The 56,238-nt window shown below is 45.7% G+C and carries 59 protein-coding genes and 2 riboswitches (1 of these 61 cut by a window edge); of the genes, 35 read left to right on the forward strand and 24 right to left on the reverse strand.

Going from position 1 to position 56,238, the window contains the following annotated elements; genetic code table 11:
- Positions 1–21 precede the first annotated feature (21 nt).
- Positions 22–210 carry a hypothetical protein gene (locus IRE19_RS00605; RefSeq protein WP_203338943.1) on the forward strand — a complete coding sequence of 63 codons (189 nt, stop codon included), beginning with the start codon at positions 22–24 and terminating at the stop codon, positions 208–210.
- 195 nt (positions 211–405) lie between these two features.
- Positions 406–2,052 carry an SLC13 family permease gene (locus IRE19_RS00610; protein ID WP_203338944.1) on the forward strand — a complete coding sequence of 549 codons (1,647 nt, stop codon included), beginning with the start codon at positions 406–408 and terminating at the stop codon, positions 2,050–2,052.
- A gap of 33 nt (positions 2,053–2,085) precedes the next feature.
- On the opposite strand, the gene IRE19_RS00615 is transcribed toward IRE19_RS00610, so the two are convergent.
- Positions 2,086–3,285, reverse strand: coding sequence for an MFS transporter (locus IRE19_RS00615; protein WP_203338945.1), 1,200 nt, complete (start codon positions 3,283–3,285; stop codon positions 2,086–2,088).
- 223 nt (positions 3,286–3,508) lie between these two features.
- Positions 3,509–3,940, reverse strand: a complete 432-nt coding sequence (locus IRE19_RS00620) for a hypothetical protein (RefSeq protein ID WP_191715016.1) — start codon at positions 3,938–3,940, stop codon at positions 3,509–3,511.
- Between the two features lie 318 nt (positions 3,941–4,258).
- On the opposite strand from IRE19_RS00620, the gene IRE19_RS00625 reads away from it, so the two are divergent.
- The 6 genes from IRE19_RS00625 to IRE19_RS00650 all read left to right on the forward strand — a co-directional run bounded on the left by IRE19_RS00625 (position 4,259) and on the right by IRE19_RS00650 (position 9,369).
- Positions 4,259–4,936 (forward strand): SOS response-associated peptidase family protein, encoded by a 678-nt coding sequence (locus IRE19_RS00625; protein WP_203339673.1) that lies wholly within the window; start codon positions 4,259–4,261, stop codon positions 4,934–4,936.
- 45 nt (positions 4,937–4,981) lie between these two features.
- Positions 4,982–5,830, forward strand: a complete 849-nt coding sequence (locus IRE19_RS00630) for a patatin-like phospholipase family protein (RefSeq protein ID WP_203338946.1) — start codon at positions 4,982–4,984, stop codon at positions 5,828–5,830.
- A gap of 54 nt (positions 5,831–5,884) precedes the next feature.
- Positions 5,885–6,331, forward strand: a complete 447-nt coding sequence (locus tag IRE19_RS00635) for a GNAT family N-acetyltransferase (RefSeq protein WP_203338947.1) — start codon at positions 5,885–5,887, stop codon at positions 6,329–6,331.
- 312 nt (positions 6,332–6,643) lie between these two features.
- A complete protein-coding gene (locus tag IRE19_RS00640) occupies positions 6,644–8,248 on the forward strand; it encodes a gamma-glutamyltransferase family protein (protein ID WP_203338948.1) in 1,605 nt (534 codons plus the stop codon).
- 24 nt (positions 8,249–8,272) lie between these two features.
- Positions 8,273–8,839 (forward strand): chromate transporter, encoded by a 567-nt coding sequence (locus tag IRE19_RS00645; protein WP_191715020.1) that lies wholly within the window; start codon positions 8,273–8,275, stop codon positions 8,837–8,839.
- On the forward strand, positions 8,836–9,369 hold the full coding sequence (locus IRE19_RS00650) for a chromate transporter (protein ID WP_191715021.1): 534 nt from the start codon (positions 8,836–8,838) through the stop codon (positions 9,367–9,369). The genes IRE19_RS00645 and IRE19_RS00650 overlap by 4 nt, the downstream gene beginning before the upstream one ends.
- A gap of 37 nt (positions 9,370–9,406) precedes the next feature.
- On the opposite strand, the gene IRE19_RS00655 is transcribed toward IRE19_RS00650, so the two are convergent.
- Positions 9,407–9,601, reverse strand: a complete 195-nt coding sequence (locus tag IRE19_RS00655; protein WP_191715022.1) for a hypothetical protein — start codon at positions 9,599–9,601, stop codon at positions 9,407–9,409.
- A gap of 214 nt (positions 9,602–9,815) precedes the next feature.
- Between IRE19_RS00655 and IRE19_RS00660 the strand changes: the two genes are divergently transcribed.
- The 12 genes from IRE19_RS00660 to IRE19_RS00715 all read left to right on the forward strand — a co-directional run bounded on the left by IRE19_RS00660 (position 9,816) and on the right by IRE19_RS00715 (position 22,251).
- The gene (locus IRE19_RS00660) at positions 9,816–10,298 is read left to right on the forward strand and encodes an RrF2 family transcriptional regulator (protein ID WP_191715023.1); all 483 of its coding nucleotides are present in this window, start codon (positions 9,816–9,818) and stop codon (positions 10,296–10,298) included.
- Between the two features lie 91 nt (positions 10,299–10,389).
- A complete protein-coding gene (locus tag IRE19_RS00665; protein ID WP_203338949.1) occupies positions 10,390–10,614 on the forward strand; it encodes a DUF896 domain-containing protein in 225 nt (74 codons plus the stop codon).
- Between the two features lie 28 nt (positions 10,615–10,642).
- Positions 10,643–11,521: an Hsp33 family molecular chaperone HslO gene (gene hslO, locus IRE19_RS00670; RefSeq protein ID WP_191715025.1), complete on the forward strand. Its 879-nt coding sequence runs from the start codon at positions 10,643–10,645 to the stop codon at positions 11,519–11,521.
- 228 nt (positions 11,522–11,749) lie between these two features.
- Positions 11,750–12,352 (forward strand): alpha/beta hydrolase, encoded by a 603-nt coding sequence (locus tag IRE19_RS00675; protein ID WP_203338950.1) that lies wholly within the window; start codon positions 11,750–11,752, stop codon positions 12,350–12,352.
- Positions 12,353–12,526: 174 nt separating this feature from the next.
- Positions 12,527–13,492 (forward strand): glutaminase, encoded by a 966-nt coding sequence (locus IRE19_RS00680; protein WP_203338951.1) that lies wholly within the window; start codon positions 12,527–12,529, stop codon positions 13,490–13,492.
- A 124-nt stretch (positions 13,493–13,616) separates the two neighbouring features.
- Positions 13,617–15,665: a catalase gene (locus IRE19_RS00685; RefSeq protein ID WP_203338952.1), complete on the forward strand. Its 2,049-nt coding sequence runs from the start codon at positions 13,617–13,619 to the stop codon at positions 15,663–15,665.
- A gap of 122 nt (positions 15,666–15,787) precedes the next feature.
- The gene (locus IRE19_RS00690) at positions 15,788–16,933 is read left to right on the forward strand and encodes a DUF2382 domain-containing protein (RefSeq protein WP_203338953.1); all 1,146 of its coding nucleotides are present in this window, start codon (positions 15,788–15,790) and stop codon (positions 16,931–16,933) included.
- Positions 16,934–17,119: 186 nt separating this feature from the next.
- Positions 17,120–17,320: a YwbE family protein gene (locus IRE19_RS00695; RefSeq protein ID WP_191715030.1), complete on the forward strand. Its 201-nt coding sequence runs from the start codon at positions 17,120–17,122 to the stop codon at positions 17,318–17,320.
- A gap of 62 nt (positions 17,321–17,382) precedes the next feature.
- Positions 17,383–17,910 carry a YflT domain-containing protein gene (locus IRE19_RS00700; RefSeq protein WP_203338954.1) on the forward strand — a complete coding sequence of 176 codons (528 nt, stop codon included), beginning with the start codon at positions 17,383–17,385 and terminating at the stop codon, positions 17,908–17,910.
- A 244-nt stretch (positions 17,911–18,154) separates the two neighbouring features.
- Positions 18,155–18,322 carry a hypothetical protein gene (locus tag IRE19_RS00705; protein ID WP_203338955.1) on the forward strand — a complete coding sequence of 56 codons (168 nt, stop codon included), beginning with the start codon at positions 18,155–18,157 and terminating at the stop codon, positions 18,320–18,322.
- Positions 18,323–18,805: 483 nt separating this feature from the next.
- The gene (locus IRE19_RS00710; RefSeq protein WP_203338956.1) at positions 18,806–20,929 is read left to right on the forward strand and encodes an ATP-dependent helicase; all 2,124 of its coding nucleotides are present in this window, start codon (positions 18,806–18,808) and stop codon (positions 20,927–20,929) included.
- Positions 20,930–20,982: 53 nt separating this feature from the next.
- Complete coding sequence (locus IRE19_RS00715; protein ID WP_203338957.1) at positions 20,983–22,251, forward strand: MDR family MFS transporter; 1,269 nt, start codon at positions 20,983–20,985, stop codon at positions 22,249–22,251.
- A gap of 18 nt (positions 22,252–22,269) precedes the next feature.
- Here the strand turns inward: IRE19_RS00715 and IRE19_RS00720 are convergent, their stop codons facing one another.
- The gene (locus tag IRE19_RS00720) at positions 22,270–22,581 is read right to left on the reverse strand and encodes a DUF3243 domain-containing protein (RefSeq protein ID WP_191715034.1); all 312 of its coding nucleotides are present in this window, start codon (positions 22,579–22,581) and stop codon (positions 22,270–22,272) included.
- 160 nt (positions 22,582–22,741) lie between these two features.
- Here IRE19_RS00720 and IRE19_RS00725 point away from each other — a divergent pair, with 160 nt between their 5' ends.
- Positions 22,742–23,605, forward strand: a complete 864-nt coding sequence (locus IRE19_RS00725) for a VLRF1 family aeRF1-type release factor (RefSeq protein ID WP_203338958.1) — start codon at positions 22,742–22,744, stop codon at positions 23,603–23,605.
- A gap of 31 nt (positions 23,606–23,636) precedes the next feature.
- Here the strand turns inward: IRE19_RS00725 and IRE19_RS00730 are convergent, their stop codons facing one another.
- Positions 23,637–24,317 (reverse strand): (2Fe-2S)-binding protein, encoded by a 681-nt coding sequence (locus IRE19_RS00730; protein WP_203338959.1) that lies wholly within the window; start codon positions 24,315–24,317, stop codon positions 23,637–23,639.
- A 142-nt stretch (positions 24,318–24,459) separates the two neighbouring features.
- Between IRE19_RS00730 and IRE19_RS00735 the strand changes: the two genes are divergently transcribed.
- A complete protein-coding gene (locus IRE19_RS00735; RefSeq protein ID WP_203338960.1) occupies positions 24,460–24,822 on the forward strand; it encodes a VOC family protein in 363 nt (120 codons plus the stop codon).
- 48 nt (positions 24,823–24,870) lie between these two features.
- Here IRE19_RS00735 and IRE19_RS00740 read toward each other — a convergent pair whose 3' ends face one another.
- Entirely contained in the window at positions 24,871–25,515 is a 645-nt protein-coding gene (locus tag IRE19_RS00740; protein ID WP_203338961.1) for a hypothetical protein, read from the reverse strand.
- Positions 25,515–26,345, reverse strand: coding sequence for an ABC transporter ATP-binding protein (locus IRE19_RS00745; RefSeq protein ID WP_191715039.1), 831 nt, complete (start codon positions 26,343–26,345; stop codon positions 25,515–25,517). Before IRE19_RS00745 ends, IRE19_RS00740 begins: the two co-directional genes overlap by 1 nt.
- 192 nt (positions 26,346–26,537) lie before the next feature.
- On the opposite strand from IRE19_RS00745, the gene IRE19_RS00750 reads away from it, so the two are divergent.
- Positions 26,538–27,515: an ABC transporter substrate-binding protein gene (locus tag IRE19_RS00750; protein ID WP_203338962.1), complete on the forward strand. Its 978-nt coding sequence runs from the start codon at positions 26,538–26,540 to the stop codon at positions 27,513–27,515.
- The gene (locus tag IRE19_RS00755; RefSeq protein ID WP_203338963.1) at positions 27,515–29,476 is read left to right on the forward strand and encodes an iron ABC transporter permease; all 1,962 of its coding nucleotides are present in this window, start codon (positions 27,515–27,517) and stop codon (positions 29,474–29,476) included. Before IRE19_RS00750 ends, IRE19_RS00755 begins: the two co-directional genes overlap by 1 nt.
- A 100-nt stretch (positions 29,477–29,576) precedes the next feature.
- Here the strand turns inward: IRE19_RS00755 and hmpA (IRE19_RS00760) are convergent, their stop codons facing one another.
- Positions 29,577–30,758 carry an NO-inducible flavohemoprotein gene (hmpA, locus tag IRE19_RS00760; RefSeq protein ID WP_203338964.1) on the reverse strand — a complete coding sequence of 394 codons (1,182 nt, stop codon included), beginning with the start codon at positions 30,756–30,758 and terminating at the stop codon, positions 29,577–29,579.
- A gap of 503 nt (positions 30,759–31,261) precedes the next feature.
- Positions 31,262–32,446 (reverse strand): NO-inducible flavohemoprotein, encoded by a 1,185-nt coding sequence (gene hmpA / locus IRE19_RS00765; protein ID WP_203338965.1) that lies wholly within the window; start codon positions 32,444–32,446, stop codon positions 31,262–31,264.
- A gap of 98 nt (positions 32,447–32,544) precedes the next feature.
- Between hmpA (IRE19_RS00765) and IRE19_RS00770 the strand changes: the two genes are divergently transcribed.
- On the forward strand, positions 32,545–32,979 hold the full coding sequence (locus IRE19_RS00770) for an RrF2 family transcriptional regulator (RefSeq protein WP_191715043.1): 435 nt from the start codon (positions 32,545–32,547) through the stop codon (positions 32,977–32,979).
- A 32-nt stretch (positions 32,980–33,011) separates the two neighbouring features.
- On the opposite strand, the gene IRE19_RS00775 is transcribed toward IRE19_RS00770, so the two are convergent.
- The 3 genes from IRE19_RS00775 to IRE19_RS00785 form a co-directional block, all read right to left on the reverse strand.
- Positions 33,012–33,434 (reverse strand): pyridoxamine 5'-phosphate oxidase family protein, encoded by a 423-nt coding sequence (locus IRE19_RS00775; protein ID WP_191715044.1) that lies wholly within the window; start codon positions 33,432–33,434, stop codon positions 33,012–33,014.
- Positions 33,435–33,553: 119 nt separating this feature from the next.
- On the reverse strand, positions 33,554–34,447 hold the full coding sequence (locus IRE19_RS00780; RefSeq protein ID WP_203338966.1) for an EamA family transporter: 894 nt from the start codon (positions 34,445–34,447) through the stop codon (positions 33,554–33,556).
- A 106-nt stretch (positions 34,448–34,553) separates the two neighbouring features.
- On the reverse strand, positions 34,554–34,784 hold the full coding sequence (locus IRE19_RS00785) for a hypothetical protein (protein ID WP_203338967.1): 231 nt from the start codon (positions 34,782–34,784) through the stop codon (positions 34,554–34,556).
- 233 nt (positions 34,785–35,017) lie between these two features.
- On the opposite strand from IRE19_RS00785, the gene IRE19_RS00790 reads away from it, so the two are divergent.
- Positions 35,018–36,037, forward strand: coding sequence for an STAS domain-containing protein (locus IRE19_RS00790; RefSeq protein ID WP_203338968.1), 1,020 nt, complete (start codon positions 35,018–35,020; stop codon positions 36,035–36,037).
- 269 nt (positions 36,038–36,306) lie between these two features.
- Here IRE19_RS00790 and pepT read toward each other — a convergent pair whose 3' ends face one another.
- The 6 genes from pepT to IRE19_RS00820 all read right to left on the reverse strand — a co-directional run bounded on the left by pepT (position 36,307) and on the right by IRE19_RS00820 (position 42,425).
- Positions 36,307–37,524, reverse strand: coding sequence for a peptidase T (pepT, locus tag IRE19_RS00795; RefSeq protein WP_203338969.1), 1,218 nt, complete (start codon positions 37,522–37,524; stop codon positions 36,307–36,309).
- 110 nt (positions 37,525–37,634) lie between these two features.
- Positions 37,635–38,840, reverse strand: a complete 1,206-nt coding sequence (locus IRE19_RS00800) for a M20 family metallopeptidase (protein ID WP_203338970.1) — start codon at positions 38,838–38,840, stop codon at positions 37,635–37,637.
- 23 nt (positions 38,841–38,863) lie between these two features.
- A complete protein-coding gene (locus IRE19_RS00805) occupies positions 38,864–39,697 on the reverse strand; it encodes a MetQ/NlpA family ABC transporter substrate-binding protein (RefSeq protein WP_203338971.1) in 834 nt (277 codons plus the stop codon).
- 40 nt (positions 39,698–39,737) lie between these two features.
- On the reverse strand, positions 39,738–40,388 hold the full coding sequence (locus tag IRE19_RS00810; RefSeq protein ID WP_203338972.1) for a methionine ABC transporter permease: 651 nt from the start codon (positions 40,386–40,388) through the stop codon (positions 39,738–39,740).
- On the reverse strand, positions 40,378–41,409 hold the full coding sequence (locus IRE19_RS00815) for a methionine ABC transporter ATP-binding protein (RefSeq protein WP_203338973.1): 1,032 nt from the start codon (positions 41,407–41,409) through the stop codon (positions 40,378–40,380). Before IRE19_RS00815 ends, IRE19_RS00810 begins: the two co-directional genes overlap by 11 nt.
- A gap of 135 nt (positions 41,410–41,544) precedes the next feature.
- Positions 41,545–41,659: riboswitch (SAM riboswitch) on the reverse strand.
- A 124-nt stretch (positions 41,660–41,783) separates the two neighbouring features.
- A complete protein-coding gene (locus IRE19_RS00820) occupies positions 41,784–42,425 on the reverse strand; it encodes a glycerol-3-phosphate acyltransferase (protein WP_203338974.1) in 642 nt (213 codons plus the stop codon).
- 134 nt (positions 42,426–42,559) lie between these two features.
- Positions 42,560–42,676: riboswitch (SAM riboswitch) on the forward strand.
- A 100-nt stretch (positions 42,677–42,776) separates the two neighbouring features.
- On the opposite strand from IRE19_RS00820, the gene IRE19_RS00825 reads away from it, so the two are divergent.
- Both IRE19_RS00825 and metX read left to right on the forward strand, forming a co-directional pair.
- Positions 42,777–44,069, forward strand: a complete 1,293-nt coding sequence (locus tag IRE19_RS00825; RefSeq protein ID WP_203338975.1) for an O-acetylhomoserine aminocarboxypropyltransferase/cysteine synthase family protein — start codon at positions 42,777–42,779, stop codon at positions 44,067–44,069.
- Positions 44,070–44,081: 12 nt separating this feature from the next.
- Complete coding sequence (gene metX, locus IRE19_RS00830; protein ID WP_203338976.1) at positions 44,082–45,095, forward strand: homoserine O-acetyltransferase MetX; 1,014 nt, start codon at positions 44,082–44,084, stop codon at positions 45,093–45,095.
- Positions 45,096–45,157: 62 nt separating this feature from the next.
- On the opposite strand, the gene IRE19_RS00835 is transcribed toward metX, so the two are convergent.
- Positions 45,158–45,388, reverse strand: a complete 231-nt coding sequence (locus tag IRE19_RS00835; RefSeq protein WP_191715056.1) for a helix-turn-helix domain-containing protein — start codon at positions 45,386–45,388, stop codon at positions 45,158–45,160.
- Between the two features lie 104 nt (positions 45,389–45,492).
- Here IRE19_RS00835 and IRE19_RS00840 point away from each other — a divergent pair, with 104 nt between their 5' ends.
- The 6 genes from IRE19_RS00840 to mbcS all read left to right on the forward strand — a co-directional run bounded on the left by IRE19_RS00840 (position 45,493) and on the right by mbcS (position 52,294).
- A complete protein-coding gene (locus IRE19_RS00840) occupies positions 45,493–46,368 on the forward strand; it encodes an EamA family transporter (RefSeq protein WP_203338977.1) in 876 nt (291 codons plus the stop codon).
- 142 nt (positions 46,369–46,510) lie between these two features.
- Positions 46,511–47,773 (forward strand): mechanosensitive ion channel, encoded by a 1,263-nt coding sequence (locus IRE19_RS00845; RefSeq protein WP_203338978.1) that lies wholly within the window; start codon positions 46,511–46,513, stop codon positions 47,771–47,773.
- A 425-nt stretch (positions 47,774–48,198) separates the two neighbouring features.
- A complete protein-coding gene (locus IRE19_RS00850; RefSeq protein WP_191715059.1) occupies positions 48,199–48,468 on the forward strand; it encodes a hypothetical protein in 270 nt (89 codons plus the stop codon).
- On the forward strand, positions 48,469–50,121 hold the full coding sequence (locus tag IRE19_RS00855) for a solute symporter family protein (protein ID WP_225218436.1): 1,653 nt from the start codon (positions 48,469–48,471) through the stop codon (positions 50,119–50,121).
- A gap of 3 nt (positions 50,122–50,124) precedes the next feature.
- Positions 50,125–50,691 (forward strand): YIP1 family protein, encoded by a 567-nt coding sequence (locus IRE19_RS00860; RefSeq protein WP_191715060.1) that lies wholly within the window; start codon positions 50,125–50,127, stop codon positions 50,689–50,691.
- 25 nt (positions 50,692–50,716) lie between these two features.
- Positions 50,717–52,294 (forward strand): acyl-CoA synthetase MbcS, encoded by a 1,578-nt coding sequence (gene mbcS / locus IRE19_RS00865; protein ID WP_203338979.1) that lies wholly within the window; start codon positions 50,717–50,719, stop codon positions 52,292–52,294.
- 264 nt (positions 52,295–52,558) lie between these two features.
- Here mbcS and IRE19_RS00870 read toward each other — a convergent pair whose 3' ends face one another.
- The 5 genes from IRE19_RS00870 to IRE19_RS00890 form a co-directional block, all read right to left on the reverse strand.
- A complete protein-coding gene (locus IRE19_RS00870; RefSeq protein ID WP_191713448.1) occupies positions 52,559–53,194 on the reverse strand; it encodes a response regulator transcription factor in 636 nt (211 codons plus the stop codon).
- Positions 53,169–54,215 carry a sensor histidine kinase gene (locus IRE19_RS00875; protein WP_203338980.1) on the reverse strand — a complete coding sequence of 349 codons (1,047 nt, stop codon included), beginning with the start codon at positions 54,213–54,215 and terminating at the stop codon, positions 53,169–53,171. Before IRE19_RS00875 ends, IRE19_RS00870 begins: the two co-directional genes overlap by 26 nt.
- Positions 54,212–54,910: a cell wall-active antibiotics response protein LiaF gene (gene liaF, locus IRE19_RS00880; protein ID WP_203338981.1), complete on the reverse strand. Its 699-nt coding sequence runs from the start codon at positions 54,908–54,910 to the stop codon at positions 54,212–54,214. Before liaF ends, IRE19_RS00875 begins: the two co-directional genes overlap by 4 nt.
- Positions 54,911–54,974: 64 nt before the next feature.
- Positions 54,975–55,613 (reverse strand): PspA/IM30 family protein, encoded by a 639-nt coding sequence (locus IRE19_RS00885; protein WP_191713451.1) that lies wholly within the window; start codon positions 55,611–55,613, stop codon positions 54,975–54,977.
- Between the two features lie 13 nt (positions 55,614–55,626).
- Positions 55,627–55,974, reverse strand: a complete 348-nt coding sequence (locus IRE19_RS00890; protein ID WP_203338982.1) for a lmo0954 family membrane protein — start codon at positions 55,972–55,974, stop codon at positions 55,627–55,629.
- 213 nt (positions 55,975–56,187) lie between these two features.
- Between IRE19_RS00890 and IRE19_RS00895 the strand changes: the two genes are divergently transcribed.
- Positions 56,188–56,238 carry the beginning of a metallophosphoesterase gene (locus IRE19_RS00895; protein WP_203338983.1) on the forward strand. The gene runs 1,038 nt beyond the window's last position, so 51 of the gene's 1,089 nt are visible here — the first part of the coding sequence; its start codon is at positions 56,188–56,190; the stop codon falls past the right edge of the window.

The raw sequence follows: 56,238 nt of genomic DNA on the forward strand, positions 1-56,238 counted from the left end.
ACTTATGGGAGGAATGATGGTATGGCTAAAAATGATTTCTCAAGAGACGCGAATCCGCAAACGAACCAAAACAGGAGGCAACGTGAAGAGTTTGAAAGCATTGATCAAGAATCACGGGAAGATGGAAAAAGTATGGAGAAAAGTGGGGCTCACAGCAATACTGGAGTTGGAGATGAACAAAATCCAATCGGCGAGACAGAAGATCAATAATACACCGCTAAAAAACGATTGAGAAATTCGAAAGATAAAGGGCAGGGATGCACAATTCCCAGCCCTTTTTTGTGTTCATTTTTCAAAATGGTTCGGTTTTATCATTTATCCGCTTGTTTGCGACCATGTAAACCTATACAATTATGACAGTAATTGTTGAATAATTCTTTTTTTTTAAGAAAATGGAGGGATAGTATGATTTCTGCTACATGGAACTGGATGTGGGAAAAACATGACCAGGCAAAAGACACGTTCCGTTTATTTACTAACCCAGGAGCGGGCATACCGGAAGGCCGTGATCGGGCTGAGGATGCCGGATCTTATGACGAACGCAAAAAAAAGCGTAGTTACAACACACCGCAGTTAATTGGCTTATTTTTGGGGCCGCTTCTTTTTGTCTTAACTTTAATCTTTGTTAGTCCCGAAGGCTTACCGCCTGAAGCAAAAGCCATTTTGGCAAGTACAATTTGGATTGCCACTTGGTGGATTACGGAAGCGATTCCGATTCCGGCCACTTCGCTTCTGCCGATTATTCTGTTTCCAATGACCGGTGGTCTGGATGTCAGCTCCACGACATCTGCCTATGGAAATGATACAATCTTCCTCTTTATGGGCGGCTTCATGATTGCCCTGACAATGGAAAAATGGAACTTGCATAAGCGCATTGCCCTTACCATCATTTCAATCATCGGAACCAATACCGAACGAATTGTACTGGGCTTCATGGTGGCTACCGGATTCCTATCCATGTGGATTTCCAATACGGCCACTGCCATGATGATGGTGCCGATTGGTTTGGCCATCATCTATCAAGTATCGGATGCCTTAAAAGACGACCCTTCCATCGATACTTCAAAAGAGAACTTTGGTTTTGGTAAAGCATTGATGCTCGGAATTGCCTACTCTGCCTCACTTGGCGGAATTGCGACATTGATCGGAACACCGCCGAACACGTTATTGGCAGGGGCGGTCAATGAAATTTATGGCATTGAAATTACATTTGCACAATGGATGCTATTTGGTGTTCCGTTAGCATGGATTTTTATTTTGGTTGCTTGGGTATATCTAGTGAAATTTGCATACCCGCAAAAATTAAAGCACCTGCCTGGTGGAAGCGAAGTGATACGCCAGCAGAAAACCGATTTGGGCGCTGCTTCATACGAAGAAAAAGCAGTATTTGCCGTCTTTATAGCGGTAGCACTTGCTTGGATCAGCCGTTCGTTCATCCTTGATGCTTTTGCGCCTGACTTGGAAGTGACGGACGCGATGGTCGGATTGATTGCGGCCATGATCTTGTTCATTGTTCCTTCCAAGAATAGAAAAGGGGATCATTTATTGGATTGGGCAACGGCTGTTAAACTGCCTTGGGGCATTTTGCTGCTGTTCGGTGGAGGGCTGGCCATCGCTGCTGGCTTTACGAACTCGGGTCTGTCTGAATGGATCGGAAGCCAATTGATCGGCTTGCAGGGCGTCAATGTCCTGATCATCGTTCTGGTAGTCGCTGCACTTGTCTTGTTCTTGACTGAAATTACGTCCAATACGGCAACGGCTTCTATGATGTTCCCGATTATGGCGTCACTGGCTGTAGCGCTCAGCATCCATCCTTATGCTTTGATGGTCACTGCAGCTGTTGCTGCGTCCTGTGCATTCATGTTGCCGGTTGCGACACCGCCAAATGCGGTCGTCTTCGGCTCTGGGTATTTGCGGATTGCCGATATGGCAAAAGCAGGATTGGCCTTAAATATATTCGGCATCTTTTTTGTTGGACTTGCGGTGTTCTACTTCCTGCCGCTCGTTTGGGGACTTGATCTGCTATCAATTCCAGCGGAATTCCTTGAGTAAAGAAACATTCCAAAAAGACAGCAAAAAGCAGGCTCACCTCGCGGTGGAGCCTGCTTTTTTTCTGAATAGGGTAATGAACGTTATGTATAGGAGCGGTAAAATTGCAGTGAAGAGAACCAATCCACTCCATCCGGCAGCTGTCCACAACGGGCTCAGCAAGGAGCTTCCGGCTGCCACCCCAATGTAATAAGAAACCAAATACAAACTGGAGGCACTTCCTTTATGGTGGGCAGCCTGCTGGCCGACAGAGGCGGCTGTCAGGGAATGGGAAGTGAAGAATCCCAAGCAGGTTACACAGAGGCCGACAACAATCATCCAGAGATAAGGGCTGAGTGTCATGAAAATGCCGGCGGATAGGATAAAGACCCCAGCCAGCCGGACATTGCGCAGGCCGAATTTCTCGGCAGCCCGGCCGGCTAGCGGAGAGCCAATGACACCAATTCCATAGGCAAAGAATAAATAAGAGATGGCCTGCAGCGACATCGAATAGGGAGGGGCTTCCAGATGGAAAGGAAGATATGTCCAAATGCCCGTAAAGGATACCTGCAATATGGCACCAAGCCCAAAAACGACGAGAAGTGCGGGATTCTTTAAATGGAATAGGAACCCTTCAATATCTTTTGCAAAACTTAAGTGACTGGACTTGAAATTCTGTGATGGCGGCAGCAAGTACACCACTGCTGCAAATAAAAGAAGACCTGTGACAGCAAAGGTGTAGAATGAGAGTTGCCAAGAAAAGTGGTCAGTCAGGTAGCCTGTCAGGACACGGCCGAGCATGCCACCCAGCGCATTGCTGGAAATATACAGAGCGGTTGCATACGCGATATTCTTGCGATCGATTTCCTCACTGATGTAGGCAAGAGCGGCGGCTGGTACACCGGCCAGCGCGAATCCTTGAATAAAGCGAAGAATCAACAGCACCGCAAAGGAATCTGTCAGCGGAATAATGAAAAAAGGGATAGCTGATCCCAATAGAGAATAGATGATGTAAGATTTCCGGCCATTGCGGTCAGAAAAAAATCCGAGAACAATCAATCCCAGGATCAATCCGATGATGGTCAATGATAAAGCTAAACTGGCTGTCGAAACAGACACTTGAAATTCGTCCACAAAAACAGGGAGCAAAGGCTGAACAGCATACATGTTCGCAAAAATAAACAAAGATGCAAACAAAAGGCTGATGATGATTTTCCAAAACTGGCGGTCTTTTACGGTATATCGTTGAGTAGCCATGGGTCACTTCCAATCGATAATCACTTTCCTTGTACAGCAACTGTATTTTAAAAGGTTGCCACCCTAAGAAATTCATAATATTCTTCATATTAACATGTTAAGCAGAAAATCCATACAAAGGATAGAAGAATAAAGAGAAACTTCAACTAGCGGGAGTTCTTTATCATTTACTGACTAAAAGTGGAATAAAAAAACCCGCATGCACTCCGGCAGCGGGAAAAGATTATATTTTCTTGAAGAAAGATGCAATCTGTTTTTTTGTAGGCTCCTGCAAACGGTAACGCAGTTCCTTATTCTGTGTATTGACGATATGGTAAGCTGGATTTTCAGCAACTGTGAACTTCCAATGAGGTTTCGTGTTTTTCTTTTTAATTTGGAGTTCAGGAAGCATCATTTTTTTCGTGAAGCTTTCAAGCTTCGCCATTAAAAAGGTGTCCATGTACCGTACGAGCAAAAAGCCTTGTTGGCGTTCAGGATCGAACTTTGCCAAATTGAATTCACTGACGTCAAAACCTTTTTCATATCGCTGAACAGATGGGGATAATACAAAACAATCTTCATTCATAAAGATAGTTGAGTTTCCTTGTTGTTTCAGCCCTAATTCTTCAACCAGAAAATCCTTGTTGACCAGACTCATTTCGCGTGCAGTAGCCATGTAATTCCTCCTAATATAACTCGTTGTTCTTCTATTATAACACTATTTAGCCATTTAAGGGGCTGTAACGTATTTTCCTTGGATTTTGAGTCTTAATGGATGCAAAGGCTTAGGGCTATCGATTTAAAGGAATAAAGATAACTGAAAAAATCTATCGAAACTGCAAGACCTATGGACAAGAAAATGGACAGTTTCAGGTCTTTTAAAAAGGTTTGATATTATCTGAATACTTCGGGTAAACAAGGCAATTGAAAAGAAGAGAACCACTATTTCTGGTATATTAAAAGTATAAAACATACAGAGAAAGGCGTGATGAATGTGTGTGGAAGGTATTCATTATTCACTGATTATGCGATTTTGATTGACCGTTTTAATGTTGAAAAAATGGCTGTAGATGAAGGTGAATACACGCCAAGCTATAATGTGGCACCTTCCCAGCAAATCATTGCGATTATCAACGATAGCCATAAAAACCGACTGGGTACACTCAGGTGGGGACTGATTCCGCCTTGGGCAAAGGACGAAAAAATCGGCTACAAAATGATCAATGCGCGATCAGAGACAGTGGCGGAAAAGCCAAGTTTCCGTAATGCCTTTAAAAAGAAGCGTTGTCTGGTAGTTGCAGACTCTTTCTACGAATGGCAACGTAAAGGCGGTGAAAAAATCCCGATGCGCATCAAATTGAAAAACGGAGAACCTTTTGCTTTTGCCGCTTTATGGGAATCGTGGAAAGCGCCCGATGGCAAGACGGTCAATACGTGTTCCATTTTGACAACAGAGGCCAATTCATTGATGAAATCGATTCATGACCGCATGCCGGTTATTTTAACGAAAGAAGAAGAGGAAATGTGGCTGGATCCCAATGTGGAGGACGTCGAAAGATTGAAAGGCCTATTGAAGCCCTATAAAGCTGAAGAAATGGAAGCATACCGTGTTTCGGAAGAAGTCAATTCTCCAAAAAACAATAAACCGGAATTGATTGAAAAAGTCGGTTGAGTTGACCGGAGCCTGTGGTTGATTCAACCAGCAGGGGGGAGTTAGATGAAAAGTGGATTGATCCTGGAAGGCGGTGGCATGCGTGGTGTTTATACAGGAGGAGTCCTCGAAAAGTTGTTGGAGGAAGAGATTTTTGTCGATTACGTCATTGGGGTGTCAGCGGGCGCTTGCCATGCTGCATCCTATATTTCCAGGCAAAACGGGCGGAACCGGGAAGTGACCATCGGCTATGTGAACCATCCGGAATATATATCGGTTAAAAATTTATTGGTGAAACGGGAATTGTTCGGGATGGATTTAATCTTTAATGAAATTCCGAACAGCCTCGTGCCTTTTGATTATGAACGCTTTAATAATGCGACAGAAGAATTTGTCGTAGGGGCAACGGATTGCCTGACAGGAGAAGCGGTTTATTTTGAAAAACAAAATCGGCCAGAAGATGTATTGGCGATTGTGAGAGCTTCCAGTTCTTTGCCTTTAATGTCAAAACCGGTGGAGTTCGCGGGGAAATTATTGATGGATGGCAGCATTGCAGATCCGCTTCCCATCCGAAAAGCTTTATCCGATGGTGTCACCAAACCAATCATTGTGTTGACGAGAGAAAAAGGCTACCGCAAAAAGAGGAGCCGATTTGCACGCATCTTGCCTGCTTTTGTCCGCCAATATCCGGCTATCGCAAAGAAAATGGAAAGCCGCCACCTTTATTACAACGAAACAATGGATTTTATTGATCAATTGGAGCAGGAAGGTTTGGCAATGGTGATTCGGCCAATGAATTTGTATAAGATCCGAGGGATTGAACGCGATCAGGAAAAGCTGGAAGTTTTATATCAGCAAGGCTATCGGGATGCTACAGCCCGATTTGATGAATTGATCGATTTTCTTCAAAAATAAAACACACGGGCATAGAAGTTCGCGGCTTGATTAAATCAGCTGGAGGAGAAATACATGATTGGAGAAATCAATCACCGCAATAAGCAGGTGGCCCAGGAGATATTGGAAATCCAACTTCCTGCCTACGGCATAGAAGCTGAGCTTATGGATTTTTACGAAATTCCTCAGCTTCATGAAACGGCTATCGATATTCAAAACAGCGGGGAATTATTTGTCGGTTTCCAGGAGGAAGAACTGATGGGAGTAGTATCGTATAAAATGGTGGACGGACTTGTGGATATTCACCGACTTATCGTAAATCCGGCATATTTCCGCAGAGGCATCGGCAAAAGGCTGTTGGAATATTTACTGAAGCGCTATAAAGGCTATGAGTTCATCGTCAGCACGGGAACTGCCAATAAACCGGCGATTGCCTTATATCAAGCATTCGGTTTTCAGGAACAGCGGAAAGTTGAAGTGGCTCCGGGAATCGAGTGTACAGTGTTCAGTTTAAGAAACTGACTGTTGATAAGATAGAGCCCTGCTGACCGCTAATGCGGTCAGCAGGGTTTTGTTTTGAAAGCAGGAAGTTACTGAGTTTTTTTATGGGAATATTCCGTATTTTTAGTTTATCGAGTGGAAATATACTACTGGATACTTTATACTTGGGGTTATTCTTGCTTTGTTATAGTGAAATAAAGCTTATTCACAGGCAGGCCAAAAAGTGGGCTGTCTGTGGATTTCGATCGAATAGATTTACAGCGAATAGTGGAATAAAAGCTCCGCTTGATGGGCGTTACACAAAAGGGGTATTGGGAGAAAGGGAGGATTAGAATGGACTATTTACATAATCCGTTTGCATCACAAAGACAAACCGTATTTTCAAAAAAAGGAATGGTGGCGACTTCTCAGCCGCTTGCAGCACAGGCCGGTATTGAAATTATGCAAAATGGTGGGAACGCCATTGATGCAGCGATAGCAACCGCTGCCGCTTTGACAGTTGTGGAACCGACTTCGAATGGCATTGGGGGAGATGCTTTCGCATTGGTCTGGGTAAAAGATAAATTACATGGCTTGAACAGCTCGGGGCCTGCACCGAAAAGCATTTCTCCAGAAGCAGTCAAAGCGCTCGGTTTCGAGAAAATGCCGACATTCGGTTTGGTGCCCATAACGGTACCCGGGGTGCCGGCTGCTTGGGCTGAATTATCACGGAAATTCGGTAAATTGTCGTTGGCGGATGCATTAAAGCCTGCAATCCGTTATGCGGAGGAAGGCTATCCATTGACGCCGATTCTCGGGAAGTACTGGAAAGCAGCTTATTCCAAATACAAAAATACATTTACGGACGAAGAATATAAAGGATGGTTCGATACCTTTGCACCGAAAGGCCGTGCACCTGAAATCGGTGAAATATGGTCGTCTCCTGGACATGCGCGTACATTGATTGAAATCGGGCAAACCGATGCACGTTCTTTCTATGAAGGCGCAATCGCTGACAAAATTGATGACTTCATGAAAAAGCATGAAGGATTTTTAGCAAAAGAAGATTTAAAAGCATTCAAGGCGGAGTGGGTGGAGCCGGTTTCAACAAATTATCGAGGCTATGATGTATGGGAGATTCCGCCCAACGGCCAAGGTATGGTCGCTTTGATGGCTTTGAATATCTTTAAAGAATTGGGAGAGCCGAAATGGCAATCTGCTGATACGTATCATGAACAGATTGAGGCCATGAAACTGGCATTTACAGATTTAAAAGCGTTTATAACTGAGCCGGAAAATATGCCGGTCAGTACGGAACACCTTTTGTCGAAAGAGTATGCAGCAGCACGGGCCAAGACGATCGGCGAAAATGCCTGTGATCCCGAACCTTATGAATTGCCGAAAGGCGGAACGGTTTATTTGTCGGCAGCAGACGAAGAAGGCAATATGATCTCCTATATCCAAAGCAATTACATGGGCTTTGGCTCAGGTATCGTCATTCCGGAAACCGGCATCAGCCTGCAGAACCGCGGGGCGGATTTTTCATTGGATCCTGAACACCCGAATGTAATAGCTGGAGGCAAGCGGACCTTCCATACCATCATTCCAGGGTTCCTGACAAAAGAAGGGAAAGCTGTCGGGCCATTTGGTGTAATGGGCGGCTATATGCAGCCACAAGGCCATTTCCAGGTAGTCACCAATACCATCGACTATTTGATGAATCCTCAAGCGGCTCTTGATGCCCCCAGGTGGCAATGGATGGAAGGGAAAATTGTTCTTGTGGAACCGACTTTCCCGAATTACCTGGCACAGGCTCTATCCCGCAAAGGCCATCAAATTCAAGTAGCGACCGATGGCGGCAGTTTCGGAAGAGGACAAATCATTTGGCGCAATCCTGAGACAGGTGTCTTGGCCGGCGGCACCGAATCACGTACGGATGGTGCAGTGGCCGCCTGGTAGGCTTTGAAAAGTGGAGGAAAAGAAATGGGACAATCCAAATTAAAAACAAACAAAGATCTTTTTGCCGCTTTTTTCCGTGTCGGCCTATTGGGTTTCGGCGGTGGACCTGCTGCAATTCCACTTTTTCACCGTGAAGCCGTGGTCAATTATAAATGGATGACAGAAGATGAATTCGGCGATACCTTAGCCTTGGGGAACACCATGCCAGGACCGATTGCCACAAAGATGGCGGGTTATATCGGCTACCGGGTCAACGGAGTGATTGGCTGCCTTATTGCCTTGGCCGCATCCGTTATTCCGACAGTGGTGTTGATGATTCTTCTGTTGGGCATCTTGCAGAAGTATAAAGAGCTGGATTGGGTCAACAGCATGTCCGCCGCTGTCGTACCGGTTGTCGGGGTCATGCTGGCAGTGATGACATGGGATTTCTTTCAGAAATCTGGCCAAGCTTTGGGGATTGGCCGAGCGATTCTGTTTACGGGAATCGCCATCGTTCTATTAGAAGTATTGAATATCCATCCGGCTATCGTGATAATGGGAATTTTGATTCTTTCCTTAACTTCCTTTAAGAAAGGGGAAAGGTCGAAATGATTTACTGGTACATTTTCTTGGCATTTTTTATTCCGGGCATTTTAGGATATGGCGGAGGCCCAGCTTCGATTCCACTGGTGGAAAAAGAAGTGGTGGACCGCTACGGGTGGATGACCACCCAGGAATTCGGTGAAGTCCTGGCTTTGGGCAATGCGTTGCCGGGTCCGATCGCTACGAAAATGGCAGGCTATATCGGCTATATGGAAGGCGGCGTTTTGGGGGCGATCGTTGCTTTATTCGCTTCAGTTGCGCCTTCTCTTATTCTGATGGTGCTGTTGATGGTGACCTTGTTGAAATACAAAGATTCGCCGAAAGTCAAAAATATTACGAGGTTGGTCCGACCGGTCATCGCCGTGCTGCTCGGTGCCATGACATTACAGTTTTTCATGACTTCTGTCGATACTTCAGGCACTGTCCAGACAGTTATCCTGATCATCATCAGCTACTGGCTGTTGGAAATCAGGAAGATCCATCCGGCAATGGTCATTCTACTGGCGCTTGTCTATGGTGCTATATCGGGCATTGTTTAGCTGGTTCTGCAGCTGGCTAATTTTTATCCATTCCATATCAAAGGGGGCTGTCCCAAAAGGTCATGAAAATGACTTTTGGTGGCAGCCCTTTTGTCGTTCCCGAAAGACCCGGCAGATGTCCATTGCGGCGGACGCGTTCCGCGGGCACGGCTTCTGCCGCTTCCCTCGCTGCGCTCAGTCCAGTGGCTCCAGCCCGCGCTGTTCCCGCTGGAGTCGCCGCCTCCATTCCCATCAGCCGGCTACTCCCAGAAAACGTATTCCCCATCCAAAAACAGCCGGAGAGAAAGGCTTTCTTTCTCTCCGGCTGTTTTATTTTAGAGACTTATAGGACAGCCCCTTTTTCTATGTCCGGAATAAGCAGGCATATTTATTTACTTTTAATTCGAGATAGTTTATTGTGGATAACGAGGATAAATTTTATCCTTAATTGAAAGAGGGTGATTTGGGTGCACATGAAACCAGGTGTAGAACAATCGGTATATGCGATTTTATTATTGAATATGCTTCCTGATAAAGCGGTGCTTCCGGGTGAAGCCATCAGCCAACAGCTCGGCACTTCTCCGACCTATTTTCAGAAGCTGTTGAGAAAACTGGTCAGTGCAGGCTTGATCACTTCTGTGCCAGGAGTTAAAGGCGGGTTTAAACTTAATAAAAAACCGGAAAACATCAGTGTTTTTGATATATATGAAGCGATTGAGGGACAGCAGGCACTGTATTCTCCAAGTGGCGTGCTCGGTGATTTGCTTGAACTGGAGGAACCGGAGCGTTGCTGTCTGTTGACGGATTTGATGCTTGACGCAGAAAATGCCTGGCGCCTCCGGATGGAACAGGAAACCATTGCTTTGCTTTCTGAGAAAATGAATGAACAGCGTTTTCAGGAAAAAACGAGAAAATTAAACGAATGGCTGGCACAAAAGCTGGTCGGATAGAGAAACTTCAGACAGGTTCTTTAACCCCTGCTGATTGTTGGTTGATCCATTGCCCGTTAAAGCGGAACAAAAAGGGAAAGAGGAGAAGAAAATGATTGCCATCTTGCCGCGCATTAATCAATTAGCGAAAAAAGCACGTGAAGAAGGATTGACCAATGCAGAAAAAGTCGAGCGCCAAGTATTGCGTGAAGACTATTTGCGGTCCATTCGCGGACAGATTGAATCCACCGTCACCAATATGACGGTCATTGACCCGTTAGGCGATGACATCACTCCGGACAAAGTCCGTGCAAAAAAACAAGCCATCCAAGAGTAGAAAGCTTGATAGAGAAAGGGAGAACAAAATGAACGATTACTTAGTGAAAGCCTTAGCCTTTGATGGGCAAGTGCGCGCCTATGCGGCACGCACAACTGAAACTGTTGGAGAAGCGCAGCGCCGCCATTATACATGGCCGACTGCCTCTGCTGCACTTGGCCGTTCCATGACAGCGAGTGTCATGCTGGGTGCCATGATGAAAGGCGAAGAAAAATTGACGATCCGAATAAATGGAGGAGGTCCAATCGGAACAATTCTGGTGGATGCAAACGCCAAAGGGGAAGTCCGTGGATACGTATCCAATCCTTTGACCCATTTTGATTTGAACGAGCAAGGCAAACTGGATGTCAGAAGAGCGGTCGGTACGGAAGGCACGTTGGCAGTTTCCAAAGATATTGGCTTGCTTCAGCCATTTGTAGGGCAAGTTCCTTTGGTGTCCGGTGAACTCGGCGAGGATTTTACCCATTATATCGTTACTTCTGAGCAGATACCTTCTTCTGTCGGTGTTGGCGTTATCGTCAATCCTGACAACACCATCCAAGCTTCTGGCGGATTCATCATCCAATTGCTTCCCGGGACAGAAGAAAAAGTCATCACGGATATCGAAGAGCGTCTGAAAACCATTCCGACCATTTCCAATATGGTGCGGCAGGGAATGACGCCGGAAGATATCTTAAATGAAGTATTGGGTGCAGGCAATGTTAAAGTGCTCGAAGAAATGCCTGTCCAATTTCAGTGCCAATGCTCAAGAGACCGGATTTCCAGAGCGATTCAAGGCTTGGGCGCTGCAGAAATCGAAGATATGATCGTGACTGACGGCCAAGCGGAAGCACAATGCCATTTCTGCAATGAAAACTATTTATTCTCTAAAGAAAATTTAGAGGACATGTTGCAGTCTGAAGCCTGATAACAGCAAGAGGCCCATGCACATTCGTGCTATGGGCCCTTTCTTTTGAAGGAAGAAAAGATCTATGGTATTATTATCTTGAATTCGAGATAAGTTTCCGGTTAAATTAATTGGGGAATAGAAAAGGTATAGAACTATTAAGTAAACTAAATGCTAATACGTTTCAAGCTACAGAAATCTGCTTCTTCATTTCAACTTATCGACATTATAATTGGAGGTTCTCAACTAATGAAACATATTTTTCAACAAGGCAGCAATCCTGCAAAACCGACTTTTCTTATGCTTCACGGAACAGGTGGAAACGAAAACGACTTATTGGCCATTGCCGCTCATATTGATCCGGAAGCGGCTGTATTGAGTGTTCGTGGAAATGTGTCGGAAAACGGCATGCCGCGCTTTTTCAAACGCTTGTCAGAGGGTGTCTTCGATATGGAGGATTTAAAAATCCGTACAGAAGAACTGCATGAATTTATCGGTCAAGCGTCTGAAGAACATGGTTTTGATCGCCGCAACGTTATTGCAATCGGCTATTCAAATGGTGCCAATATTGCAGCAAACTTGCTGTTTACGTATGCGGATTCGCTGAAAGGGGCTATTTTGCATCACCCGATGGTGCCGAATCGTGATGCCGAATTGCCGAATTTAACGGGTGTACCGGTGTTTATTGCAGCGGGCACCAACGACCCGATCTGTCCTGCAGAAGAGTCAACAGACTTGGAAAAATTATTGGCTGGTGCCGGGGCGGACGTCCAATTGCATTGGGAAGACTTTGGCCATCAACTGACGATGCCTGAAGTGGAGGCCGCTAAACATTGGTACGATAAGCGTTAATAAAATCTTTTATGACACACTGCACCTAGAGTGAACCATCACTTGAGGTGCAGTTTGTCTTTGGTAAAGAACACATCTATTGGTTGATGTGTTCTTTACGCAGGCCAGTGGCTTTTGACAAAGGCTGTTGCTTTCATTCATGATAGGAAGAAAGTAACTTAAGGAGGGATGGCAATGCAAACCAATCCGCATATTCAAGAACAATTAGAAGCTTGGGTCCAAGAAAACAAAGGCCATGCTGTATTGGGGACGACTGCCCAATACATACCGGCACTAGGGAAAGAAGATCCGAGCCAACTGGGGATCTGCATGGTTGATGATGAAGGAAACTATTATTGCGCGGGGGATACGGATAAAGAATTTACCCTCCAGAGCATTTCAAAAGCATTGACATTCATCGCATTGAGCTGCCATTACGGTTTGGAATTTGTACTGGAACGGGTGGATGTCGAACCGACCGGAGAAGCGTTCAACTCGATTATCCCTTTTGAAATCCATCGGCCGAACAAGCCCTTCAATCCGTTTATCAATGCAGGAGCAATCACGATTTCAGCATTGCTTCCCGGACAAACGAGCCAGAAAAAATACGAGTACCTCTTGCACTTCCTGGAAAAACTGGTCGGCCATCCGTTGGAACTGGATAAGGAAGTGTATGACTCGGAATGGCAATCATCCCACCGCAACCGGGCACTCGCTTATTATTTGAAGGAAGCTAAATTTCTGGAGCTTGAAGTGGAAGAAGCGCTGGATATTTATATTCGCCAATGCGCCATCAAAGTGAGCACAAAGGATTTGGCGCTGATCGGTTTGATCATCGCTTATGACGGTTACAACCCGATCACAAAAGTAAAACATTTCTCGGAAGAAATTGCACAAGTGGCGAAGGTGCTAATGGTGACATGCGGCATGTATAACTCTTCTGGGAATTTTGCAGCGCATGTCGGGATTCCGGCAAAAAGTGGGGTATCAGGAGGCATTATGGCTGCCGTTCCTCCAAAACTTCATTCACAGACTTATGAATTCCGTGCAGGAGCGGGAATTGGTGTCTATGGCCCCGCGATTGATGTGCAGGGAAACAGTGCAGCAGGAACGATGATGCTGCGGCAAATATCAAAAGAATGGGATTTAAGCATTTTTTAATAAGGAACTCCGCAGGCTCTCGAAGCTTGTGGAGTTTTTTATTGGAGAAAATCTAAATTGAGGTGTGCTGTGAAAGAAGACAGGGTAGTAAAAGAAAGAATATAAAAACAAAAGGAGTGGCAAAATGGCGAAAAGTCCTGAAGTAAATGAAAACAGCAAAGATGAACAATTGGAGCAATACCGGACAGATGATTCCGGGAAAAGCCTGACGACCAATCAGGGGTTGAAAATGGCCGAAGACGAATTTTCATTGAAGGCTGGAGAACGGGGCCCCACTTTGATGGAGGATTTCCATTTCCGGGAAAAAATGACGCATTTTGACCATGAACGCATACCTGAGCGCGTAGTTCATGCGAGAGGCTATGCAGCCCATGGTGTCTTTGAAGCATATGATTCCTTAGAGCATTTGACGAAAGCCAAGTTCCTTTCTGAAAAAGGCAAGAAAACACCTGTTTTTGTACGGTTTTCCACTGTTGCCGGGTCAAAGGGCTCTGCAGAAACCGTCAGGGACGTAAGAGGGTTTGCGACGAAGTTTTACACAGAAGAAGGAAATTATGATTTGGTCGGCAATAACATGCCGGTGTTTTTTATCCAGGATGCCATCAAGTTTCCAGACTTTGTCCACGCTGTGAAACCGGAGCCGCATAACGAAATGCCACAGGCAGCCAGTGCACATGATACCTTATGGGATTTTGTCATCAATAATCAGGAAACGGCTCATATGATGATGTGGCTGATGTCTGATCGCGCGATTCCGCGCAGTTTCCGTATGATGGACGGCTTTGGTGTACATGCTTTCCGTTTCGTCAATGCAGAAGGCAAGTCGCATTTTGTCAAATTCAATTGGAAATCAACACTGGGCACTCATTCGCTCGTATGGGACGAAGCACAGAAAATCGCCGGAAAAGATCCGGATTTCAATCGCCGGGACTTATACGATTCCATTGAGCAAGGGGATTTCCCTGAATGGGAGTTGGGCGTTCAGATTGTAGCTGAGGAAGATGAATACAAGTTTGATTTTGATTTGCTGGATGCTACGAAATTGTGGCCACAGGAAGAAATTCCAATCCAATTAATCGGTAAAATGACGCTGAACCGCAACGTGGATAATGTCTTTGCGGAAACTGAACAAGTGGCATTCCATCCTGGACATGTAGTGCCGGGAATTGATTTTTCAAACGATCCGTTGCTTCAAGGACGTCTGTTCTCCTATACGGACACCCAACTCCTTCGGTTGAACGGTCCGAATTTCCATGAACTTCCGATCAATCGGCCGGTTTGCCCTTTCCATAATAACCAACGGGATGGTGTCGGACGCCAAACGATCAATAAGGGGCGGGTTTCTTATCAGAAAAGTTCATTCACCAACAGTACACCTGCTCCAGTAAGCGAAGCGGAAGGCGGCTATTCTCATTATCAGGAGAAAGTGGATGGACGCAAAGTACGTGCGCGCAGTGAAAGTTTTAACGATCATTTTTCTCAAGCCACGATGTTCTGGAACAGCATGACTGCCCCAGAGAAAGAGCATATTATTGAGGCGTTCAGTTTTGAACTTGGCAAATGCCAGGAATCTTGGATTCGTGAAGGTGCTGTTGAGATGTTCACTAACGTCAACTTGGAAATGGCACAGGCCGTGGCTAAAAACATTGGAGTTGCACCTCCGGCAAGCGGTGGCTCGAATGTCACAAAGGCGTCGCCGGCACTTAGTCTGGAAAATACAGTGAAATCTCCAGCGACCCGTAAAGTGGGTGTGCTGATTGACAATGGCTTTAACGAAGAAGAAGTGTTGAATGTCCTTAAAGAGCTGCAGGCGAAAGGTGTGCAATACGAAGTGGTCAGTGAAATGCAAGGCGAACTGAAAGGTACAGGCGGCAAGGGAATCACCGCCGACCATACTTTCAATACCACAGATCCGGTGCTTTATGATGCCATTTATGCAGTGGGCGGTCCGGATGTCAGCAGAAAATTCGCCAAGGAAGCAGCACGCTATATCGGTGAAGCATTTGACCATTACAAACCGATTGGTGCTACACACGATGGCCAGCAATGGCTGGAAGCAGCACATATTGAAAACCAGCCGGGGGTAGTCGCAGCAACTGCTGGTTCCGAATTTGCTTCGTCTTTCCTTGAAGCGATTACCGCCCATCGCCACTGGGACAGACAAAACGACTAAGAGAAAAAGTTTACGGAAATTAAATTCTTAAATATCAACATGTTTAAGAAAAGTCCTGTCGGGTATTTTCTAAACTAAGCAAGCATTTTCAAAATACGCATAAAAAATTGGAGGAATAGAAAATGGCCAACAATAAATTTATGGGAACGTTCGACAGCGAAACGGAAGTATTAAGAAAAATCGAGGAACTGAAAGCACAAGGTTCCCGCGAAGAAGATATGTACGTAATGGCACGGGACAAAGATCAGATTTCAATGGTCCGGGGACGCACAGATGTAGATTATAAATCATCTGAAGGAAACTGGATGGATAAGTTCATGGGCTTCTTGTCAGGTGATGAACCTACACGCCAGGCATTCTCAGGAATGGGTGTAGATGAAGCAGAAGCTGACCGTTATTACAAAGAAGTACAGAACGGCAAAATCTTATTGTTTGTAGACCGTGAATACGGCGCGAACTATGAAGGCAAAGCACCATACGATAATACGTCTACAAGCGGTGCAGCTGGCACAATGGGTGCAGCTGGAGCTGCCGGAGCTTCTGGATTAGGATCAGCCAGAACTCATAAAGACGATGAGGCAGTGGGAAGAGACGGCTTAACAGTCGACACAAATGAAGAAAATGATGTTTACTACAATAAAAAAGACGATAAATTCAGCAGTGGCACATCAGAAACTGCAGGTGTCGGAAGAGATTCAGGCACAGGCTTCGGATTAGGATCAGATCGTACGGTGGACGACGTCAACCGCACAGACCGATTTGATGACACAAATCGTGATTTGAACCGTACAGATACAGACCTTAACCGCACAGGCACGGAAGAAGAAAAACTTCGCTTGCATGAAGAGCGTTTGAATGTTGACAAAGAACGTGTACAAACCGGTGAAGTAAATGTCGGCAAACACGTTGTTGAAGAAAACCAAACAATCGAAGTGCCTGTAGAACGCGAAGAAGTCTATGTAGAACGCCGGCCTGTAAATGAAGAAACCACAGGGAATTCGTTTGACAAAGATTCCGGTTTAACTGGAGATGCTTATCAAGAAGGCGAAAACATCCACATTCCAGTAACAGAAGAACGCGTCGAAGTAACGAAAAAAGACGTAGTTGCTGAAGAGATTGTGGTAGGCAAACGCAAAGTCCAGGACACGGAAACTGTCAATGAAACTGTACGCCGTGAAGAAGCGGATATCGATGAAGATACCAATTTGACGGATGATGAGTTAACGCGCAAAAACCGTACAGACCGTACAGACCGCGATCGTTTATAATCGCTGGAATGCTTGAAGGCGGGGGATATTCCCCGCCTTTTTATTATGGATTTTTGGAAGTTTGAGGGCCCAAAGAGCGGGTGACGGCAGAGCAAAAGATTGATGGCCATTATTGGTTTTGATTTGAAGAATTTTGTTCAGCTGTTAGGAATAGCGTATGATAGAAGAAAGCAAGGAGGGATAGATATGGACGGTAAAAAAAGAAGTGATGTAAAACCAGGGATTGAAGTGAATGTGATTTTAAAGCAGGATCAGCGTTCTGGTAAAAAAACACGTGGTGTGGTCAAAGATTTATTGACCAACTCGGCAACTCATCCGCATGGCATCAAAGTGCGTCTGGAAGACGGACAAGTCGGACGGGTTTGTGAGATTCTTTCCGGAAAGTAGGCATTGTTTCGCACTCCTTGAGTGAGGGTAAAATACAGTAACCCCTTAAAGGAGCGATGATGATGCCAAATCGAATTATCGAAACGTATGATACGGAAGAAAATGTTCTCCAGAAAATCGAGGAACTGAAAAAAGACGGTTATCTGGAAAAAGATATGTATATTATGGCTAAATCCGACAATCAATTGTCGCTGGTCAGAGGAAAGTCAGATGTAGAGGCCCACGCCTCTGAAGGTGGATGGGCAGACCGATTTGCGACATTCTTAACTGGTGATCAAAAAGTCCATCAAGCATTTTTAGATATGGGCATTGATGAAAATGAATCCGAACATTATTATCGCGACGTGCAGAATGGCAAATTACTGCTTTACGTCGATACAGATGCACAGGATGCATTTGAACTGCCCGAAAATGAGAAAACCGCAATTCAAAAAGACAAGCTCGAATCAGAAGGGCCCCGTATCATAGAAGAAGAGCGGGAAGAAAAGGCTGTTGAGCTGGATGACCGTCATTACGAAGACCCGGCATCCAGAAAAGACAAACGAAACGCAGATCCCATCAGCAAACCAGACGAAAAAAACTTTATTTAATAGAAAAGCGAAAGTGCCTGTCCAGCTCTGCCGGGCATAAGGCAGACCAGCGAAGTGGCGCTCTTTGCCACACAGCTGGGTTGACTTATGACCCAAAGAGCTAGGCACTGGAGTCTGGACAAAGAAGAAAAGCGAAAGTGCCTGTCAGCTCTGCCGGGCATAAGGCAGACCAGCGAAGTGGCGCTCTTTGCCACACAGCTGGGTTGACTTATGACCCAAAGAGCCAGGCACTGGAGTCTGGACAATGAAGAAAAACGCAGGCAGCCGTGTAGTCCCGACAAGCGCTGGAAGCCTTGCCGGTAATGGCGTTTCTGTGCCATTGCTGGAAAGGCTGAAGCGACTCGAGGGACTGGCTGCTGGAGTCTGGACAATAAGAAAAGCGAAAGTGCCTGTCCAGCTCTGCTGGGCATAAGGCAGACCAGCGAAGTGGCGCATTTTGCCACACAGCTGGGTTGACTTATGACCCAAAGAGCTAGGCACTGGAGTCTGGACAATGAAAGAAACGCGAAAGTGCCTGTCAGCTCTGCCGGGCATAAGGCAGACCAGCGAAGTGGCGCATTTTGCCACACAGCTGGGTTGACTTATGACCCAAAGAGCTAGGCACTGGAGTCTGGACAATGAAGAAAAGCGCAGGCAGCCGTGTAGATTCGACGGGCATAAGACGCGCTGGCGAAGCGGCATATTTTCAGCCGCACAGCCAGAGTGGCTTATGACCCTAGAATCTGGCTGCCGGAGTCTGGACAATGAAGAAAAGCGAAAGTGCCTGTCCAGCTCTGCTAGGCATTAAAACTAAAAAAACATTGTATTTCATCTGCTTGAAGAGAAACGGACCCGTTAATTGGGGTCCGTTTTTGTGTTAATATAAGGGTATTGAAAAATGAAGGAGTCTCTTACAATGAGCCAATTCTTTGAACGCAAAAAACAGGAACTTGGAGTCCAATTAAATAAGATACAACGAAAAGCGGTAGAGCGAACAGAAGGGCCGTTGCTATTGCTCGCTTGCCCGGGATCTGGCAAGACAACGACAATGATTATGCGTATCGGTTACCTCATCGAAGAAAAACGGGTATCGCCGCACCGGATCAAAGCCATTACTTTCAGTAAAGCCTCAGCAAATGACATGCTCGAGCGGTATAAACGGTTTTTCCCTACTTTGCAGCCGATTGATTTTTCGACGATCCATAGCTTAGCGTTTCAGATTACCCGTGATTATTTTTCAGGGTCACGGTACGTCATGATAGAAGGCAGTGAAACGAATGGCCTTCATAAGAAAAAGTTGCTTCGTGAAATGTACCAAACTGAAAATGACGAGCCGATCACTGATGATCAATTGGAGGAATTGATTTCCTTTATCAGTTTTGTCAAAAACAAAATGCTTCCCAGGAAACAGTGGGCCAAACTGAAGGAACCTTTTCCAGGAGCCATCGAAATTCTAAAAACATATGAAGCCTTTAAAGAAAACTATGACGTAAGGTTAGTTGATTTTGACGATATGTTATCGCTGGCTTTTGAGGGACTTGATAAGGATAAAACCTTACTTGCAAAATACCAGAATCGCTGGGATTACGTCATGACGGATGAAAGCCAAGATACTTCGTTAATCCAGCATGCCATCGTGGAAAAACTGGTGGCCCGCCATAAAAACCTTTGTGTCGTCGCCGATGATGACCAGTCCATTTATACATGGAGAGCTGCCGAACCGACATATCTGTTGAAGTTCCGAACAGTTTATCCCGATGCTTATATTATGAAAATGGAGCGCAATTACCGGTCTTCACAGAACATTGTCCACACCGCCAACCAATTTATCAAAACCAATAAAAAACGCCATGACAAAAATATGTTCACTAAGCAACCCGAAGGCGATCCCATTGTGTTAAAGCGGTTGAGTTCTGAAGAGGCCCAGTTCAAATACCTGATGAAAGAGCTCAAGGAATTAAGTGATTACGGAGATGTAGCCATTCTTTACCGCAACAACTCATCTTCTACGCTGCTGATGAGCGAGCTTGAACGCTTAGGTATCCCTTTTTACATGAAAGATGCCGATAACCGCTTTTTCTCTCATTGGATTGTGGAAGACATGCTGAATTTTATGCGCTTCAGCTTAAAGCCCGAACGCATTGACATCTATTCTAAAGTCGCTTCGAAAACCAATGCCTACTGGTCAGGCAGCCAGCTGAAGATGCTTAGCCGCATGAAACCGACAGGCAAGAATGCTTTTGATGAAATCAATTTGACCATTACTTTGAAAGATTACCAGTTACGCATTTTGGCTGAGCAGAAAAAATGGTTCGCTGCGCTGAATGGCATGAAGCCATTGAAAGTTATCCGAACGATTCGAAGCGAAATGGGCTATGACCAGATGCTGGCAAGCCGAGCCGAAAAATTCGGTATGAAAATGACATACTTGGCACAGATTTTAACGACATTGGAACAAATTGCAGAACCACTTGAATCCATGACAGCTTTTGCGAAACGTTTGAAACAATTGGAGCAGGTGACGCAGCAGGCTAAGGTTGAAAAAACCGACGATATGCTGACCTTGTCGACTTTCCATAGCTCTAAAGGTTTGGAGTTTGAACGGGTATACATGATTGATTTAGTGGAAGGCGTCATTCCGACAGAAGAAGATGCGGAAACACCTGATACGCTGGAAGAAGCGCGCCGTCTGTTTTACGTGGGAATGACGAGGGCCAAAAATCATTTGGAACTGATCAGCTACGACAGCGAATCTCGGTTTGTGGGGGAAGTGCGTGACTTGATCATCCCTGAAAAACGGCAAGTGAGCCCACAGCGCACAGCTGTAAAAACGCCGATTAAAGTAAAAGTACCGGATAATCCGAATGCCATCGATTCAGAAGATGACTTGCGTGAAGGAGTCCAAGTCCGGCATCGTGTTTTCGGTGCGGGAAAAATTATTGAGCGCGACAAAGAACGGATCTCCATTCAATTCGCCAAAGAGCGAAAAGACTTGATGATCGATATTTGCTTGAGCTACCGATTATTGGAGCTGATGTAACAGCACCTCTGTCAAAACAATGGTGACATAAAGACGAACGTGGGGAAACGGGAATGAGATTGAAGGATTGGGATCGAAGTTTAAAAGTTCGCCTTGTAGGCGAATTTTTCATGAATACAAGTTATTGGATGGTATTCCCGTTTTTAGCGATATATTTTGCGGAAGAGTTCGGCAAAGGGACAGCGGGTTTGCTGCTGGTGATTTCCCAAGTGTTTTCTGTGGCGGCAAACCTGGTGGGCGGCTATTGCGCGGATCGCTTCGGACGCCGGCGTATGCTGGTGGTGGCTTCCGTCGCTCAAGGATTGTCGTTTCTGATTTTCGCATTTGCCAATTCACCTTGGCTGCAATCTCCAGAACTCGGATTTGTGGCATTTACGCTTGCTGGAATGTGCGGATCTCTTTATTGGCCGGCTAGCCAAGCCATGATTGCGGATGTTGTACCGGAAAAATACCGCAGTGATGTTTTTGCCATTTTCTATACAACCTTGAATATTGCGGTTGTAGTAGGTCCGCTTTTCGGCGCCGTGCTGTTCTTTTCTTACCGTTTTGAATTGTTGTTGGCCGTTACAGCCATTTCGATGATGTTGGGCCTAGTGCTGAGGTTATTGACAAAAGAAACCTTGTCGCAGGCAATGGTGGACAAATGGCAATCCCAAACGGCAACAGGGTGGGTCGGAGCAATTTCGAAACAATTTAAAGAGTATGGACTGATCTTTAAAGACCGGCTGTTTTTATTGTTCATCATCGCAGGAGTTTTAGGAGCCCAGACCTTTATGCAATTGGACTTGCTGATTCCGGTCTACTTGAAAGAAACGATCGACAGCCAGACGGTTGCCTCACTTTTTGGGCGTGAGTGGTCCGTCACAGGAGAAACTTCCTTTGGTATTTTATTAGCTGAAAATGGATTGTTTGTGGCGTTGTTGACGGTGATTATCACCCGGTGGATGACCAAGTTCCCTGAGAAATGGGTGTTCTTCACTTCGGCTGCTTTCTACGGATTGGCAATGTGGCTGTTCCCGTTAACTTCTTGGTTCTGGATGTTCGTGGTTGCGATGGCTGTCTTTACTTTTGCGGAATTGATGGTGGTCGGGCTGCAACAGAACTTCATTTCCAAATTGGCGCCAGAGGACATGCGCGGCCAATATTTCGCAGCGGCGAGTCTGCGGTATACAATTGGCCGGATGATTGCACCTTTATCAATTCCGATGACGGCCTGGTTCGGTTTTGTATGGACGTTTGGTGTGCTGGGCTTGCTTGCGCTTGCCAGCGGTTTTGTTTACTTGTTGATGTTCAAACTCTATGAAAAAAGGCCTTCCCATTGAGGAAGGCCTTTTTATGATTTAGTTTTGCTCTTTCGCCAATTTCACAAGCATGTGTGCGAGCATATGCTGCTGTTCTTTATCGCCAACCTGCCATAAGCGCTGCAATAAATATTCTTCACTGTTTTTCGGATCTTCTTTTTTAGCTAAATATCCAGCTACTTTCTCGGCCAACTGGGCGATGCGTTCTTCACTCAAGCCCATCTTCTCACCGATTTCCACCTTATCGCCCAAGTAATTGATGAATACGGAGAAGTCAGCTAAGATCTGCTCTTTTTTCTTGTCATCTGTGTTCTTTAATTTGTCTTCAACTTGTTTGTTGATGTTTTCCATTCTATTACACACTCCCTTATAGTTTTTTGTCGTACTTTCTATTTACCACTGCTCGAAGATTTTAAACGTTGTTCTGATAATCATTCAGAAGATTCGTTTAAATAAAGTTCTTCAGGGTAATCAAGTAACAAGGATGGAATACAAGGAGGATGATGAATGAATGACTTTATACGACGAAATCCAGGAATTGAAAAGTTTTGAATGTCCAGACCGTTGCGTGTTAAGTGTTTATCTGAATACCAATCCAGCTGATTTGAATGCCCAAAACGGGGCTTGGAAAATCCATCTGAAAAATGGATTAAAACGATTAGACGAATATTTAAAAGCATCCAATGATGAAAAAGAAATGCAGACTTATAAAACCTTAAGAAAAAAAGTGGAGAAGGAAATTTTGGACAACCAAAACGACCTCCAAAAGGGTGTCGTTATTTTTGCATCACCGCATAACGATCTCTGGTCCGTGCACTATGTGCAGGTTCCAGTTAAAACAAGTTTTCATTGGGAAACTAAGCCAGTTTTAGAAGAGCTTCGATATATGTATAAAGCGTATCCTTACGCGGGCATCATTTTGCCCAGCTTTAAGGGAATCCGTGTAATTGATACTTCAATGGGGATCATCAACGAAGAATTCTTCTATGAGTTTGATGCTGGACTAGAAGTATGGACAGAACAGAAAGGGGTACGCAGTTCCGGCCGTATCCAGGGAAGATCAGGAGCTGGTTCGACTGGCGGCGGTGCAGCTGGAGGCAACAGTCCGGTTATTGGCGGCAGCGGCGGCGGAAGCCCAGTTGATGAGTTGGACCATCGCTTAAAAGAGAATCTCGAACGCTTTTACAAAGACATGGGCAGCAAAATCGAGAAATTGAAGAAAGAACGCAAATGGGAAGAAATTCATGTGGTTGGGGAAGCAGAACATGCCAAATCATTCTCAAAAGCGCTGCAAAAGAAACCGACCAGCTGCGTATATAAAAATTTGATCAACAACGACCCCGGTAAAATCCTTCATGAAGTATTTGAAGTCTAATTAAAACACCTCAGCATTTTGCTGAGGTGTTTTAATTAGGTTTTGGACAAAATGTACAGGTATCAAAAGACGGCAATTCTTTATACAAGCAGCACGTTTTGCGGAGGGGCTTGGAAACGGCTTGCTGCAACGATTTATCACCAAGGAGCTTGGCCATATAAGAAGTTTTGACGGGTTTCCAATTTGCGGAATCCAATAGCCAATCCATATCTTCGGCAGCTTTTCGTGGATCCCGGGACTCCATTCCGGCGTAAAACCATAGAACTGAGCCCAGCACATTCTCCCAGCAAGTGATGGGGGATATTTTTATGTATGTCTTGAATTCATTCAGCAACTCATCGACTTGCCGGTAGAGAATTTCGTGAAATACTTGATGTCTTTCATGTGGTGCAATCATTTGGAAATCTGATGATTGTACATGTGTCTGCAGAAGCGGCAAACCGTAGTTATGGACACGATCAAATTGCAGTTCGCGCCAAGGAACCGAAAAATAACCGCCATACTGATGAATCAGCCCGAATTGGGCAGTGACAAACAAGGAATACTGGCGAAAGAAAAAAGATACTGCTACTCCGGCATTATCGGTTCCGCACCAAGTTTTCAATTCTTCGATCATAGCCGGGATGTCTTGGCTGAGCGGTTGTTGCAGGGGGCGGTCCACTGCTACTGATTGGTTGCTCAATGCATAGCGGGCTTGTTGGGGAAGTGTCATCTGAATCACCTCTTTATTTTTCATGCTACGGCAAAATGAGATCGTTTGCAAAGTGATAGGATTATCTTATGGCAAATCTTAAAAACAATTGCATATTCTTTTTAAATTAAATTAGCTAAACTTGTGGAGAGGGAGTGATAAGATGGGATTTTCTATTTTACGAATCGATCACGTACAAGTCGCAGCGCCTGCAGGCGAAGAAGCGGCCGCCAGAGAATTCTACGCTGGCATTCTGGGCATGCTGGAAATTGAAAAACCGGAGCCTCTTAAAGGAAGAGGCGGAGTATGGTTCCAGTTCGGCGAGCAGCAATTGCATGTGGGGGTTGAAGAACCTTTTGCGCCAGCAAAAAAAGCACATCCTGCATTCCGTGTAAGGGGCTACGTTGAACTGAAAGATTATTTGACAGCCAACGATGTTGAAGTGAAGGAAGACGACAGCATTTCCGGAGTCGAACGTTTTTTTATTTTTGATCCATTCGGCAATCGGCTGGAGTTTCTGAAATAAGGACGTGAAAGATACAAAAGGAAAACGCCCTGCTCAACAGCGGGGCGTTTATTTTCGTAAAGGGCAATAAGGGCATTTGTCTGTTTCGGGCAACTCTTTGTAGAGGCAGCATGTGACGCGTTTGTACTCGGCTTGTGACTGTTCCAGACTGTGTCCGTCCAAAAACTGCTTGAAATGCGATTTGCGCATTTCGGGCTGCCAAAATGAATCCGTCAATAAATCCTGGAGATCCTGTTGTGCCTGTGCTGAATCTTCCATGCCATACATCCAGATAACATATCCCCAGATGTTCTCCCACAAAATCAGTTTAGAAACAGGTCCGATTTTTCGGAACTGCTCTACAACTGGCCATCCATATTCCTTTAACACCATTTCGAGGTCGCCTTCCTGGCGTGGCCTCATCCACTTCCCATCCAGTTCGAAAGCAATGCCATATTCGGCGTCAGTCAAATGGATTTCATCGAGCGGGCCTGCCCATACTTGCTGATGTGCCAATAAATAGAGCTGAGCGGACATGAAAAAACCGAAGCGCCGCATGAAGACAGACGTTGCTACGGCTTCAGTGGGTGCTCCGGATTCTTGGCGAACTTTTGCGATCAGTTCAAGAGAACGATTTTCCATACCTTCAGATAAATTCATAAATCCAGTAGCATTCGGTCGGAGATGAACTTGAAAAAGATCGAGTTTCTCCATTATTGGGCACTGCTCAATGCTTGCCGGATTTCAGGAACGATGCAGCGTCCTCTGCCGAACGGAACACAGTGGGGAGTGCCGAATAATGGATCTTTGGATACTTGGCATTCCATTCCGAAGACCGAACGCACCAAGTCACAATTGATGACGTTTTCTGGTGTGCCCTGCCCGAACACTTCACCGTCTTTAATGGCGATAATATTATGTGCATAACGGGAAGCCAGGTTCAAGTCATGAAGAACCATAATAATGGTGCGTCCCTGCGTTTCATTGAGCTCGAACAGCAAATCCAGAATTTCAATTTGATGTGTCATGTCCAGATAAGTAGTCGGCTCGTCCAATAGAATAATCTCTGTGTCCTGTGCAAGCGTCATCGCGATCCAAGCACGCTGGCGCTGGCCACCCGACAATTCATCAACTGGCTTGTCGCGGAATTCATCGACGCGAGTCGCTTTCATAGCGGCTTCAACTTTTTCCGTATCTTCTTCAGTCCAGCGTTTTAGCCACGACTGATGTGGATAACGGCCTTGTTTGACCAAATCATGTACTGTCAGACCTTCCGGTGAAACCGGTGATTGGGGAAGGATGCCCATCTTCTTCGCAACTTCTCGTGAAGACATGTTGTGCACTTCTTTGCCTTCCAATAATATAGAACCTTCTTGAGGTTTAAGTAAACGCGCAATCGAGCGAAGAAGCGTTGACTTGCCGCAGCCGTTGCTGCCGACAAATACCGAAATCTCGCCGCGCGGAATCGATAAATTCAAATTTTCAAAAAGCAGATTATCGGTATAGCCAATTGATAAATCGTTGGTTTTGACCGCTGTTGTCATTGCAGAATTCCTCCATATCTAGTGCTGTAATCTCATTGATAGGATTTTCGTTACCGTTACTATAGCATAAATTCTTATCAAATGAGAACAATTTTCACTACGTTTGCTAGAAAACACTTTACAAATGTGACAGATAGACCTAGAATAAAGACGTATTGAGAATCGTTATCAAAACGCTTGGGGGATTACAAAATGAAACAGCGATTATTACTGGTCATAGCAGCATTTCTTATACTTATATTAGCAGCTTGTTCATCAACTGAAGAAGAAACAGCAACGCCATCGAAAGAAGCGGAGCCAGTGACGATTCAAGGAACCAACGGTGAAGTGACGTTGGATGCGCCAGCTAAAAAAGTGGTTGTTCTTGAATGGACGTATGCGGAAGATTTATTGGCAGTCGGTGTCCAGCCGGCGGGAATGGCCGATATTGCGGAATACGGGGATTACGTAAACATCGAACCGCAATTGGATGAAACCGTTGTCGATGTCGGTGGGCGGCAGGAACCGAATCTGGAAGCCATCGCTGCATTGGAACCGGACTTGATAATTGGTGTAAGCTTCCGCCACGATGCAATGATCGAACAATTGGAGACGATTGCTCCAACTGTCATTTTCAATCCTTATCCTGAAGATGAAAGCATCGATCTGTATCAGGAAATGGAAACGACTTTCCTTGAAATCGCTAAAGCGGTAGGAAAGACAGCCGAGGGCGAACAGGTCTTGACTGACCTGGAAGCGCAATATGAAGAAAAGGCTGCTGAAATTGAAGCGGCGAACTTAAAAACAAAAGATGTTATTTTAACGCTTGCCTACAGCGGAGCACAGGCTCCTGAAATTCGTGTCTTTACGCCTAACTCAATGGCTTCCATCATTTTAGAGCGTATCGGTCTGAATAATGTCCATCAGCCGGATCAATTTGAAGTCTTTGGTTCCAGCACATTCAATGCAGAAGGATTGGTGAAATACGAAGATGCCAACTACCTCTATACAGTTCCTGACACAGACAATATTTATGAAAACCAGCTTAAAGGAAACCCGGTCTGGGAAAATCTTGCCTTTGTCAAAGAAGGCCGTACGTATGATTTAGGTGCGGATACGTGGCTTTATGGAGGACCGTTGTCTGCTGAAACATTGATGAACCAAATCACTGATGTATTGGTGACGGACTAATGCTCCGAAGATTACTGAACAAGTCCACTGTCTCTCTGACAGCGGGCTTTTTCCTGCTTATTGCGCTTTCTGTCATTCATCTGACGCAAGGCCAGGCGGATTATACGGTATCGGAACTGTTGACAGGCGTTTGGACAGAGGGAAGAATTCAGGACATTGTGGTCTCGTTCCGGCTTCCGCGCCTTGTCATCGGCTTGCTTGCTGGGGGAGCTTTAGCTGTGTCAGGAGCGGTTCTTCAAACCTTGACGAACAATCCATTGGCGTCTCCGGGGACCTTGGGCATAAATGCCGGAGCATTTTTCTTTGTTGTTATTTCCACCATTTTTTTTCCGGGTTTGGTCGGTGGATTTCCGTTCATCACGGCTCTATTAGGGGCGGTACTCTCTTCTTTAATGGTTGTCGGACTTGCCGGCAAACAAATGGAACCGGTGCGTGTGGCGTTGACCGGGATGATCATCTCGCTGCTTTTTGCTTCCATTACCGGAGCGCTCCAATTATTATTTGAAAATCAAACTAATGGCTTGTTCTTATGGGGTTCAGGAACCTTGGTCCAATTGAATTGGGAAGGCGTCAAATTTGCGGCACCGGTGATTCTGCTGATGTTTATTGGTGCGTTGTTGTTGGCTAAACCAATGGATATCTTATCGCTGGGAGAAGACATTGCGTCTTCCCTTGGGCAAAATATCCGGTTGGTGAAACTTGTCTCATGGGGCGTCGCCATCGTATTGGCGGCTGCGACAGTCAGTGTAGTGGGGCCGATTGGTTTTATCGGCCTGATGGCGCCTCACATTGTCCGGATGATGGGCATACGTGGGCATCTCCAGATCTTCATCCATTCCTTTATTTGGGGCAGTGTCTTTTTAATCGGTGCTGACGTGTTGGGAAGGTTGATCCAGCCTGGCCAAGAAGTGCCGGTAGGGGCGATGACTGCATTGGTCGGTGGCCCTTGGCTTTTGTATTTGGCATGGCGCACAGCCAAATCGATGAAGCGCGGAGAGCGGCAAATGGGCGGCACCACGAAGCCGATTGGCTTGAAGTTCATCGTGCCGATTTTACTGGTGATTATTTTAGGGATTACGGTGCTGGCATTAAGCTTTAACGGTTCTGCCTGGACATTCGCCTGGATGGAGCCGGTTGTCTGGAATTTCCGGGTGCCGCGTGTTTTGACTTCCTTTATTGTAGGGGTGATGCTGGCAATCACTGGCGTCATACTGCAAGGCGTGCTGCGAAATCCATTGGCTGATGCCAGTGTGCTCGGGGTTACGTCCATGGCAGGGGCCGGAGCGATGCTCCTGTTGGTCATTTTTCCAGCCATTCCGCCTGAATTCATGCCACTTGGTGCAACTGTCGGAGCGGCACTGGCGCTTGGCATCATTCTTGTAACAGCTTGGAAGAATAATTTCCAGCCAATGCTGGTTGCCTTGATGGGCATCGCCATTTCCGCTTTCGGCTCGGCAGCGACACAAGTCTTTATTGTCAAAGCGAAATTGGCAGTGGCCAGTGCATTGGTATGGCTGTCAGGAAGTACGTACGGCAAGGGGTGGGAAGATGTCCAATTCGCGTTGATTTTGTTGGCCATTTTCGTATGGCCGGCCATTTATCTGACGCGCAGTCTGGATACACTGACTTTTGGTGATGATGTTGCAGCTGGCCTGGGACTAAACATCCGGTCTACACGCGTGTGGGCACTGATTATCGGGGTCGCCATTTCAACGGTTGCTGTATCGATTGTCGGCACCATCGGCTTTGTAGGGCTGGTGGCTCCGCATATTGCCCGACGCCTGGTTGGTTTCAGGCATTTGCCGCTGATGCTTGCTTCGGGCTTGCTTGGTGGTCTGCTGCTGGTGACGGCTGACTTTGTCGGACGCATCCTGATTGCGCCGAAAGACATTCCGAGCGGCTTAGTCGTTGCATTGATTGGAACACCTTACCTGCTTTATCTGCTTCGCAAAATGAAATGAACACAAACAAATGATCATAAAAGGACCTGCCAATTTGGCAGGTCCTTTTGATTTGAATATACAAGCTGCCCGATGAATGAACGGACAGCTTGTTGTTGAATTATGCTGTTTGAAGAGCTACGGCTGGACCGAAGAATTCAAAGTGGATCTGTTCTTCTTTCATGCCAAGTGCCCGAAGCTCTTGAATCATAGCTTCCATGAAAGGTACCGGACCGCATACATAGACATCGCCTGAGATGTCGACATATTCTTCTAATACCGCTCGTGTAATATAGCCTTGAGGCTGATCGGAATAAAGTGTTTTATAGCTCGCATTGTCCATGGCCGCGACGTATTTCTGGATATCCTTATCGAAAGCATGCAATGATTCATTGCGTGCTGCATGAAGGAAAGCAGTTGGGCGCTCAGGAGTCAATGTAGCCACAGTTTCGAACATGCTCATCATCGGTGTGATACCGACTCCGCCGCTGACAAACGCTACCGGTGTATCTTTTTCAGCATCAAGGACGAATTCTCCAGCAGGCGCGCTGACTTCAAAGCGATCGCCGACGTTCAATTCATCGTGGAGGTAGACCGATACACGGCCATTCGGATCGTTGTCCGCATCGCGTTTCACGGAAATGCGGAACTCATCTTCCCGTACAGCTTGGGAAAGGCTGTACTGGCGGTTGAATAAGTACTTTTCACCCGGAATGGACATGCGTACCGAGATGTACTGGCCTGGCTGATAAGCCGGAACATTTTTACCGTCCACTGGCTTCAAATAGAAAGAAGTGATGTTTTCGCTTTCCTTCTCTTTGCGGACAATGGTGAAGTCTTTAAAGAAGCTCCAGCCGTTTTGCTGAGTTTCCATTTTTTCATACATGTCTTTTTCAACACCGATAAAGGCATCGGCGATGACGCCGTAAGCCTCTGCCCAGGCATTGATGATGTCATCAGTTGCGGCATCTCCCAATACTTCTTTGATCGCTTTCAACAAATATTCACCGACGATTGGATAATGTTCAGGTTTTATTCCCAAACTTACGTGTTTGTTGGCGATTTGCACAACTGCTGGAAGAATGGCTTCCAAATTGTCGATATGGACGGCTGCGGCATAAACCGTGTTTGCCAATGCAGCCTGTTGACGCCCTTTTTTCTGGTTAGCGTGATTAAAGATATTTAAAAGTTCGGGATGCGCTTCAAACATATTTTTGTAGAATACAGTCGTGATTGCTGTTCCGTGCTGTTCCAATACCGGTACTGTGGATTTAATGATTGTTCTTGTCTCTTGTGATAACATGCTCAATCTCTCCTTTTGTTTTCTATATCTTGACTATACGCCCATATTCGTTTTAAAGATATATTTAAAATACATCTTTAAAATTTAGACACATTTAACTTCACAGAAAAGTCACAACACGGAAAAGTGGAAGCAGCTGTCCAGCTCTGCCGGGCATAAGACAGACCAGCGAAGTGGCGTTCTTTGCCACACAGCTGGGTTGGCTGATGACCCAAAGAGCTAGCTGGTGAAGCTGGACAAAAAGAAAAGCAGAAGCGCATGTGTAACTCCGACGTCTGTAAGAGAGAAGAGGAATTTGTTCATATTTAATTACATAAAAGAATTGGTCGTTTCTATTTATTGGCTATACTTTCCGATTTACCAAAAATACTTTCTATTTGGGCAGAAATACTTTCTAATTGCACTAAAATACTTTCCATAACGGTTGAAATACTTTCTGAAATAACTTCAGCCTCTAGAAAACACAAAAAAAGCCCGGCATAAGCCAGGCCACTGAATCTTCATTAACTATTAGTATTCAAATCCATTGCAGGACCGAAGAACTCATAATGGATCTGTTCTTCCGGAATGCCCATGCCGTGCAGTTCCCGAATCATGATTTCCATGAAAGGCGCCGGTCCGCAGACGTAGACGTCACTTGCCGGATCAACATATTCCTCGAGCATTTCCCGGGTAATAAAACCATTAGGCTCATCAGAGTAGACGGTTTTGTAACGGGCATCGTCCATCATCATGGCATATGCTTGGATATCGTCATCAAATGCTTGCTGCAATGGATTCCGTGCGCCGTGAAGGAACGTGGTTGGACGTGCAGGCGTCGAATTCGCCACAGTTTCGAACATGCTCATCATTGGTGTAATCCCTACACCACCGCTGATAAATGCAACGGGTGATGTCTTCGTCGCATCGAGGACGAAGACGCCAGCAGGTGCACTCACTTCAATGCGATCGCCTTCGTTAATGCTGCTGTGCAAGTAGTTGGAGACCACTCCATTCGGATCGTTGTCGTTTTCGCGCTTAACGGAAATGCGGAATTCATCCGGCTTTGGTGCTTGTGAAAGGCTGTACTGTCGAATCACTAAATATTCCTCGCCAGGCATCGCCAGACGCACGGAAATGTATTGGCCAGCTGTATAAGGCGGCACATTGGATCCGTCTGCCGGTTTCAAATAAAAGGAAGTGATAACTTCGCTTTCCTTCACTTTTCGGGCGACGATGAAATCCTTAAAGAAGTTCCAACCGTTTTCCTGTTCCGCCGTTTGTTGATACATATCCTTTTCGACACCGATAAAAGCATCAGCAATGACTCCGTAAGCTTCTGCCCAAGCCTTAATAATTTCATCAGTTGCCGCATCACCCAGAACTTCTTTCATCGCTTTCAGCAAATACTCACCGACAATTGGATAATGTTCGGGCAAGACACCGAGAGAAACATGTTTATGGGCAATCTGGACAACTGCCGGAAGAATTTCTTCCAGGTTATCGATATGCACAGCAGCTGCATAAACAGCTTTGGCCAGTGCTGTCTGCTGACGGCCTTGTGCTTGATTGGCATGGTTAAAGATATTCAGCAATTCAGGATGGGCTTCAAAAAGGTTCTTGTAGAACCTTGTCGTAATTGCTACTCCATGTTCCTCCAGTACGGGGACAGTGGATTTAACAATTGTGCGGGTTTCTTCTGATAGCATAATGATCTACTCCTTTTCCAGATAGATTCTATTAGGTTCAATTACTTTGAGACTTCTTGAAAAGCCGTTATAATGAACATGCAGAAGAGGTGAAAAGAATGAGATTGACCATGTATACAGACTTCTCATTACGCGTTTTGATTTATTTAGGCACCAAGGAACCAGATAAACTGACGACGATACAGGAAATTTCTGAAGCATATAATATATCAAAAAACCATTTAACGAAAGTTACCTTTGAACTGGGCAAAGCCGGTTTTATTCAGACGGTCAGAGGAAGAGGGGGCGGCATCCGCCTTGCCGACCTTCCACAAAACATCAATGTTGGAACTGTAGTGAGGCGAATGGAAGACGATTTCAATTTGGTGGAATGTTTTGATTCAGCGACTAACCGCTGCCCGATTTCGCCGATTTGCGGTCTGCGCGGTGTTCTGGGCAAAGCTCTTCACGCTTATCTGAGTGTCCTAGATGAATATACACTCGAAGATCTGTTATTCAACAAAGAAGGGCTTCGAGAAATTCTTCAAACATAAAAAACGGCTCAAACAATTGAGCCGTTTTTTATTTACAATTCCAGCACTTGCGGCTCTTGTCCCTTTTTATTCATTAAACGGACACGGTCAGGTTTGATGGCTAAAATAATCAAGTTTGGATCGTCGGGCCCTTCAAACCAGCCTTCCAGATGCTCATTCCATACTTTGTCGATCATTTCGCGATCGTCGTTCAGGGACATGCTGCCTTCGATTTCCAGGAAGGTATCGCCGACCCCTTCGCCATCATAGCCTAAAAGAATATGGGCATGCGGATTCGCTTCCAGTTCATCTACTTTTTGTGTCTTTTTGCTTGTTGCCGTATAGAGCGTGAAATCATCATTAAAAAAGGTCATATAGCGAGAATGGGGTTTGTTGCCTTTAATTGTTGCTAAAGTACCGATATAGCTGTCCTCCAAAATCTTCAACGCTGCTTTTTTAACATCTTCCTGATTCATCCATACCACTCCTTTTGTCTTTGTACTTATCTATTCCTTTTTGAGTCCGAACTAAACATAAAGCGAATTACAGCAAACGGAATAAAAACACGTGAAAAAAAGCCTGCCGGGCAGCAGGCCTAAATCTGTTCGACTATTTTGGGGGTGCGATTAAATACACTTGGCAGCACCATGCCGATTAAAATAATGAAAATCCCAACAATTTGAAGAGGTGATAGCACTTCGTTAAGGATAAGAACCGATGCGATAACAGCGACCGGCAATTCCATGGCGCTCAATATGGACGCAATTCCTGAACCGACATGCGGCACCGCGACGGAAAAGAAATAGATGGGCATGATGATACCGAAAAATCCGAGCAACAATCCGTAAACCCATAGGCCTTCATTGAACAATTGCCCATTCCAAACGATTTCAGGGGTTTGGAACAAGCCGACAACGATTGCAGCAAAGAGCGATACATAAAACAGGCGGGCTGACGTATCCATGCCTTCAATCTTCTTGCCGTTGACAAACATGAACGCTGAAAAACAAAAAGCCGCAGCCATTCCCCAGACCCATCCTTGCCAAGGGATGCCGCTCAAGTCGGTTCCGATAATGCCGGCTGCCAATAAGGTACCGGCAAACAAAAAGATCAAGGAAATGACTTCTGTCCGTTTCAGCCATCTGCGGTGGACAATGCAATCAAGGAACATGCCGATCCAAGTAAATTGGAACAGCAGAACTACAGCAAGTGAAGCCGGCAGATAGTTAAGCGAATGCGCATAAACCATCCCGGTAGCAGCTGTAAAACTGCCTGACAGAACCAAAATCTTCCAACCTTTAATTCTAGGCATTTTGCGTTGTGTAACAAAAAATAAAAGAGCCGCTAATGCGAACCCGATAAAGTATTGAGCGGTCACTGCTTCTGCAGCAGTAAATCCATTTTTCATAGCCACTTTGATAATGGTCGAAAGCACACCGTAGCAGCTTGCTGCTATGACTACCATAAGTGGATAAATCCAGTTTTTCATCTTCATTCACTCCTGTTCAAATGAGAAGCATAGCATAAAAAGACCGCTGAGCATAGCCTCAGCGGTCTTTTTTGAAAGCATTCACTTTTACGAAAATTCATATTGATTACTCAGGAAACTTCTCTTCGCTGGAAGAATTATTCTTCGTGGCACGCGGATTTTTTTCTTCCTGCTGTTCCTGTTTTAAATCTTCAATCGGAATGGTATCGACATTCATTTCCTCTTCATGCATTTCGGAAAGGCTTTTTCTATCTGTTTTTGACTGTTCTGGATTATCCATAGAAGCACCGTCTCTTGTTTTGCGGTCTTCCTGATCGAATGGTTTTTTGTCTGACATGTAAAGCACCTCTTCCTTTTAGTGTTATTCTCTGTATTCCTTTAATGAAATTTTTTAAAACATGATGCTTATTGGCGTTTCCTGTATTATTGTACGAGCAAGTATGGATATCTAGTAGAATATTTATCTGGATTGGAAAGAAAATTTAAGGAAAGATTAAAAAATAGCATGATGGCCATAAGCTATATAACCAATGTGGTAAAATAGAACCAATGAACGAAAGGGGCTTCAAAATGGATATAAAACCAGCAATAACAGTAGGCGGCTTGAATTTTGAATGGGATTTGGCTGAAGGCCGCTTCTTATTTGAAGGACAGGAATCTGTTCTTTTTTGGACTGCATCAGCAATGAAAATGTTTTTTGATTCCATAGAAGAGATTTCAGGGAAAGACGCGGCAAACGTCGTACTGGAATCAACTGGATTTCGCCAAGGGCTTGTAGTGGGAGAATATTTCCAGGGCATGAAAGGCGTTTCTATAGAAGAGGCTGCAGGCCTGATCACCAATACATATGCATCTGCAGGATGGGGATTAGCGGAAATTAAAGAACTTAACGAAGAAACCCAGACACTTGAAGTGCATCTGAAAAACAGCTGGGAACACACCATTAACATGGCGCAAGGGAAAGAGCAAGGAGGCAGTTTTCTGCCTGCCCATTATGCAGGTATTTTCTCCTCATTGTTCAAACAGAATATTTGGTATAAAGTTGTCCATCATCAATTGGACGGTTTTGAAGAAAGTGTTATTCAGTATTTCCCTTCGGAAGAGACGATTGAAAAGAACATCCATCATCTGTCCCGTCTGAAAGAAGCGGAAAAAATCAATGAGCTGGAACGGTTGGTGGATGAAAAAACGCGGGAACTAAATGAAATGATCAAAGAGATTTCATCGCCGCTCATCCCGGTTCTTGAAGACATTGTGGTGGTTCCGTTATTGGGCAGTTATGATGAAGCACGGGCAGAAGAGCTATTGGTGAAAACCTTGCAGAACCTGCCGACGCATAAAGCCAAGTATTTGATTTTAGATCTGACAGGATTAAACAACAATTTTACGCAGCCTGCTGCGATGCTGATTGAAAAACTCGGATTGACAGCAGCCATGATCGGGACACAAACGGTATTGGTAGGGATTTCAGCGAAGATGAGCATGACCATTACAGAGTCGGCCATCGATCTGTCGAAATTCAACTGTTTCCAAACCTTGCAGCACGGCATTCATTACGCACTGGCGCAAAACGGAAGAAGCATTATCTAAGAAAAGCGGAAGTGCCTGTCAAGAACCGACAGGCTTAAGGCAGTTTGCCGAAGCGGCATGTTTTCAGCCGCACAGGCAAGCGGACTTAAGACCCCGAGGTTCTAGGCGCTGGAGCTGGACAAAGAAAAGCGGAAGTGCCTGTTTAACTCTGCGGAGCATGACCAGGTTGGCTTATGGTTCAAACACATGTGCGTTGGAGTTTAGAAAAATAAAACTAAATCAAAAAAGGCGTATGGGATCCAGTCCAATACGCCTTTTTGATGCTGTTTTTATTTAGCGGATTTCACGATTTCAATGATGACCTGCGTTGCTTTTTCCATGTTTTCAGCAGAAATGAATTCGTATTTCCCATGATAGTTCTCTCCACCTGTGAAAATGTTCGGAGTGGGAAGACCCATGTAGGACAATTGTGAGCCATCTGTACCGCCGCGTACAGGCACAATATCCGGTTTGATGCCCAATGCCGTCATTGCACGTTCTGCATTATCGACGATTTCCATGACCGGTTCGATTTTTTCACGCATGTTATAGTATTGATCTTCGATTTCCAAACGCACAGCCTCTTCCCCGTATTGCTGCTGGAGTTTTTCGGCAACTGCCTGCATATGCCGTTTTTTGTCTTCAAATTTTTCTTTGTCGAAATCACGGATGATGTAAGTCAATTCCGCTGTTTCCACATTGCCGATAAAGTTGTTCAAGTGAATGAATCCTTCATAGTTCTCGGTCAATTCAGGAACTTCGTTTTTCGGCATTTCCTGTTGGAATTGAATGGCGACTGTTTGGGCATTCACCATTTTGTTTTTTGCAGATCCCGGATGGACGCTTTTGCCTTGGACAATCAACTTGACGCTTGCGGCATTAAAGCTTTCGTACTGTAATTCGCCAAGAGGACCGCCGTCCATGGTGTAAGCGTACTTAGCATCAAAGCGTTTCACATCAAATTTATGGGGACCGCGTCCAATTTCCTCATCAGGTGTAAAAGCAACACGGATGGTTCCGTGTTCAATTTCAGGATGGGCATTCAAGTATTCCATAGCGGTCATGATTTCAGCAACCCCGGCTTTATTGTCAGCACCGAGAAGTGTTGTCCCGTCTGTGGTAATCAAAGTATGGCCGACGTAATTTTTAAGCGCCGGAAAATCCGATACTGTCATCGCAATGCTGTCGTTCAACGGGATATCCTGGCCGTCATAATTGTCGATGCGTTGAGGGGTGACGTTTTTTCCGGTAAAGTCTGTTGCGGTATCAACATGTGCCAGGAAACCGATGACCGGAATTTCCCGATCTGTATTGGCAGGCAGTGTACCGAACAGATACCCGGCTTCATCCATGCCGACGTCCGTAAGTCCGATTGTCTTCATTTCCTTTTCCAGTTCATGAAGCAGGTCCCATTGCCCTGCGGTAGAAGGGGTGGATTCGCTATTGAAATCAGATTGTGTATCAATTTTTGCATAACGGACGAGCCGTTCGATCAAGGTTTCCAACATGTAAAATTCCTCCTAAAATAAGTGCTACTCATATTTTAGCATGAAGCAGGAAAATGATGAAAACTCTGGACACAAATAAAAAAACGATGCCCCTTCAGGACATCGCTCCATTACATCTCTTGTTTTGCTTTCACGGCTTCGGCATGTGCAGCTTTCACCTGATCCAGAAGAACAGTTTCTGTCAGCAGGCGATAGCCGGTATGGGCCAATGCTTTAGCGCCTTTGATCAAAGCTCTGTCGCCATCCTCAGATTTAGCGGCTTCACGGAAATCTTCGGTGTGGGCAATCAAACTTTCAGGGCCAATTTTGATATAGCCATGGGCAGTGGGGACTTCATAGCTGATATTGCCGGCATCGGTGGAACCAAGGCCGGAAATGCGGGAATCTGCCACCGTCTCGCCTTGTGCTTCGAGTTCGCTGCGGACAACTGCATCCAAAGCAGGGGTGATGACCAAATCACGTACTTCATTCTGGAACCGTTCGATTTTCACGGTCGTACCGGTTGCCAGAGCAGCGCCTTCTGCAATCGCCCGGATCTTGCGGGCTGTATCCGATGTTTTCTTCCAGGAATCTCCGCGGATATAGAAACGGGCAGCCGCGTATTCCGGAATGATGTTCGGTGCATCGCCGCCATGGGTGATGATTCCGTGAACCCGAGCGTCAGAAGGCAATTGTTGACGCAATGCATTGATGCTGTTGAACAATTGCAGCACTGCATCCAACGCATTGATGCCTTCTTCAGGCGAGCCTGCTGCATGAGCTGGTTTGCCGTAAAAATGGAATTCCAAGGGATCGACTGCAAGAGAAGGGCCTGTGACAGCCGAATTTCCGGAAGGATGGAGCATCAAAGCAACATCAATGCCTTCGAGCAGGCCGTGTTTGACGAAACTGCCTTTGGCGCTGCCGTTTGGTCCGCCTTCCTCTGCAGGAGTTCCAAGAACAACTACACGGCCGCCGGTTGAATCTAAGGTTTCTGCGAGTGCGATGGCCGCAGCAACGCTGGTCGTTCCAATGATATTGTGGCCGCAGGCGTGGCCAATTCCAGGAAGTGCATCATATTCAGCAAGATAAGCAATTGTCGGACCGGGAAGTGCGCTTTCCTTGCTGGCAAAAAAAGCAGTGTAATGGCCGGCGACACTTTTATCGACGTTAAATCCAGCGTCTTCAAGCCGTTTAATCAATAACGAACTGGCGAAAATCTCTTGGTTGCCGATTTCCGGGTTTGCGTGGATCGCTTGGCTTGTTTCAATGTAAATCTCGCTCTTGGAATCGATGGACTGGGAAATGGATTGGGCTGCTTCCTTGATAAGTGTCATTGGAACTCCTCCTAAGTTAGGTTTTACTGGTAATCGACCAGTTCATCAACTGTCACGACAGTCGGAATCTGAGCGCCTTTTGTATGTTCGATGATGAAGTCAGCTGTGTCTTGTTCCTGATACAATTCAACGATTTTCAAATAAGCTTCATTATCGGCATCTTCCGCATTCGCGGCGATCAAGTTGATATAAGGGGTAGCTGTATCACTTTCACCGGCAATCGGATCTTCTGTCGGATTCAAGCCGGCATCAACTGCGACACCATTATTGATGACCGATCCTGCGACATCCGGCAAAGCACGAGGGGTATGGCCGGAAACCATCGGCATGATTTCAATGTTTTTCGGATTGTCGATGATATCTTCTGCTGTTCCGGTAAGGCCGGCATCTTCAGAAAGCGTGATCAACCCTGCTTCATCAAGCAGCAACAGGGCACGGCCCATGTTGGTGGCTTCGTTCGGCATTGCGATTTGGGAGCCTTCAGGAATTTCATCAATCGACTCATATTTATCGGAATACAGGCCCATCGGCGCAATTACCGTAGAACCGATCGGAACAATGTCGATATCGTGTTCTGTGACAAATTCATCAAAGTAAGAAATAGTCTGGAATGCATTCAAATCAAGTTCGCCTTCGGCAAGTGCCAGGTTCGGCGCGACATAATCAGAAAAGGTTTGAATCTCCAAATCGATTCCTTCTTTTTCTGCTTTGTCGGCAATGTAATCCCAGATAGTAGTATCGGAACCGCTGATGCCAAGTGTCACTTTCGTGTTTCCTTCCGAACTGCTTTCGTCTCCGCAAGCTGCCAAGACCAAAGCTGAAACTGCCAATAATGCGGATGCTGTAATTTTTTTCATGAGTAATTCCTCCAGTTTTTTTCTAGGTTGTTTTTATTTTTTAACTGCGTCTGACACTCCGTGATAATACATTCCCGAGCGATTGGACGCCTTGTACGAGTACGACCAAAATTGCGACGGTAATGAACATCACAAGCGTATCGAATCGTTGGTAACCGTAAGTGATCGCCAAGTCGCCAAGGCCTCCGCCTCCAATAGCGCCTGCCATTGCGGACGCTCCGATCAGGCCGACAATCGCAATGGTCAAAGCCAGAACCAGTGAACTCAAAGCTTCAGGAATGAGGAAGCGGAAAATGATCTGCATCGGCGTGGCGCCCATGGCCTGTGCTGCTTCAATTACTCCTTTATCGACTTCCAACAAGGAGTTTTCGATAAGCCGTGCAATATAAGGTCCTGCGTAAAAGACCAGTGGGACGATGGCGGCTGCAGTTCCGATGGACGTGCCGACGATCAGGCGTGTCAACGGAATGATGGCAACCATCAAAATGATGAATGGGACTGAGCGGAAAATATTGATGACGATATTCAATACTTTGGAAACCGGTTCATTTTCCAGCAGGTGTCCTTTGCGGGTGACCACCAGCAGGATGCCAAGCGGGAAGCCGATGAATAAGGAAAAACCGAATGCCGCGCCGGTCATGTAAATGGTTTCCCATAAAGCTTCTAAAATCTGATCGTAGTTAACGGACATAATCATTGACCTCCTCTATATCAATATTGCTTTTCCGGATAGAGGACAAAGCCAGTTGGATTTCGCTTGGTTCGCCGGCAAATTCGACAATCAAGTTGCCGTATGGAACGCCTTGCAACTCGGTGATGTTGCCGAACAGCACGTTCAAGTCAACTTTAAATTCACGCGAGACACGGGACATGAACGGTTGGCCGACGGAATTTCCAGTGAACTGCAGACGATAGATCGCGTTATCGCTTTGGGCATTGCGGATTTGCGCAAGCAGGGTTTCCGGAAGTTCGTCGTTCATGACGGAACGGACAAACCGTTGGGTGGTCGGCTGCTGCGGGTTTGAGAAAATGTCGAAGACGCTGCCTTGTTCGATCACTTTTCCTGCTTCAAGCACAGCCACTTTATCGCAAATTTCCCGGATAACTCCCATCTCATGAGTAATGAGCAGGATGGTGATGTTGTATTCTTTATTGATTTTGCGCAATAGGTCCAAAATCGACTTGGTCGTTTGGGGATCGAGCGCTGATGTTGCCTCATCGCATAACAGAACGGAAGGATTGGTCGCAAGTGCACGGGCAATGCCGATGCGTTGCTTTTGTCCACCTGACAGCTGGTCGGGGTATTTTTGTGCCTGATCGGCCAGTCCGACAAAGTCCAGCAGTTGCTTCACTTGTTCATCAATTTCATTTTTCGGTGTCTTAGCGAGCAGCAATGGCATCGCGACGTTATGGTAAACCGTTTTTGAACTCAACAGATTGAAATGCTGGAAAATCATGCCGATGTCCTTGCGGATGGTTCGGATTTCTTTGCTGGATAGAGTGGAAATATCTTTCCCTTGGATTAAGACGCGTCCTGCAGAAGGACGTTCAAGCAGGTTCACTGTGCGGATCAATGAACTCTTTCCGGCTCCGCTAAAGCCGATGACTCCGTAAATCTCGCCGGTTTCGACGGTCAAATCAATTCCGTTCAAGGCATGGATTTCTTGTTTCCCGGATTGGTAGGTCTTGGCGACGCCTTCGAATTGAATCATGGTGATTGAACCTCCTCATGCTGTAATGGATCTTATTAAATCGACGGTGTCTCACATTCTTCGGAGAAAATGGAAAAGGAGCCCTCTTTTTTCTCATCCATAAGAAAAAAGAGGGCTCCTGTTGAAACCATCTAATTCTCATCTTCCAAATGCTTTAGAGCATTTGCAGGAGTTGGCACAGTTTTTGCTTTTAAACAAATCTGCTGCCGAAACGTCTTAGGGCCTGTCCCTCGGTTTCTCTTGATAAGAAAGTGATGTATGCTATTCGATTCGTGGTTCTTACTTTATGGTGAAATAACAAAAAAGTCAAGGGAATTATTGATATTTATTTCACAATCTTTGAAATGAAGAAAATAATGAGTTTGGAACCGCTTTCAGACTGGATTTGTTGGTTTCTTTTTAAAAATGGAGGAAACTTTCTTCTCTTCTCCATTTTTTATTCGAATAATATTTTCGCTATGTTTCCATATGGCCATAGCAAATAAGGCACAAGCTGTCAGCAATGGCCATGGTCCGACGGCAGGACCAAAAGCGATAACAAAATAAACCGCGTAAAGGACCAGTACACCAATGACCAAATAATCCGTCGCAAGCGAAACACCGATGAGAAGTGCCAGGCCAACCAGCCCGAGCTTCCAGTCCAGTGCCAGCATGACACCGATCACCGAAGCCGTGCCTTTGCCGCCATTGAAGTTCATATAGAATGGGAAATTATGGCCGAATACGACACCGGCACCTATTATAAATAGAAAAGTCCAAATGATTTCGGGGGAAAAGGCACCCTTTTCCAGCAGAAAACGACAAGCTGCGACAGCGGCAAAGCCTTTAACAATGTCGATGAAAGCAACCAGCAAACCGTATTTCCAACCCAGCACGATGGCGGCATTGGAAGCACCGGAGTTTTTGACGCCTTCCTTTTTGACATTCACCCCAGATAAAAACTGTGCTGCTATGGAACCGTGCAAACAACCGATTCCATAGCCTGCGATAAACAACAGCAGAACCCATCCAAGCATATTCATTCCTCCTTCTATACTAGAAGATAACGTTTGGGAAGAAGCAAGGTTTCAAAATTTTTTGACTAATAGGGTTGACAAACCTTGTTAAAATTTTTATACTTCTCAACAAGACTAACAACCAAATCTAATAACTCTTATCAAGAGTGGCGGAGGGATAGGCCCTGTGATGCCCGGCAACCAACAGACGACCATGTCTGGAAAGGTGCTAATTCCTACAGAACCGAACGATAGGTTCTGACAGATGAGAGGAGGTAACTCCGTAATTTACGGCCCTCTTCTTAGCGAAGGGGGCTTTTTGCTGTTCTCTTCGGTGATCTTCATGAATAAAAAAATTAGGGGGAATAGAAAATGACAAACTTAAAACCAGAAACTTTATTGCTGCATGGCGGACAACAGGCGGATCCAACAACAGGATCGAGAGGGGTGCCGATCTACAAAACCACTTCTTATGTGTTTAAAGATACGCAGCATGCACAAGATCTTTTCGGTCTGAAAGACACCGGCAATATCTATTCACGCATCATGAATCCGACAGTTGATGTATTTGAACAGCGCGTGGCGTTATTGGAAGGCGGGACTGCTGCAGTCGCATTATCTTCAGGAATGGCGGCAATTGCGTTCTCCATTTTAAATATTGCTGAAGCAGGAGACGAAATCGTAGCGGACAGCAACCTGTATGGCGGCACTTATAATTTATTCGCCAATACGTTGCCGCGTTACGGCATTAAAACCATATTTGTTGATGCAACCAATCCTGAAAACTTTAGAGCGGCAATTACCGATAAGACAAAAGCGGTATTCGGAGAAATTATCGGCAACCCGAGCCTGAACGTTTTTGATGTAGAGAAAGTAGCGGCAATCGCCCATGAAAGCGGGCTTCCCTTATTGATTGACAATACATTTGCTTCACCATATGGCAGCAACCCGATCGAGTTCGGTGCTGATGTGGTCATTCATTCCGCTACAAAATGGATTGGAGGACACGGCACGACCATCGGCGGTGTTGCGGTGGATGCAGGAAAGTTCAATTGGGACAATCCACGTTTTCCAAATTACACACAACCGGATGAAAGTTATCACGGATTGCGTTTTGGCATCGATGTACCGGATGCTGCATTTGCGACAAAACTGCGTGTCCAGCTGCTTCGTGACTTCGGTCCTTCATTGAGCCCAGAAAGTGCACATGCCTTGCTCCAAGGACTGGAGACTTTGCACCTGCGTATTCCGAAACACAGCAGCAATGCTCAAATTGTTGCAGACTACTTGAAGCAGCACTCCCAAATCGAATGGGTCAACTTCCTTGGATTTGAAGATCATCCATCACATCAATTAGCTAAAAAATACTTAAAAAATGACGGTTTCGGATCGATTGTCAATTTCGGCATCAAAGGCGGACGGCAGGCGGGCCGCAAAGTAATCGACAGTGTGGCTCTCTGGTCCCATGTTGCGAACGTAGGAGATGCCAAGTCGTTGATCATCCATCCGGCTTCAACTACACATCAGCAGTTAAATGATGAAGAGCTGAAATCGTCGGGTGTAACGGAAGAATTGATCCGCTTATCGGTCGGTTTGGAAAATCCGGAAGATTTAATCGCCGATTTGGAGCAGGCCATTCAGGCCGCAGTTTTGGAAAACGTTTAAGGAGGGATTTGAATGGCGACAGTATCCATTGGCTCATTAACCCTGGATTCAACGAAGACGATAAATCATGTAGAGCTGGCATACGAACGTCATGGAGATGTAAATGCTCCAACTGTGCTGGTCTGCCATGCATTGACGGGCGATCAATATGCAATAGGATCCGAAGAAAACCCAGGATGGTGGGCAGGGTTAATCGGACCAGGCAAGCCGGTGGATACAGATGTTTTTCAAGTGATCACTTTTAACGTGTTGGGAGGCAGCCACGGATCGACAGGCCCACTGACCATTAATCCGGAAACGGGCCAACCATATCGTGCAGACTTTCCGACTCTGACGATACGTGATATGGTTCGCGCAGAATACTATGCATTGCAGAAATTGGGGATCAACCATCTTGCAGGAGTTTTGGGAGGTTCGCTTGGAGGCATGAAGGCCCTGGAATGGGGAAAACTGTACCCGGAATTTGTGGATGCAATTCTCCCCCTGGCCGTTACTCCCTACTACAGCGATTACGGTTTGGCTTTCAATCATATCGGCATTCAAGCCATAGAAAGCGACAGAGATTTTAATGGCGGAAATTATGAAAGCTCAGCTGACCTGAAAGGATTTCAAGTAGCCCGTATGGCTGGCATGGTCACATATCGCAGCGGGAATATGTTCAATCAGCGCTTTGGACGCAGCAAAGCCGGAGAAGAATTCAATGTGCAGTCTTATTTGAATTACCAAGGGAAGAAGTTGGCGGGGCGGTTTGATGCCAATAGCTACCTGTTGCTGCTGAAAGCAATGAACACACACGATATCGGAGAAACCATTCTTGATGTTCCGGTTTATGCTCTATCATTTACGCATGACTTGCTGTATCCGAGTGAATTGCTGGTTCCTTGGCTTGAAGAGCAAAAGGATGCGAGTTGGGAAATCATTGAAACCGAATTTGGCCACGATGGTTTTCTTGTGGAATTTGAAAAATGGGGCGGCTTTATCGAAGAAAAATTAAAAAGCTTATTAGTGCCAGAGCTTACACGCTAAGCGGGATTCGATGAAAAAGCACCTGAGGCGGGAATCCGATCCCACTTCAGGTGCTTTTTTAGTTAATCCTCGTCCTTGATATCCACATCGTCTGGTATCGGAGTGGCTCGCCATTCCTCCAGCGCTTGCTTGGCCTGTTCCAGCTGTTGAAAATGTGTTCCGAACTGAGAGGTGTTGATCATGTACTGCTCCCCATCATGGACTGCGCGAATACGGCCTTCCAATACGTAGCGATTGACTTGTTCTTCAGGCATGGATAAAAATGCGGCAGTTTCCTGGACTGTCATATACATGGGATCTCCTCCTCTTTTCTTTTATTATAATAGAAGAAGACAGCTATCTCAAACCATTGACGCCATGGTATGTTAGAAGAAGAAGTTCAAGAACAGGGGTGTTGATGTTGAATTATATGGCGTATTTATTGGTTTTGCTGGCTGCAATTTTATGGGGAACCACAGGTACAGCCCAGTCTTTTTTTCAAGGGGCAGTCCATCCGCTATCAATCGGCGCTTTTCGTTTAGCAATTGGCGGTTTTTCTTTACTGTTGTTCGTAATTGTAGCCAGGAAACTATCGGTCCGGACGATTCCATGGCCTGCCACTATTCTTGCAGCCGTCAGTATGGCGCTATTCCAACCTTTATTTTTTTCTTCAGTCCAGATGACTGGAATTGCTATCGGCACCGTTGTCACCATCGGAAGCGCACCTGTACTAACAGGATTGATCGAGTGGATAGCCTTAAAACGAAAACCTGACCGAATCTGGGGAAGTGCGACGCTTCTGGCATTAACCGGCTGCGTGCTGTTATTTGCCAATAAAGGCCAGCAACTGGTGGATCCGGTGGGCATCGCTATGGCTTTGGGCGCTGGATTTTCTTTTGCAGTTTATGCGCTGGTAAGTAAATCTGTTCTCAAGGCGATGGAGACTGTTTCTGCAGTCGCTGTGATTTTTTCATTGAGTGCTTGCTGTCTGCTGCCATTTTTATTGCTGTTTGATGTAAGCTACATAACCGTACCGCTCAATTTTTCTCTGATCATCTATTTAGGGATTGGAGCAACCAGTCTATCCTATCTGCTTTTTTCTTTTGGATTAAAGCAGATTCCCTCTTCTTCTGCAGTCACTTTGTCATTGGCTGAGCCACTGACAGCCGCTGTTTTAGGGGTAGTGGTTGTCGGAGAAGTGCTAAGTGGACTGTCGTGGCTCGGAGTCATGCTGCTTTTGGGCGGCATTTTGATATTGACGATCGGCAAGCGAAGAGAGGTTCCTGCTTCTTAAAAACCTTTCTTTGTGTTTTAAAAACCGTCCTTACGTGGACGGTTTTTCTTTTGGATGCCAAATAGCCTCATTGGAAGTTTAGGAGTGGAGCACTGAGGGGATAGTAACTAAAGATATAAAAAAATAAAAAGGAGTTGAGTATATGAACGATGTGGGCAATTCTTTCAGAGGAGTCGGCAACACGATCATCGATTATATTCCAAACGTTCTGGGAGCATTATTATTACTGCTCATCGCATGGATAGTAGCGACGATCGTTCGGGCCATTTTTACGAAAGGATTAAAAAAAGCAGGGGCAGACCGAGCTATGGTGAAAGGCCATATGGCTAAAACAAAAGAAGATGCGGACAGCAAACTGGATTCTATAGGGAAAATTCTTTATTACCTCATCTTTATCTTGTTTATTCCAAGCGTGCTGCAGGCACTGGACATGAACAATGTTGCACAGCCAATCTCGAATATGATGGACAAATTGTTGGCATTCTTGCCAAATCTGTTCATGGCTATCATTATTGTGGTCATCGGCTACTTTGTAGCCAAGTTTGTTAAAAATCTGGTATTCAGCCTTTTGACAGCGATCAATATCGATAAATGGTTCAACAAATTCACCAACAGAACTGGTGGTGCTTCGACAGGGACAGCGAGAATGGATGCTGGCGATAAATCGACATTGGCCAATGTTTTGGCAAATGTAGTTTTCGTTATCGTATTGATTCCTATCTTGACGATTGCATTGGAAACCTTGAATATTCGTTCAATATCTGAGCCGATCGTCAATATGCTTAACCAAGTATTGAACATGATCCCGAATATTTTTGTAGCGATCATCTTAATCTTGGTAGGTGTCCTGATCGCTAAATTTGTAGGCGATCTATTGATCAGCCTCTTGAATGGAACAGGCATCAACCGCTTTTCGACTTACTTGAATCCTGATAAAACCAAAACTCCAAGCTTTGATATTGCGAATATCATCGGCAAAGTGGTGCAGGCAATCATCATCATCTTCTTTACAGTAGAAGCGATGAATGTCCTGCAGTTGGATGTATTGAACGGCATCGGTGAAGCAATCATCGGTTACTTGCCATTGCTTATCAGTTCACTGATTATCCTGGGCCTTGGATTGATTGGGGGCAGCGTGCTTGGAAATTACATCAAGCAGGCTTCCGGCAACCGTTTCCTTGGAGCCATTGTCAAATACGCAATTATCATCATTGCTGTATTCATGACTCTTGATCAGTTGAATTTCGCAACCAATATTGTGAACTTGGCATTCTTGTTTATCATCGCCGGGCTTGCCGTAGCCTTCGCCATTTCCTTCGGTATTGGCGGCCGCGAATTTGCGAAGCGCCAGCTTGAGAAACTGGAAGCCAAAATGGATAAGGAAAATAACAAACCAAATCTATAAGTTGATTATCAAAACCCTGAAGGGCCATTGCTGCCCTTCGGGATTTTTTTATTCTCAAAAGCTTTTCCGCATAATTATTCGGTTTTATTATTTAATGGGAATTAATTCAACTATTTATAAGGCAATAAAAAGTATATTGAAATACAGAAAAAATCTACATTGTCTTAGAATATACATATTTAATGCTGTTTATACATATGTTATTAGTCTTTGAAAGAGAGTTGAAATAGCCTTTAGGAAAGTAATAATACTTCTGATATAGTTATTTAAATAATTTAAAAATTCTGTTGACTTGTTTTTATGCAAGCGGTTACAATCAAAGAAGTTATTATCTAAATAATATTTGAAGGGAGAGCAGCATTCTGCAGTTGAGCGAACGCTCAGTAGGGAGACTTAGAACAATCAAAACGAAATGGGGGGATACGATGAAAGCGTATAAAAAAGAAGTCCAATTCACCATTTGGATGACAGCTGCCTTTATTTTAGTAGGGAACGTAGGATTAGTCTTTTCCATTTTCCCGGTAGATGCTATGTTGCTTGGTTTTCCAGTTATGTACATCGTGCCGATCTTAATGGGATGGTTCGGCGTTTTCTTTTTGACGATTGTAGCTGGGAAAATCGGTAATCGCATCGATGATGAGATCGATAGTGAAAACGATGCGCTCGGAGTTTCCGACGAAGTAAAGGATGTGTAGATGATGGAAACAGAAAACTGGCAATTATCCAATCCGATTTTAGGGTTAGCAGTCGTGGGAGCAACATTTTTATTGTTCTATATCGTGGGATTTGTATCCAACCGAAAAAGTTCATCTGCTAAAGATCTTTACACAGGCGGCGGAAACGTCGGAGCTTTTACTAACGGATTGGCGATGGCTGCAACTTACATGAGTCTGGCGACTTTCCTTGGCATTACGGCCTTGATCCTCCAACTCCAGGTTCCATTCATCATGTTGTGGATTCAGCTGATTCTGGCAATACCGTTGATTACAATTATTTACGGGACAAGCCTTCGCCGGATGGGCGCTTTCTCGCCTACACATTTTATCCGTGACAGATACGGAGTGACAGCTTCCATCATTGCGGCTCTTTTCATGATTTTGGTTTCCATCATGTATGCACTCGGCCAGATGATCGGAATTGCCATTACGTTTGAAACGTTATTGGGTATTCCTTATTTAACTGGACTTTTTGTTTTTGGAATTATAATTGTCGGTTATATCACAATCGGCGGAATGGCCGGAGCAACAAACAACGCAGCGATTCAGATGGTTATCATTGCCTTGATGTTCATTTTGCCGCTTGGCGCCATCATGAAAGCGGTGGGAGCAACAGGCTGGTATTTCCCGCCGCTGTTCTATTCGGACATGGTTCCAGCGATGCTCGAATCTTTGCCGACGTTCTTTGATTACCAGTTCTCACCAAAATGGTATTTCTCCATTATTCCGGCACTGACAATCGGAGCTTTGGGCCTTCCTCACTTAGCGATGCGGGTTTACACAGCTTCTAATCTGAAAAGTGCGCGTTCGGCGATGGTCTGGTTCGCCTTTATTCTAGGTTTGGTTTTCTCGGCCACATACGCCATGGGCTTCGTTGGTGTTTATGCCACCGCCACTCAAGGTCTAGTCATTTCAGATGGAGATGCTGATAAATTGACGATTATCCTGAACTTGGTCTATAACCCGGAATGGGTGACAGCACTTGTTATTGCTGGGGCGATTTCTGCTGGACTTTCAACATTGAGCGGAAACTTGCTGGCCATTGGTGCCTTGATTTCACAGGACATTATCGCTACCTTAAAGCCGAATATTCCTCAGCGCTTAAGTCTGCGAATCGGTTTTATCGCGATTTTTGCCGGAGGATTGGTCAGTATCTTGCTGGCAATCCAACCGCCAGCTTTCCTGGTCGTCAGTATACTCTGGGCATTCGGTTTAGCAGGAGTTACGAATGCACCTTTGATTATCGTTGGAGTTTGGTGGAAAGAAGCCAATAAATTCGGAGCCATTGCAGCATCTGTTGTTGGTGGAGCCATCTACATCATCGTGTCTCCTTTCGTCTTTCCAAGCATCGTTTTGACGGGACACGGAGTGACGGACGGTATGGGCTTGTCCGGTGCCATGCTTGCTGTGCCGATCAGCTTTATCCTGCTGATTGTCGTTTCTTATATCACGAACCGTATGCCAGGTCTGCAAAGTAAATTGACTAAGCAATCGGATATTGAATTGATTGAACGCATCCACGGATGGAAGGATATCAAGTCGTATCGCTATAACAGTACGGTAGGCGCCGGAATCACGGTAGTCGTTTCTGCTGCTGTTGCGATTTGGGCATTGATGCCTTGGGGGATGTAGACAATGAAAGAAAGGGTGAGCAAAATGGTCGGGAAAATGGTTGCTTTGAATGATTCATCTTTTCGGTCATTTTTAGAATTGCCGAAAACCCAATGGGTGAGCAATCTGCTGCTGCTCATCGTTGGCATAGGCTATGGCGCGATTTCAATCGCGTCAAATGCCTCATACATAGCAAGTTTCGATTCTGCACTGCTGCAAAACTTCATTGTGCCGGCAATTTTCATTCTGTTTGGCCTGTTGATGGCTTTCATCACGAAAATCGGCTTGGCATTGCTGCTTTGGGCAGGATCCAAGGGACTTGGCGGAAAAGGGCTTTTGCGGGACATCAACAGAGCGGCTCCCGTCGCTTTATTGCCTGGCTTGCTCGGTGCTCCTTACTTGGCGGAAGCCGGGAATGGCCATCCATTGGTCTATGTGCTGTTGGCAATTGGTGTTGTCTGGATGTATCTGGTATGTGTGAAAATCATTAAAACCACGCAAAGTTTCACTGCTAAAAAGGCATATCTGGCAGCCTTGGCAGCCTTTGTTTTCTTAGCGAGTGTCTATTACCTGATCATTCCACCGGCATGAAGAAAAAGAGATAGGAGGCTGACATATGGATTTCAAAGATTTAATTGCTCCGGAGCAGTACAATATCACTTCGGAATTGGAGAAATATAAAGAAGAAAGCGACCGGTTGGCGATTCGCTGGCTGGACAGCGAAGGCAATCGTGAAGACCTGAGTTATAAAGAACTGGTCGGCAAGATGAATCAATACGCACAAGCTTTACTGAAGCTGGGCATTGAAAAAGGGGATCGGATGCTGATCATCCTTCCGCGGATTCCTGAAGCATATATCACGTATTTAGCTTGTCTGCGTGCTGGAATTGTCGCGATTCCATGTTCGGAGATGCTTCGAAAGAAGGATTTGATTTACCGGATGCATCATTCAGGAGCTAAAGGAATCGTGGCGCATTACAAAACCACTGCGGAAACCAATTCCATTGATGAAGAAGCGGCTGCACTGAGCAATAAATTGATTGTTGGGGGCATAGAAGAAGGATGGCAGTCTTTTGAGGAATTAGCAGAAAAGGAATCACCGGATTTCGACGCAGTCCCGACTCACCGGGAAGATATGGCCTTCCTGTCCTATACATCCGGAACCACCGGCAATCCGAAAGGCGTGGTCCACGTCCATGGATGGGGCTATGCGCATGTCCGGACAGCGGCAACAAAATGGCTGGGCGTCCAAAGTGGAGACGTGGTTTGGGCAACTGCCGCTCCAGGCTGGCAGAAGTGGATTTGGAGTCCATTTTTGTCGACGATTACATTGGGTGCAACAGCCTTTGTTTACAATGGGCCGTTTGATGCCTTAAAATATCTTGATTTATTGGAAAAGGAAAATATTAATGTCCTGTGCTGTACACCGACAGAATACCGGATCATAGCAAAAGTGGAGAATTTAGCATCATACAAGCTGCCGGCATTAAGGTCTGCAGTGTCTGCGGGGGAACCATTGAACCGTCAAGTCATCGAAGCTTTTCAGCAGGCATTCCATATTAACGTCCGTGACGGCTACGGCCAGACGGAAAACACCTTGCTGGTTGGAACGCTTCAAGATATGGAAGTAAAAGCTGGGTCGATGGGCAAACCGACGCCTGGCAATCCGGTTGACATCATCAATGATGAAGGACAGCCGACAGCTGTCGGAGAAGTGGGAGATATCGCGGTCCATCGCGATTGTCCGGCTTTGTTCCGGGAATATTACCGAGATCCCGAGCGGACGCAAGCGGCATTCCGCGGCGATTGGTATTTGACAGGCGATCAGGCGACGCGCGATGAAGATGGCTATTTCTGGTTTGAAGGAAGAAGTGATGACATCATCATCAGTTCAGGCTATACGATCGGGCCTTTCGAAGTCGAAGATGCATTGATGAAACATGAAGCCATTCAGGAATGCGCCGTCGTAGCAGCTCCGGATGAAATCCGTGGCAATATCGTCAAAGCCTACGTGGTACTCCGCAACCCGGACAATTTTAAAGACAAAGACGCTTTGACGAAGCAACTGCAGGATCATGTAAAAGAAATTACGGCGCCTTACAAGTATCCACGTGTCATTGAATTTCTGGATGAACTGCCGAAAACAGCTTCCGGAAAAATCCGCCGAGTGGAACTGCGCAAATTAAATGCATAATGAGAAAAGCGAAAGCGCCCATTTGAGGAACGTAAGCTAAAGGCGCGACTTCCTGCCGCAACGCTTACATGATCCGCATCCTGCGGACCTCTGCCGGGCATAAGACAGACCAGCAGTGTGGCGTTTTTTGCCACGCAGCTGGGTTGGCTTATGACCCAAAGAGCTGGGCGCTGGAGTCTGGACATTGAAAGAACAGCTGGAAAATTATATTTCTCTAAGTAAAGAAGCCGGACAGCGTAAAAGCTGTCCGGCTTTATTCATGGTTTATTTAGGTGGAGAAATCAGCTTATGCTGGAAGGCATAAATGACTGCTTGCGTCCGGTCATGGACTTCCAACTTGGCCAGGATGTTGCTGACATGGGTTTTGACGGTTTTGAGGGCGATGAATAATTGATCCGCGATTTCCTGATTGGTCAAGCCGCCTGCAAGCAGCAGAAGGATTTCCATTTCCCGTTCGGTCAAGTCATCGTGAAGGACGCGTTCATGGCGCATCTGTTTCATCATTTTGCTCATCACTTCCGGTTCGAGAACCGGTGTGCCGTTCATCGTTTCGCGAATGGAGTCGGCAATTCGTGAAGCTTTGGAAGTTTTTAATATGTAGCTGACGGCTCCCGCTTGAAGAGCCGGGTAAACTTTATCGTCGTCGAGAAAACTGGTGACGATCATGATCTTTGCTTCTGGCCATTGGTCGACAATGGCTTTTGTCGCTTCCGCACCATTCATGATGGGCATCACCATGTCCATCAAAATCAAGTCTGGGCGCAGCTCCAATGCCATTTCAACCGCTTCCTGGCCATTCGATGCTTCGCCGGCTACTTCCATATCCTTCTGGGATTGGAGATAAGCTGAGACTCCGATGCGGACCATTTCGTGGTCATCCACTAATAAGATGCGAATCATGGGCTTTCTTCCTTTCAATCGGAACTTTTACTTCCACAATCGTACCTTCGGAAGGGACGGAAACAATTTTGCTGGTCGCGCCGATTTCGATGGCGCGTTCTTCGATATGTTTCAACCCGTAAGAAGTTGATTTGGATTGTTCGCTTTCAAAACCGACGCCATTGTCCTGAATGCGCAAAATCGCAAAATTATCGCGCTCAATAAAAAGGATATGGACTTCGGTCGCTTTGGAATGGCGCAGTGTATTTGATAAAGTTTCCTGTGCAATGCGGAAAAGGTGGTCTTCTGCGCCTTTTTGTAGAGGTACTTCTTCCAGTTTGTGCTCGATTGTAAAATAGACTTTTTCCTTTAATTCACTGACCAGTTCAAACAGCCCCTGGCGCAGGCTCTTGTCATGCAGGGCGGCAGGACGCAAATGCAAAAGCAGTGCACGCATTTCAAGTTGTGCCTGCTGGACCATCTTCTCCGTCTGCAATAGGCCGGGCTGCACATCTTCGTTTTCAGTCATGGAAGACAGCAGCATGGAAGCGGCAAATAATTGCTGCGATACGGAATCGTGCAATTCCCTGGCGAGCCGCTGGCGTTCCATGATCAGGCGTTCCTGGATGATTTGATCCTGTGTTTCTGCCCGTTCATTGGCGAGGCGTGTCAGGCTTTTCCGTTGTGATTCCAACAGTTTCTGCAGCTTCAAGATGGAGCTGGATAAATTGCGCGGCAAGGTTTTCATTTGAGCTGCTTGGACGACTGTCTTGTCTTCATTGCGCAGAAGGGCTTGGAAAATTTCTTCAATCTCCTGAACTTTTGCCCGTGATAAGGACTCGGTCCACCACGAGATGCCGACAGACAACGCCAGCATCAAGACAAGCAGCCAAATGCCCAAAGGCAGGCCAGCGATAAAATCTTCCCACAAGACGGACCAGCTGTTGACCGTTGGCAGACCGAGCAATGCAAAAAGGATGCTGAAGACGATCAATGCGAATAACAATATGAAAAACAGGCTACGGGGCAGAATCTGTTTCATCTGCGGATCACCTCGACATCTCCCATCCATGTAGTGACGGAAATGATCAATTCGACTTTACTGCCCTCATCTGCGGGATAGCCGTCTTCCGCATGGATCGTGCCATTCACAATCCGTTGTTTGTTTCCAGTGAAAAACCGGGCTTCTCCCAGGAGTGTCGAATAGAAGATGCGTACAGGAACTTCATAAGGCACGACAACCTGGACTTTCCCGAATCCTTGACGAATGGAAACTAATGAGGTCTTTTTTGGTAATACGGTGTGGGTGGTATCGACCAGGATATCCCCGATAAAGCCTTGTACATGAATATCTTTCCATTCATAGGACTCGATCGGTGTGCTTTGGGCGGACATGACTTTGTTTTGGATTAACCCTTTATCAGTAGAACCGTAAAGAGGCGCGGTCTGCAGCCACTCTTCGCCTTTCCATAAACGAAGCAGGAGGTAGATGGCCAGTCCGAAAACCATCAGCCGCAAACTCCACATCGACAGGATGGAAACCCCGATGAGAAAAGCACCTGTCCAAAAATAAGAACGCCGGTATTTCACATTATTTCGCAACGCATAATAGATGGTTCCGATACCAAGAAGAATCAAAAACACACTGCCGTTTCCAAAGAAGGCAGCTTCTACGAATATCAATAATAAAGCGCTCAACAGAAAAAACGCTTGCCTGTTGGTTGAAAAATGCTGCATAGCTTTTGCCTCCTTCTTTGTATCAGAAAAAATGAGAAGAAGAAAAGCTTCTTCTCATTTCAGTTTAAACAATTTCTTTGTGGTTTGCGCTATTTTTTTCTAAAGATTCAAGGCGGCGTTCCATTGCCGAACGTTCGTGGCGTTCTTCAACTTTAGCGCCCAGTGTTGTGATATAGGAAGCCATGTCATCGAATGAGCCGATGCGTTCGGCGACGAGCTCAGGGCTCAGTACTTTATCCATCTGATGATGAGCACGTGTTGCATTTTCCTTGCCCATCAATTGCAGCTGTTTCACTTTCATGTCTTTCACTTTATGCTTCATTTCCTCGTAACGGTGTTCAAGGCCAGTGAGTTCAGCGATGTTTTCATCCAGGTTTTGCTGCAAAGTCTTGACGCGGTCGCTGTAAGCCTGCACTTCCATTGCGGCAAAATCAGCAAGGTCGGATTCGCCGGAAGCTTGCGCCAATTCCAATTGGTTTTGGCGTTTGTCGAGCATAGCAGATGCTTCAGCCAGTTCTTTCTCCAGTTTACCATTGAGTTGGGACTGGCGCTCTACCCATTTTCCTGTAGCCGTTGTCTGATTTTCGGCTTCTGTGATGTAGCGGTTTAATAATGCGAGCGGATTTTTTTCCTCTTTCTTTGCAACGACCGCATCCAGGTCAGTTGCGACGGCAAATTTGAAACGTTCCCATAAAGTTGTCATATTCGTTTCCTCCTTATTTGTTTAATTTATTCCATTGCTGTTCAAAGTTCGTAAATGGATCGCTTTCTTTCACGGCTTCAAGCGAAACGCTTTGGCCATTCCATTGGCGGTAGATCATCCACAAGCCAGCCAGTGCAGCGACGCCGATCAATGCGGGCACATTCGAGATGGCTGCAAGTCCGCCGATGACGCCAACAAACGCCCACCAGAATTTCGCCAATGCCGTGGTGCTTCTTAAGTAATAATGCACCCCCGCATAGACAATCACTAACGATACTGCCAGTCCGATCATGGGGCCCAAGTTGGAAAGTGCGACGATTCCGGCAATGATGCCGAGAGTAGTTAACCAAAATTTGTTCATCTTTTTTCCTCCTCTCAATTTCTAACCTAATCATACTAAGCGAGCGTGTTTTCCAATACGGTCTCTGACTGCATCTTTTACTAGGACCTGAGGCGTAGAAGCGTCTAAGTACCGCAAATTGGAAGGTGAAGTGCTATACTATTTTCTACTCCAATAAATCATTAACCATTTCAAATGGGGTCTATTTTATAAGAAGAAAGAGGGGGGTCCTCTATGAAAATACTGGCTGGCATCGGTGGTGCCTTATTGGTATATACATCACTC

Origin of the sequence: Planococcus beijingensis (genome assembly GCF_016820615.1) — a bacterium.
GTDB lineage: Bacteria > Bacillota > Bacilli > Bacillales_A > Planococcaceae > Planococcus > Planococcus notacanthi.

What these genes read in the sequence shown, in the direction of transcription:
- IRE19_RS00735 (WP_203338960.1), top strand. Translation starts at nt 24,460, where the DNA reads ATGGGATTTTCTATTTTACGAATCGATCACGTACAAGTCGCAGCGCCT.
- IRE19_RS00785 (WP_203338967.1), bottom strand. Translation starts at nt 34,784, where the DNA reads ATGTCAGACAAAAAACCATTCGATCAGGAAGACCGCAAAACAAGAGAC.
- hmpA (WP_203338965.1), bottom strand. Translation starts at nt 32,446, where the DNA reads ATGCTATCAGAAGAAACCCGCACAATTGTTAAATCCACTGTCCCCGTA.
- IRE19_RS00610 (WP_203338944.1), top strand. Translation starts at nt 406, where the DNA reads ATGATTTCTGCTACATGGAACTGGATGTGGGAAAAACATGACCAGGCA.
- IRE19_RS00675 (WP_203338950.1), top strand. Translation starts at nt 11,750, where the DNA reads ATGAAACATATTTTTCAACAAGGCAGCAATCCTGCAAAACCGACTTTT.
- IRE19_RS00780 (WP_203338966.1), bottom strand. Translation starts at nt 34,447, where the DNA reads ATGAAAAACTGGATTTATCCACTTATGGTAGTCATAGCAGCAAGCTGC.
- IRE19_RS00850 (WP_191715059.1), top strand. Translation starts at nt 48,199, where the DNA reads ATGAAAGCGTATAAAAAAGAAGTCCAATTCACCATTTGGATGACAGCT.
- IRE19_RS00875 (WP_203338980.1), bottom strand. Translation starts at nt 54,215, where the DNA reads ATGAAACAGATTCTGCCCCGTAGCCTGTTTTTCATATTGTTATTCGCA.
- IRE19_RS00715 (WP_203338957.1), top strand. Translation starts at nt 20,983, where the DNA reads ATGAGATTGAAGGATTGGGATCGAAGTTTAAAAGTTCGCCTTGTAGGC.
- IRE19_RS00770 (WP_191715043.1), top strand. Translation starts at nt 32,545, where the DNA reads ATGAGATTGACCATGTATACAGACTTCTCATTACGCGTTTTGATTTAT.
- IRE19_RS00790 (WP_203338968.1), top strand. Translation starts at nt 35,018, where the DNA reads ATGGATATAAAACCAGCAATAACAGTAGGCGGCTTGAATTTTGAATGG.
- IRE19_RS00635 (WP_203338947.1), top strand. Translation starts at nt 5,885, where the DNA reads ATGATTGGAGAAATCAATCACCGCAATAAGCAGGTGGCCCAGGAGATA.
- IRE19_RS00630 (WP_203338946.1), top strand. Translation starts at nt 4,982, where the DNA reads ATGAAAAGTGGATTGATCCTGGAAGGCGGTGGCATGCGTGGTGTTTAT.
- IRE19_RS00745 (WP_191715039.1), bottom strand. Translation starts at nt 26,345, where the DNA reads ATGACAACAGCGGTCAAAACCAACGATTTATCAATTGGCTATACCGAT.
- IRE19_RS00615 (WP_203338945.1), bottom strand. Translation starts at nt 3,285, where the DNA reads ATGGCTACTCAACGATATACCGTAAAAGACCGCCAGTTTTGGAAAATC.
- IRE19_RS00870 (WP_191713448.1), bottom strand. Translation starts at nt 53,194, where the DNA reads ATGATTCGCATCTTATTAGTGGATGACCACGAAATGGTCCGCATCGGA.
- IRE19_RS00695 (WP_191715030.1), top strand. Translation starts at nt 17,120, where the DNA reads ATGGACGGTAAAAAAAGAAGTGATGTAAAACCAGGGATTGAAGTGAAT.
- metX (WP_203338976.1), top strand. Translation starts at nt 44,082, where the DNA reads ATGGCGACAGTATCCATTGGCTCATTAACCCTGGATTCAACGAAGACG.
- IRE19_RS00825 (WP_203338975.1), top strand. Translation starts at nt 42,777, where the DNA reads ATGACAAACTTAAAACCAGAAACTTTATTGCTGCATGGCGGACAACAG.
- IRE19_RS00845 (WP_203338978.1), top strand. Translation starts at nt 46,511, where the DNA reads ATGAACGATGTGGGCAATTCTTTCAGAGGAGTCGGCAACACGATCATC.
- hmpA (WP_203338964.1), bottom strand. Translation starts at nt 30,758, where the DNA reads ATGTTATCACAAGAGACAAGAACAATCATTAAATCCACAGTACCGGTA.
- hslO (WP_191715025.1), top strand. Translation starts at nt 10,643, where the DNA reads ATGAACGATTACTTAGTGAAAGCCTTAGCCTTTGATGGGCAAGTGCGC.
- IRE19_RS00885 (WP_191713451.1), bottom strand. Translation starts at nt 55,613, where the DNA reads ATGACAACTTTATGGGAACGTTTCAAATTTGCCGTCGCAACTGACCTG.
- IRE19_RS00650 (WP_191715021.1), top strand. Translation starts at nt 8,836, where the DNA reads ATGATTTACTGGTACATTTTCTTGGCATTTTTTATTCCGGGCATTTTA.
- IRE19_RS00800 (WP_203338970.1), bottom strand. Translation starts at nt 38,840, where the DNA reads ATGACACTTATCAAGGAAGCAGCCCAATCCATTTCCCAGTCCATCGAT.
- IRE19_RS00730 (WP_203338959.1), bottom strand. Translation starts at nt 24,317, where the DNA reads ATGACACTTCCCCAACAAGCCCGCTATGCATTGAGCAACCAATCAGTA.
- IRE19_RS00835 (WP_191715056.1), bottom strand. Translation starts at nt 45,388, where the DNA reads ATGTATATGACAGTCCAGGAAACTGCCGCATTTTTATCCATGCCTGAA.
- IRE19_RS00755 (WP_203338963.1), top strand. Translation starts at nt 27,515, where the DNA reads ATGCTCCGAAGATTACTGAACAAGTCCACTGTCTCTCTGACAGCGGGC.
- IRE19_RS00720 (WP_191715034.1), bottom strand. Translation starts at nt 22,581, where the DNA reads ATGGAAAACATCAACAAACAAGTTGAAGACAAATTAAAGAACACAGAT.
- IRE19_RS00815 (WP_203338973.1), bottom strand. Translation starts at nt 41,409, where the DNA reads ATGATTCAATTCGAAGGCGTCGCCAAGACCTACCAATCCGGGAAACAA.
- liaF (WP_203338981.1), bottom strand. Translation starts at nt 54,910, where the DNA reads ATGCAGCATTTTTCAACCAACAGGCAAGCGTTTTTTCTGTTGAGCGCT.
- IRE19_RS00725 (WP_203338958.1), top strand. Translation starts at nt 22,742, where the DNA reads ATGACTTTATACGACGAAATCCAGGAATTGAAAAGTTTTGAATGTCCA.
- IRE19_RS00775 (WP_191715044.1), bottom strand. Translation starts at nt 33,434, where the DNA reads ATGAATCAGGAAGATGTTAAAAAAGCAGCGTTGAAGATTTTGGAGGAC.
- mbcS (WP_203338979.1), top strand. Translation starts at nt 50,717, where the DNA reads ATGGATTTCAAAGATTTAATTGCTCCGGAGCAGTACAATATCACTTCG.
- pepT (WP_203338969.1), bottom strand. Translation starts at nt 37,524, where the DNA reads ATGTTGGAAACCTTGATCGAACGGCTCGTCCGTTATGCAAAAATTGAT.
- IRE19_RS00860 (WP_191715060.1), top strand. Translation starts at nt 50,125, where the DNA reads ATGAAAGAAAGGGTGAGCAAAATGGTCGGGAAAATGGTTGCTTTGAAT.
- IRE19_RS00890 (WP_203338982.1), bottom strand. Translation starts at nt 55,974, where the DNA reads ATGAACAAATTTTGGTTAACTACTCTCGGCATCATTGCCGGAATCGTC.
- IRE19_RS00710 (WP_203338956.1), top strand. Translation starts at nt 18,806, where the DNA reads ATGAGCCAATTCTTTGAACGCAAAAAACAGGAACTTGGAGTCCAATTA.
- IRE19_RS00820 (WP_203338974.1), bottom strand. Translation starts at nt 42,425, where the DNA reads ATGCTTGGATGGGTTCTGCTGTTGTTTATCGCAGGCTATGGAATCGGT.
- IRE19_RS00810 (WP_203338972.1), bottom strand. Translation starts at nt 40,388, where the DNA reads ATGTCCGTTAACTACGATCAGATTTTAGAAGCTTTATGGGAAACCATT.
- IRE19_RS00655 (WP_191715022.1), bottom strand. Translation starts at nt 9,601, where the DNA reads ATGGGAATGGAGGCGGCGACTCCAGCGGGAACAGCGCGGGCTGGAGCC.
- IRE19_RS00620 (WP_191715016.1), bottom strand. Translation starts at nt 3,940, where the DNA reads ATGGCTACTGCACGCGAAATGAGTCTGGTCAACAAGGATTTTCTGGTT.
- IRE19_RS00740 (WP_203338961.1), bottom strand. Translation starts at nt 25,515, where the DNA reads ATGGAGAAACTCGATCTTTTTCAAGTTCATCTCCGACCGAATGCTACT.
- IRE19_RS00680 (WP_203338951.1), top strand. Translation starts at nt 12,527, where the DNA reads ATGCAAACCAATCCGCATATTCAAGAACAATTAGAAGCTTGGGTCCAA.
- IRE19_RS00690 (WP_203338953.1), top strand. Translation starts at nt 15,788, where the DNA reads ATGGCCAACAATAAATTTATGGGAACGTTCGACAGCGAAACGGAAGTA.
- IRE19_RS00685 (WP_203338952.1), top strand. Translation starts at nt 13,617, where the DNA reads ATGGCGAAAAGTCCTGAAGTAAATGAAAACAGCAAAGATGAACAATTG.
- IRE19_RS00645 (WP_191715020.1), top strand. Translation starts at nt 8,273, where the DNA reads ATGGGACAATCCAAATTAAAAACAAACAAAGATCTTTTTGCCGCTTTT.
- IRE19_RS00805 (WP_203338971.1), bottom strand. Translation starts at nt 39,697, where the DNA reads ATGAAAAAAATTACAGCATCCGCATTATTGGCAGTTTCAGCTTTGGTC.
- IRE19_RS00750 (WP_203338962.1), top strand. Translation starts at nt 26,538, where the DNA reads ATGAAACAGCGATTATTACTGGTCATAGCAGCATTTCTTATACTTATA.
- IRE19_RS00705 (WP_203338955.1), top strand. Translation starts at nt 18,155, where the DNA reads ATGAAGAAAAACGCAGGCAGCCGTGTAGTCCCGACAAGCGCTGGAAGC.
- IRE19_RS00700 (WP_203338954.1), top strand. Translation starts at nt 17,383, where the DNA reads ATGCCAAATCGAATTATCGAAACGTATGATACGGAAGAAAATGTTCTC.
- IRE19_RS00665 (WP_203338949.1), top strand. Translation starts at nt 10,390, where the DNA reads ATGATTGCCATCTTGCCGCGCATTAATCAATTAGCGAAAAAAGCACGT.
- IRE19_RS00855 (WP_225218436.1), top strand. Translation starts at nt 48,469, where the DNA reads ATGATGGAAACAGAAAACTGGCAATTATCCAATCCGATTTTAGGGTTA.
- IRE19_RS00605 (WP_203338943.1), top strand. Translation starts at nt 22, where the DNA reads ATGGCTAAAAATGATTTCTCAAGAGACGCGAATCCGCAAACGAACCAA.
- IRE19_RS00840 (WP_203338977.1), top strand. Translation starts at nt 45,493, where the DNA reads ATGTTGAATTATATGGCGTATTTATTGGTTTTGCTGGCTGCAATTTTA.
- IRE19_RS00640 (WP_203338948.1), top strand. Translation starts at nt 6,644, where the DNA reads ATGGACTATTTACATAATCCGTTTGCATCACAAAGACAAACCGTATTT.